Annotated in this window: 48 protein-coding genes, 1 pseudogene and 1 riboswitch (2 of these 50 only partly in view); of the genes and pseudogenes, 30 read left to right on the top strand and 19 right to left on the bottom strand. The window is 72.7% G+C overall.

The window, feature by feature from the left end; genetic code table 11:
• Positions 1-117 carry the 5' portion of a hypothetical protein gene (locus ACIQVT_RS22100; protein ID WP_403756344.1) on the bottom strand. 228 nt of this gene lie to the left of the window's left edge, so the window shows 117 of its 345 coding nt (coding positions 1-117); it begins with the start codon at positions 115-117; its stop codon lies off the left edge, out of view.
• Positions 93-329, bottom strand: a complete 237-nt coding sequence (locus ACIQVT_RS22095; protein ID WP_403756340.1) for an NUDIX domain-containing protein — start codon at positions 327-329, stop codon at positions 93-95. Before ACIQVT_RS22095 ends, ACIQVT_RS22100 begins: the two co-directional genes overlap by 25 nt.
• A 428-nt stretch (positions 330-757) precedes the next feature.
• On the opposite strand from ACIQVT_RS22095, the gene ACIQVT_RS22090 reads away from it, so the two are divergent.
• The 6 genes from ACIQVT_RS22090 (at position 758) to ACIQVT_RS22065 (ending at position 6,202) form a co-directional block, all read left to right on the top strand.
• Positions 758-1,507: a DUF2589 domain-containing protein gene (locus ACIQVT_RS22090; RefSeq protein ID WP_403756337.1), complete on the top strand. Its 750-nt coding sequence runs from the start codon at positions 758-760 to the stop codon at positions 1,505-1,507.
• Positions 1,508-1,774: 267 nt separating this feature from the next.
• Positions 1,775-2,158 (top strand): hypothetical protein, encoded by a 384-nt coding sequence (locus tag ACIQVT_RS22085; protein WP_403756332.1) that lies wholly within the window; start codon positions 1,775-1,777, stop codon positions 2,156-2,158.
• Positions 2,155-3,714, top strand: coding sequence for a DUF2589 domain-containing protein (locus tag ACIQVT_RS22080; protein ID WP_403756329.1), 1,560 nt, complete (start codon positions 2,155-2,157; stop codon positions 3,712-3,714). The genes ACIQVT_RS22085 and ACIQVT_RS22080 overlap by 4 nt, the downstream gene beginning before the upstream one ends.
• A 5-nt stretch (positions 3,715-3,719) precedes the next feature.
• Entirely contained in the window at positions 3,720-4,517 is a 798-nt protein-coding gene (locus ACIQVT_RS22075) for a hypothetical protein (protein ID WP_403756326.1), read from the top strand.
• Positions 4,518-4,680: 163 nt separating this feature from the next.
• Positions 4,681-5,322, top strand: coding sequence for a hypothetical protein (locus ACIQVT_RS22070; protein ID WP_403756323.1), 642 nt, complete (start codon positions 4,681-4,683; stop codon positions 5,320-5,322).
• Positions 5,323-5,524: 202 nt separating this feature from the next.
• On the top strand, positions 5,525-6,202 hold the full coding sequence (locus tag ACIQVT_RS22065; protein ID WP_403756320.1) for an alpha/beta fold hydrolase: 678 nt from the start codon (positions 5,525-5,527) through the stop codon (positions 6,200-6,202).
• A 135-nt stretch (positions 6,203-6,337) separates the two neighbouring features.
• On the opposite strand, the gene ACIQVT_RS22060 is transcribed toward ACIQVT_RS22065, so the two are convergent.
• Entirely contained in the window at positions 6,338-8,353 is a 2,016-nt protein-coding gene (locus ACIQVT_RS22060) for an ABC transporter ATP-binding protein (protein WP_403756315.1), read from the bottom strand.
• Positions 8,354-9,042: 689 nt separating this feature from the next.
• On the opposite strand from ACIQVT_RS22060, the gene ACIQVT_RS22055 reads away from it, so the two are divergent.
• Entirely contained in the window at positions 9,043-10,626 is a 1,584-nt protein-coding gene (locus ACIQVT_RS22055) for an FMN-binding glutamate synthase family protein (RefSeq protein ID WP_403756312.1), read from the top strand.
• 14 nt (positions 10,627-10,640) lie between these two features.
• On the top strand, positions 10,641-12,404 hold the full coding sequence (locus ACIQVT_RS22050) for a thiamine pyrophosphate-dependent enzyme (protein WP_403756309.1): 1,764 nt from the start codon (positions 10,641-10,643) through the stop codon (positions 12,402-12,404).
• An 8-nt stretch (positions 12,405-12,412) separates the two neighbouring features.
• Here the strand turns inward: ACIQVT_RS22050 and ACIQVT_RS22045 are convergent, their stop codons facing one another.
• From ACIQVT_RS22045 to ACIQVT_RS22025, 5 genes are read right to left on the bottom strand one after another with little or no spacing between them, the layout of a single operon-like run.
• Positions 12,413-12,628: a DUF397 domain-containing protein gene (locus ACIQVT_RS22045; RefSeq protein WP_403756305.1), complete on the bottom strand. Its 216-nt coding sequence runs from the start codon at positions 12,626-12,628 to the stop codon at positions 12,413-12,415.
• Positions 12,610-13,452, bottom strand: a complete 843-nt coding sequence (locus ACIQVT_RS22040; protein ID WP_403756302.1) for a helix-turn-helix domain-containing protein — start codon at positions 13,450-13,452, stop codon at positions 12,610-12,612. The genes ACIQVT_RS22045 and ACIQVT_RS22040 overlap by 19 nt, the downstream gene beginning before the upstream one ends.
• Before the next feature lie 59 nt (positions 13,453-13,511).
• Positions 13,512-14,990, bottom strand: coding sequence for an MFS transporter (locus ACIQVT_RS22035; RefSeq protein ID WP_403756299.1), 1,479 nt, complete (start codon positions 14,988-14,990; stop codon positions 13,512-13,514).
• A gap of 23 nt (positions 14,991-15,013) precedes the next feature.
• Positions 15,014-15,682, bottom strand: coding sequence for an HAD family hydrolase (locus ACIQVT_RS22030; RefSeq protein ID WP_403756294.1), 669 nt, complete (start codon positions 15,680-15,682; stop codon positions 15,014-15,016).
• A gap of 58 nt (positions 15,683-15,740) precedes the next feature.
• On the bottom strand, positions 15,741-17,216 hold the full coding sequence (locus tag ACIQVT_RS22025) for an amidase (protein WP_403756291.1): 1,476 nt from the start codon (positions 17,214-17,216) through the stop codon (positions 15,741-15,743).
• A 341-nt stretch (positions 17,217-17,557) separates the two neighbouring features.
• Here ACIQVT_RS22025 and ACIQVT_RS22020 point away from each other — a divergent pair, with 341 nt between their 5' ends.
• Positions 17,558-19,153 (top strand): hypothetical protein, encoded by a 1,596-nt coding sequence (locus tag ACIQVT_RS22020; RefSeq protein WP_403756288.1) that lies wholly within the window; start codon positions 17,558-17,560, stop codon positions 19,151-19,153.
• A gap of 71 nt (positions 19,154-19,224) precedes the next feature.
• A riboswitch (cobalamin riboswitch) is annotated at positions 19,225-19,348 on the top strand.
• A gap of 99 nt (positions 19,349-19,447) precedes the next feature.
• On the top strand, positions 19,448-19,807 hold the full coding sequence (locus ACIQVT_RS22015) for a (2Fe-2S) ferredoxin domain-containing protein (RefSeq protein WP_403756285.1): 360 nt from the start codon (positions 19,448-19,450) through the stop codon (positions 19,805-19,807).
• Between the two features lie 82 nt (positions 19,808-19,889).
• Here the strand turns inward: ACIQVT_RS22015 and ACIQVT_RS22010 are convergent.
• The 6 genes and pseudogenes from ACIQVT_RS22010 to ACIQVT_RS21985 form a co-directional block, all read right to left on the bottom strand.
• Positions 19,890-20,160, bottom strand: a pseudogene (locus ACIQVT_RS22010) (potassium-transporting ATPase subunit C); the annotation flags it as partial.
• Positions 20,161-20,240: 80 nt separating this feature from the next.
• Entirely contained in the window at positions 20,241-20,372 is a 132-nt protein-coding gene (locus ACIQVT_RS22005) for a hypothetical protein (RefSeq protein WP_403756280.1), read from the bottom strand.
• Positions 20,373-20,544: 172 nt separating this feature from the next.
• A complete protein-coding gene (meaB, locus tag ACIQVT_RS22000; RefSeq protein ID WP_403756276.1) occupies positions 20,545-21,549 on the bottom strand; it encodes a methylmalonyl Co-A mutase-associated GTPase MeaB in 1,005 nt (334 codons plus the stop codon).
• 5 nt (positions 21,550-21,554) lie between these two features.
• Positions 21,555-23,729, bottom strand: coding sequence for a methylmalonyl-CoA mutase (gene scpA / locus ACIQVT_RS21995; RefSeq protein ID WP_403756273.1), 2,175 nt, complete (start codon positions 23,727-23,729; stop codon positions 21,555-21,557).
• Positions 23,729-25,546 (bottom strand): methylmalonyl-CoA mutase family protein, encoded by a 1,818-nt coding sequence (locus ACIQVT_RS21990; RefSeq protein WP_403756270.1) that lies wholly within the window; start codon positions 25,544-25,546, stop codon positions 23,729-23,731. The genes scpA and ACIQVT_RS21990 overlap by 1 nt, the downstream gene beginning before the upstream one ends.
• Before the next feature lie 161 nt (positions 25,547-25,707).
• The gene (locus tag ACIQVT_RS21985; protein WP_403756267.1) at positions 25,708-27,459 is read right to left on the bottom strand and encodes a hypothetical protein; all 1,752 of its coding nucleotides are present in this window, start codon (positions 27,457-27,459) and stop codon (positions 25,708-25,710) included.
• Positions 27,460-27,682: 223 nt separating this feature from the next.
• On the opposite strand from ACIQVT_RS21985, the gene ACIQVT_RS21980 reads away from it, so the two are divergent.
• The 5 genes from ACIQVT_RS21980 to ACIQVT_RS21960 all read left to right on the top strand — a co-directional run bounded on the left by ACIQVT_RS21980 (position 27,683) and on the right by ACIQVT_RS21960 (position 32,058).
• Positions 27,683-28,060, top strand: coding sequence for a cell division protein SepF (locus ACIQVT_RS21980; RefSeq protein WP_356817160.1), 378 nt, complete (start codon positions 27,683-27,685; stop codon positions 28,058-28,060).
• Between the two features lie 728 nt (positions 28,061-28,788).
• Positions 28,789-29,985, top strand: coding sequence for an AAA family ATPase (locus tag ACIQVT_RS21975; RefSeq protein WP_403756261.1), 1,197 nt, complete (start codon positions 28,789-28,791; stop codon positions 29,983-29,985).
• Positions 29,982-30,335, top strand: coding sequence for a nucleotide pyrophosphohydrolase (locus tag ACIQVT_RS21970; RefSeq protein ID WP_403756258.1), 354 nt, complete (start codon positions 29,982-29,984; stop codon positions 30,333-30,335). The genes ACIQVT_RS21975 and ACIQVT_RS21970 overlap by 4 nt, the downstream gene beginning before the upstream one ends.
• Before the next feature lie 168 nt (positions 30,336-30,503).
• Complete coding sequence (locus ACIQVT_RS21965; RefSeq protein WP_403756255.1) at positions 30,504-31,001, top strand: DUF6099 family protein; 498 nt, start codon at positions 30,504-30,506, stop codon at positions 30,999-31,001.
• 133 nt (positions 31,002-31,134) lie between these two features.
• Complete coding sequence (locus ACIQVT_RS21960; protein ID WP_403756250.1) at positions 31,135-32,058, top strand: LLM class F420-dependent oxidoreductase; 924 nt, start codon at positions 31,135-31,137, stop codon at positions 32,056-32,058.
• A gap of 65 nt (positions 32,059-32,123) precedes the next feature.
• Here the strand turns inward: ACIQVT_RS21960 and ACIQVT_RS21955 are convergent, their stop codons facing one another.
• Complete coding sequence (locus ACIQVT_RS21955; RefSeq protein WP_403756247.1) at positions 32,124-33,086, bottom strand: D-alanyl-D-alanine carboxypeptidase family protein; 963 nt, start codon at positions 33,084-33,086, stop codon at positions 32,124-32,126.
• 166 nt (positions 33,087-33,252) lie between these two features.
• Between ACIQVT_RS21955 and ACIQVT_RS21950 the strand changes: the two genes are divergently transcribed.
• The 7 genes from ACIQVT_RS21950 to ACIQVT_RS21920 all read left to right on the top strand — a co-directional run bounded on the left by ACIQVT_RS21950 (position 33,253) and on the right by ACIQVT_RS21920 (position 43,789).
• A complete protein-coding gene (locus ACIQVT_RS21950; protein ID WP_403756244.1) occupies positions 33,253-34,734 on the top strand; it encodes a 3' terminal RNA ribose 2'-O-methyltransferase Hen1 in 1,482 nt (493 codons plus the stop codon).
• Positions 34,731-37,274, top strand: a complete 2,544-nt coding sequence (locus ACIQVT_RS21945) for a polynucleotide kinase-phosphatase (protein ID WP_403756241.1) — start codon at positions 34,731-34,733, stop codon at positions 37,272-37,274. The genes ACIQVT_RS21950 and ACIQVT_RS21945 overlap by 4 nt, the downstream gene beginning before the upstream one ends.
• Before the next feature lie 192 nt (positions 37,275-37,466).
• Positions 37,467-39,314 (top strand): RiPP maturation radical SAM C-methyltransferase, encoded by a 1,848-nt coding sequence (locus ACIQVT_RS21940; RefSeq protein WP_403756237.1) that lies wholly within the window; start codon positions 37,467-37,469, stop codon positions 39,312-39,314.
• Complete coding sequence (locus ACIQVT_RS21935; protein WP_403756234.1) at positions 39,311-39,847, top strand: DUF5825 family protein; 537 nt, start codon at positions 39,311-39,313, stop codon at positions 39,845-39,847. The genes ACIQVT_RS21940 and ACIQVT_RS21935 overlap by 4 nt, the downstream gene beginning before the upstream one ends.
• A gap of 99 nt (positions 39,848-39,946) precedes the next feature.
• Complete coding sequence (locus tag ACIQVT_RS21930; RefSeq protein ID WP_403756231.1) at positions 39,947-41,170, top strand: arginine deiminase; 1,224 nt, start codon at positions 39,947-39,949, stop codon at positions 41,168-41,170.
• Between the two features lie 62 nt (positions 41,171-41,232).
• Positions 41,233-42,240 carry an ornithine carbamoyltransferase gene (gene argF, locus ACIQVT_RS21925; protein WP_403756227.1) on the top strand — a complete coding sequence of 336 codons (1,008 nt, stop codon included), beginning with the start codon at positions 41,233-41,235 and terminating at the stop codon, positions 42,238-42,240.
• A gap of 100 nt (positions 42,241-42,340) precedes the next feature.
• Positions 42,341-43,789, top strand: a complete 1,449-nt coding sequence (locus tag ACIQVT_RS21920) for an amino acid permease (RefSeq protein WP_403756221.1) — start codon at positions 42,341-42,343, stop codon at positions 43,787-43,789.
• On the opposite strand, the gene ACIQVT_RS21915 is transcribed toward ACIQVT_RS21920, so the two are convergent.
• Positions 43,749-44,186, bottom strand: a complete 438-nt coding sequence (locus ACIQVT_RS21915; RefSeq protein ID WP_403756217.1) for an ATP-binding protein — start codon at positions 44,184-44,186, stop codon at positions 43,749-43,751. The two genes, ACIQVT_RS21920 and ACIQVT_RS21915, sit on opposite strands and share 41 nt — an antisense overlap.
• A gap of 202 nt (positions 44,187-44,388) precedes the next feature.
• Between ACIQVT_RS21915 and ACIQVT_RS21910 the strand changes: the two genes are divergently transcribed.
• Together ACIQVT_RS21910 and ACIQVT_RS21905 are read left to right on the top strand one after the other, a co-directional pair.
• Positions 44,389-45,216, top strand: a complete 828-nt coding sequence (locus ACIQVT_RS21910; RefSeq protein WP_403756214.1) for an enoyl-CoA hydratase family protein — start codon at positions 44,389-44,391, stop codon at positions 45,214-45,216.
• A gap of 5 nt (positions 45,217-45,221) precedes the next feature.
• Positions 45,222-47,540 carry a bifunctional salicylyl-CoA 5-hydroxylase/oxidoreductase gene (locus ACIQVT_RS21905; RefSeq protein ID WP_403756211.1) on the top strand — a complete coding sequence of 773 codons (2,319 nt, stop codon included), beginning with the start codon at positions 45,222-45,224 and terminating at the stop codon, positions 47,538-47,540.
• A gap of 42 nt (positions 47,541-47,582) precedes the next feature.
• Here ACIQVT_RS21905 and ACIQVT_RS21900 read toward each other — a convergent pair whose 3' ends face one another.
• Both ACIQVT_RS21900 and ACIQVT_RS21895 read right to left on the bottom strand, forming a co-directional pair.
• Positions 47,583-48,395, bottom strand: a complete 813-nt coding sequence (locus ACIQVT_RS21900) for a PaaX family transcriptional regulator C-terminal domain-containing protein (protein WP_403756208.1) — start codon at positions 48,393-48,395, stop codon at positions 47,583-47,585.
• Positions 48,392-50,002, bottom strand: coding sequence for an AMP-binding protein (locus ACIQVT_RS21895; protein WP_403756205.1), 1,611 nt, complete (start codon positions 50,000-50,002; stop codon positions 48,392-48,394). The genes ACIQVT_RS21900 and ACIQVT_RS21895 overlap by 4 nt, the downstream gene beginning before the upstream one ends.
• A gap of 192 nt (positions 50,003-50,194) precedes the next feature.
• On the opposite strand from ACIQVT_RS21895, the gene ACIQVT_RS21890 reads away from it, so the two are divergent.
• The 3 genes from ACIQVT_RS21890 to ACIQVT_RS21880 all read left to right on the top strand — a co-directional run bounded on the left by ACIQVT_RS21890 (position 50,195) and on the right by ACIQVT_RS21880 (position 53,069).
• Positions 50,195-51,325: an acyl-CoA dehydrogenase family protein gene (locus ACIQVT_RS21890; RefSeq protein ID WP_403756200.1), complete on the top strand. Its 1,131-nt coding sequence runs from the start codon at positions 50,195-50,197 to the stop codon at positions 51,323-51,325.
• Positions 51,322-51,720 (top strand): RidA family protein, encoded by a 399-nt coding sequence (locus ACIQVT_RS21885; protein WP_403756197.1) that lies wholly within the window; start codon positions 51,322-51,324, stop codon positions 51,718-51,720. Before ACIQVT_RS21890 ends, ACIQVT_RS21885 begins: the two co-directional genes overlap by 4 nt.
• Positions 51,721-52,634: 914 nt before the next feature.
• A complete protein-coding gene (locus ACIQVT_RS21880) occupies positions 52,635-53,069 on the top strand; it encodes a DUF6299 family protein (RefSeq protein WP_403756194.1) in 435 nt (144 codons plus the stop codon).
• Between the two features lie 62 nt (positions 53,070-53,131).
• Here the strand turns inward: ACIQVT_RS21880 and ACIQVT_RS21875 are convergent, their stop codons facing one another.
• On the bottom strand, positions 53,132-53,953 hold the full coding sequence (locus ACIQVT_RS21875; protein WP_403756191.1) for a GntR family transcriptional regulator: 822 nt from the start codon (positions 53,951-53,953) through the stop codon (positions 53,132-53,134).
• A gap of 303 nt (positions 53,954-54,256) precedes the next feature.
• Here ACIQVT_RS21875 and ACIQVT_RS21870 point away from each other — a divergent pair, with 303 nt between their 5' ends.
• The 3 genes from ACIQVT_RS21870 to ACIQVT_RS21860 all read left to right on the top strand — a co-directional run.
• Positions 54,257-55,537 carry an extracellular solute-binding protein gene (locus ACIQVT_RS21870; RefSeq protein WP_403756188.1) on the top strand — a complete coding sequence of 427 codons (1,281 nt, stop codon included), beginning with the start codon at positions 54,257-54,259 and terminating at the stop codon, positions 55,535-55,537.
• Positions 55,538-55,641: 104 nt separating this feature from the next.
• Entirely contained in the window at positions 55,642-56,640 is a 999-nt protein-coding gene (locus ACIQVT_RS21865; RefSeq protein ID WP_403756185.1) for a carbohydrate ABC transporter permease, read from the top strand.
• On the top strand, positions 56,637-57,379 hold the 5' portion of the coding sequence (locus ACIQVT_RS21860) for a carbohydrate ABC transporter permease (protein ID WP_403756182.1). The gene runs 88 nt beyond the window's last position; the window shows 743 of its 831 coding nt (coding positions 1-743); its start codon is at positions 56,637-56,639; its stop codon lies off the right edge, out of view. Before ACIQVT_RS21865 ends, ACIQVT_RS21860 begins: the two co-directional genes overlap by 4 nt.

The raw sequence follows: 57,379 nt of genomic DNA, 5'->3' as shown, positions 1-57,379 counted from the left end.
CGGGGCGACGAAGGAGATGCCGGTGATCTCGCTCGGAGGCAGCCGGACCCCGGCGATCCGGCCGTCGTCCCAGGTGCCGCCGTCGAACACGGTCAGCAGTTCGCCGGGGAACCGCATGGCTGCGGGGGTGGGGGCCGCGTCGGGGGCGACCCGGTCGACGGCCAGGGCCTGGTCGACGGCCGCTTCGACGCCGAGTTCCCCATGAGCTCGCGGGAGGCTGCCGCTGCCGGCGACTCGCCCGGGTCGACCCCGCCGCCGGGGGAAGCGAGCGGGCTCGTCGGAAACTGGAGCGTGAATACGCGGAACCCGCGCGGGAGTGGCCGCACCATCGAGAAGATTATGGCGGGTTTGCCGCATCACCAGTGGATCAACGCTCAGCCTCGGACACCGCTTTGATCAAGCATTCGCCATCTGCTCCGGACGAGGAACGCTTCTGCTGGCGAGGCATCCCGCACTTGAAGGGAGGGGAACGGCGCGATGCTCGACGCCGGTGATGTGCTGTGCTGCCTTCTACATGTCGCGCGGAGGGCCCGAATGCTGGTCGCGGGGGCGCCTGCGGGCGGTCCGCCGAGGCGGCCGTTACTCAGCCCGCGCATGCTGTCGCCCGCGCGCCTGCCCCCGCTGTGATCTCGCGTCCGGTGACGTCGTTGATGCGCGCCTGTACGACTTTCTTGAGCTCTGCGTGTCGGGAGGGTGGGCGGAAAGGCAGCGGTGAAGGATCTCTGCAAGATCCACTACCTGGTTGAGGGAGCACCCGATGGCCGAGACGAAGCAGAAGACGACGACGGCGACGGCGAGGAAGAGGACGACGGCGGCGAAGGCGACAGCCAGCAAGCCGGCCCCGGGCGGGGCTGCCGACGCGGACTCCGGACCGCGCATGCAGAATGTCCCGCTCGTGTCAGGCGTCCCGCTCCCGTCTGAAGAGCCCGGTGGGGATATGAAGTCGCCGGTCGACCTGGGGGCGGAACTGTCGATGCCGTTCGACCATATCATCGGCGGGCCGTTGCAGGGAGTCATCCGGGCCAGCGCAATGGCCGCGAACGAGACCGCCAAGTTCATCAGGGACGTCGGCTTCAACAAAGAGGGAAACGTCGAAACGGTGAAGTTCAAGTACACCTCGACGGAACCCACGACCAAGGAGGGCGTCGCTGATACGAAGAAGACGGTGAAGGAGGTCGAGGTGCCCCTTCTCTCGGTGGTACCGATCCCCTACCTGCAACTCTCCAAAGTGACCCTCGACTTCAGTGTGAAGATCGACTCGGTCTCGACTCAGAAGCACGATACGCAAATCGGAGGCTCGGCCGAGGCGAGCGGCGGCTTCTGGGGCATCACGGCCTCGGTCAAGGCCAGCTACGACAACAGCAGCTCGAGTTCCGACACGGTCACCCGGAATGCGGCAATGTCGGTCCACGTGGAAGCCGAGCAAGGACCGATGCCGGCCGGCATGGAGAAAATCCTGTCGATGCTGACCGACAACGCCGTCACCGTCGAGCAGACCGCGACCTGACGGACCCCGGCGCCCAATCTACCGGCGCCGAATCCTCATGCGCTCACCCCCGAAGACCTGGGTGCGGCACTGCGTCATCCCGCCCGCAGTGCCGTACCCGGCCCCCACCAGTACCCGGCAACCGGCCCGCTGAGGGCTTGTGCGCCGTGCCCGGCCGACCCTCCCATTCCGCCGTTCGGGTTGCTCTCCGTTATCGGGGGAAGCGATGGTCACTGCCACCGCCACAATGAGAGACCGGACCAGGAATTATTCAACTGAGGAACACCTATGAGTGAGTTGACGATGCGTTCGCTGCTGGAAAATCTGCAGCAAGCGGTGGCCGAAGCCGACCAGACGGTGCGCGAGTACCAGATGCCGGGCAGCGACTGTGTGGGCATTCAGCCGCAGATGGCCATTGACAAGGCTTCCTTCACCGTCTCCTTCGTAGCCGATCAGGTTGCCCCCTCCGCCCCCGCTGCGCCATCCGACCCTTCTGCTCCTGCTGCTCCGCCCGCGGCAGACGTCCGTATCGCCGTCGACCAGCAGGCCCTCGCCGACGCCAAGTACGTGAACCAAGTCTCGTTCACGGTTCGTAACCAACCCGTGGAGCGGCTCGAAATCAACGGCCGCCATCACATCGTCCCGGCGGGACCTGCGGGGGGCGAGCGATGAGCGAGGACAACGTCCCGGTCAGCGCACTGCTCGGCGCGGCATACGAGGCGGTGGTCCACGGACAGGGTCTTGCCGCACGCGAAGCGGTCGATCTGGTCCGCGAACTCGGCTTCGAGAAGGACGGGACCGCGAAGCCGTTCCGCTTCGCCTACCAGCGCACCGAGGTAACGGACGCCGGCCCGCAGGTGCGCACCGTGCACGCGACCGTGCCGCTGCTGTCGCTGATCAACCCGCCCGTCATCAGCATCGACCAGGCCGAGATCAGCATGAGCCTGCACCTGACCAGCCAGGCCATCGAGACCACGCCCGCCGATACCGCCACCGCGAACCGGGGATCGCCGGCGGTGGAGCAGACAACGCCGAGGCTGAAGGGGCGCATTGTCCACAAGAATGACAACAATGCTGTCCTGACCATCGCATCCACCCTCAAGCAGCGCGACCTGCTGGGCAGCAGCCGGCTCACACAGCTGCTCGACGCAGCGGTCAGCGACCGTGACAGTGTCTGGTACCAAGTGCTGGAGCGGGCTGAGCCGTTTCGCGAAGCCGCCACCGCGTTCATCGACGCCGTCGATGACGACGGCTCCACCGGGAACGGCACAGGGGTGCACAAGTGGCTGCAGGAGCTGTGGCAGCTGAAGGAGACCGTCACAGAAGCGGTCAGCGCCTTCCGCGACGGGCAGCCGGAGAAGATTCCCCCGCTGCATGAAAGATGGAACACCCGGTGCAACAACCTGACCTGGGTCGACCGGCATACCGAGCAAGAGGACATGGCGCAGCTGCGGCGCACCTTTCTCGCCACCGCCACGGACGTGTGGAATGCCTTCTTGCCGGGCGCGCAGGTCACGGAATTCGGTCCACCTACCGTGGACCAGCTGCAAGTCCGGTTCAAGACCGCCCGTGCTGCACTCGCTGCTGCTGCGCCGAACCTGAACGGTCTGCCTGGAAAGCTGAACCAGCTCGAAGGGGACGTCGCGCAGGGCTGCACCGCTCACAGGTACGGACAGCAGGAGGCCGTCGCCGCAACTCTGGTCCGCTACAACACGACCGCTGCCGAGATCCGGGGCATGTGGATCCTGTCCGGGCAAAGCCCTGCCTTCCGGTCCGCGCAGGACAAGTTGGCCGAAGCTGCCGAGGCGGTGTGGGACGCGCTGGCCCGCGAGGTACCGGACGACTTCCGGTGGAGCATCGAAAAACTGGACGCGGAGTGCAAGCAGTTGCAGAGCAAACTCCAAGCCCCGGGAAAGCAACTCGACACGCAATTGCACACCACGTCCCTGTGGTTTGCCCGCGAGGATGCCTGTTCTGCGCAGAAAGCCGCCCTGGAGAACTGGAAGCTCCACAAGCGGGGCCCGGACAAGCAGGTCATCGCTCACCTCGAAACGTTCAACCAGCGCATCGGCATCGCCAACGAGAGGATCGAAAGGATGAGGCCGAAGTCCCTGTCGGCCTGGACGACCGCCGCTCAGGCATGGAACGAGACGGCACGTCAGTTCTGGGGCATTCTCACCGACACGGAGACCCACCCGGTGTCCGATGTCGTCGAGCTGAGCCCGTGACCTCCGTGGACGAAGCCTGCAGTGGCCGGGCGCCTGCGCTGCGCGAGCAAGGTGCACACGGCGCGGGGCAGGCCGCACCCCTGGCCGCGTTGCTCGCCCAGGTCTGCCGCACGGTGCTGGACGGACAAGTCGACGCGATGGCCGCCGGGCTGGCGTACGCGGCCCGGAACCTGCTCACGTCCGGTGACGAGGGCCGTCCGCAGCCCGTCGCCCAGATCGCGGCTGTCGCCGGACCGGTCCGCAACAGGCACATCGCCCTCGCGGACCTCTGCGGATGGCCCCTCTACAGCGTCGAATCCGCTCTCATCACGGTGCACCTGACCACCCCCACAGCCGGCGTGGACGGCGTCCTGCACTCCCCCTTCGCGGCGACGGCCGCCGCCGCTACCATGACCGTCACCTTTCGGCTGGCCACCCGGCCCGGTCCCCGGCCCCTCACCGACGACCTCGTCGCCGCCGCACTCACTCCCACCCCACCCACCACCGACAGCGACCGGTTCCCCGCGCCGGCCCGGCGGGCCATCGGGGCCTGGAGACACCTGCCGCACCTGTACCGCCTGGCCGAGCAACTGGCCGCCCAGGCACCCGACCACCCGGCCACCCCCCGCGCAGTCCGGGCCGTGGAAGACCTCGCCGCAGCCGTGTGCAGATGGTGCGCTGGCGGGCCACCCGTCGGCACCCGCCTCATCGAACAGGCTCCCCAGCCTGGAAGCCTCGACCCGGACGCACCACCCGCCCTGTCCGCGCTCGCCGACCAGGTGTCAAAGCTCCGCGGTGCGCTCAGCGCACCGGAACGTGTCTGACCCACTCGGCGGGCGCCCCGCAGGAGCAGTCGACGACGTATCCGCGTGGGCCGACGTGCTCCACCCGGCCCAACCAGCCGTGCGCGCTCCACGGTGTCGTGCGGTGATGGCGGAGCGGCACCTTGTCGCGCTGTCCCACGATGCTTCGAGGAAGGAGCCGGACATGTTCACGAAGGAGCAGTTCGCCGCCGCCGCCAAGGCGGCGGCGAACACTTACAAAGCCGCTGGGATCGGCCACACCTGCCGGGGGGACGACGCCTTCTCCGACACGCACATCGCGCTGGCCTGGAATGTCTACCACGGTGGAATCGAAGCGTTTCAGCAGCTCGGCGACAAGTTCGAGGGATTGCTCATCGGCGGTCTGCGCGACGATGAAGATCTCGTGAGCCAGGGGGCGGGGATCACCAAGGAGCTGAAGGGCGCCTTCCTGGTAATGAACGAGGCGACGCACAAATACGGCGGTGCGATCCTGGACACCGGCAACTGGTCGGTCCTGGTGAACGACTCGTGGCTGCTGGCGGGGATGCACCAGGAGCGGGCGTTCTACCTCGCCTCGGACCGGCGCCGTGCCAACCTGTGGGACGACCGGAACAACCGGATCCGGGTGTTCACCCGCGAGTTGATCGGTCTCAATGCGTTCGGCTATCAATTCGTCCAGCACAACTACCCCGCGTTGGGGGAGGTCATGACCTGCCGCCGGCAGGGAGAGACCGACGTCGACTTCCTCGCATACCAGCACGAGGTCGCGGAATCCGAGACGGCCCACGCCTGGGAGCGCCTGGTTAGGGAGCCCACGAACGCGTGACCACCCAGTGGATGCGCCGGCTGTTCTTGTGGCTTGGCGAGCCCACGGAGCGCACCCGTTCCAGAAGCTGCAGCCCTTCGCGGGAAACGACAAGGAGGGTGCCGGTGGCGGGCGGTGTCCTCGACGTGCGGGTGGGGGCCGTACCGGACCGGTGCTGGTGTTCGTCCACCACTGGGGTGGCTCGGCCGGTACCTGGGACGGCGTGGCCGATCGTCTGCCGCCCGGGCAGGCGACGGTCCGCTTCGACCAGCGCGGCTGGGGCACCTCGCGCGCACTGCCCGGCCCCTGCCACCTCGACCGACTCACCGACGATCTCGCTCGCGTCGTCGGGGCGTGCGCTCCCGGGCCGTTCGTCCTCGTCGGCCACTCGATGGGCGGCAAGGGGAGCCAGCTCCTCGCGGCCCGCGCGGCGGCGCGGAGGCCGGCCGGTGTGGTGCTCGTCGCGCCCGCCCCACCCGAGCCGCCGGCCACGGTGACCGAGGAGTACCGGCAGGGACTGTCCCACGCCTACGATTCGCCCGAGACGGTGCGGTACGCCCTCGACCACGTCCTGACGGCCGCACCGCTGCCGGAACCGGTGCGGGCCACGGCGGTGTGCGACAGTCTCGCCGCCGGGCCCGGGGCGCGGGAGGAGTGGCCGCTCCGCGGCATCGCCCAGGACATCACCCGTGCCGTGCGCCGCGTCGACGTCCCGGTGACCGTGCTGGCCGGGGAGCACGACCGGGTGGAACCGCCGCACGTCCTGCGCGAGCACCTCCTGCCGCACATCCCGCACGCGACGCCGGCCACCGTCCCGGGTGCCGGGCACCTGCTCCCCGTGGAGCGCCCCGACGCCGTCGCGACCGCCATCGGCGACTTCCTCGCGCGTCTACGGCGCTGACCGCGCGAGCCGTCGCCCCGGTCGGCGGCGAGCGCGGGCACGGCGCCGCCCGGTTGGAGTCGGTGACCGACGAGGGACGGGCCGGGGTCCTGGCCGGGGCCGGGGTGCGCTGACCGGGGTGTGGCGCGGGGCCCGTCATTCCTCGGCCTTTCCCGCGGTGGGTCGCGCGGAGTCCGTGTCGGCGGGGGAGCCGGGGCGGGGGACGGTGGCCGCGGGGGCGTACTGGGCGGCCTGCGCGTCGAACATCGAGGCGTAGCGCCCGCGCGCGGCCATGAGGTCGTCGTGGGCGCCGTGCTCGACGAGCCGTCCGTGGTGCAGGACGTAGATCCGGTCGGCGTGGCGGACGCCGGACATGCGGTGGGTGACCAGGACGACGGCCCGGTTCGGCGCGGCGAGCCTGCGGATGCGGTGGAACGCCGCGATCTCGGCCTCCGGGTCGAGGGCGGAGGTGGGCTCGTCCACGATGAGCACGCTGTCGTGTTCCGAGGTGGAGGCACGCCAGTGGGTCCGGGCGAGCCCGATCTTCTGCCATTCGCCGCCGGACAGTTCGCTCGCGCCCCGGAACATGCGGGCGAGCAGGCTGTGGAGGCCGTCGGGGAGTTTCGCGACGACCGGTCCGGCGCCCGCGTAGTCGACGGACGGCCGGAGGTCGTCGGGGCCGGCCTCCCGGGCGGGCCGTCCGATCCGGATGTTCAACGCGGCCGTCACCGGCCAGCGTTGGAAGTCCTGGGTGAGCAGCGCGACGCGGTCGAACACCTGGGAGCGGTCCAGGGAGGCGAGGTCGGCACCGCCCCACCGCACGGTGCCGTCCTGTGGTAGCAACAGCCCCGACAACACCTTCATGAGGGTGCTCTTGCCGGAACCGTTCTCGCCGACCACAGCGGTGACCGACCCCATGGGCAGGGTGAGGGACACCCCGTCCAGGGCGGGGGTCTCGCGGTCCGGGTACCGGTAGCCGACCCGGTCGAGGACTACCTGCCCGACCCGCGCCGGAACGTGCTCGCCCCCGTCGGGGATGGTGCGCCGGGCCGCCTCCTCCAGGAACCGGGCGTGGTCGCGGACGTACAGGGACTCCTCGTGCAGCTGGTTGATGTTCATCACCAGCGCGCCCAGGCTCGCCGAGCCGGACCGGACGGCGATGACCGCGGTGCCGGCCACCGCCAGGCTCATGTGACCCTCCAGGATCAGCAGGAACATGGCCGCGTAAGTCGCCGCCATCGCGAGGCCGGACAGCGCGGCGGCCGCCCACTCGGTGACGGCCTTGCTGGCCGCCAGTCGTTCCTGCTCGGCCTCGGCGCTCTCCGCCATCCGCTCGTAGCGGCTGAGCAGGAACGGTCCGACGGCGTGGATGCGCACCTCCAGTGCGGCGGTGCGCTCGGTCAGCAGGTTGCCGATGAGGCGGCTGGCCCGTACGTGCTCGATCCAGCTCATCACCGACACGTACCGTTCCTGTGCCACCCGCATCGCGCCCCATCCACGCGGCGCCGCGATCATGATCAGCATCGGCAGGAGGACGGGGTGGAGGATGGTGAGGACACCGGCCGTGGAGACCAGGGAGACCGTCCCGTTCAGCGCGGCCACGCTGGCGCTGATCATGCGGCGGGCGGACGCGGCGCCGTACTGGGCGACGTCGATCAGCCGCCGGAACTCCGGGTCCTCGATGGCCTCCAGCTCCACGGACGCGGCGGCGGCCAGGTACTGGGTGGTGGCGATCCGCTCGACCAGTGGCTCCAGCCGCCCGGCCCGTGAGGTGGACCAGCCGGCCAGGCCCGAGTTGGCGACAGCCGCTGCGGCGGCGGCGAGCAGGCCCGGCAGCACCGCGTGCAGCCGTTGCCCGGGAGTGCCGGAGCCGAACAGCGCCTGCATGACGGCGTTGACCGCGAGCAGTCCGACCGCCGCGGCGACGCCCTGTCCGACCTCGCTGACGGCCACCGTGAGCAGAGCGCGACGGTCGGCGTGCCACACCATGCGCAGGGTGGCTCCGACCAGTCCGGGCATCGAGCGCAGGGCGGACATCATCGTCAGGTCGAGCGGGGCGCCCTCGTGTTCCGCCCAGCCCGAGTCGTAGCGCAGGGGGCCACCGAACAGCTCCCGCTCGGCGTCGGAGACCTTCGACTCGGTCATCCGCACGCGTCCGAAGAACCTCTTCACCGGGCGCCTCCCACCCTGGACCGGGGCGGTGTCGGCCGGGTCGGCGCGGGTAGGCGCCGCGCCCTCGTGCCCGTACCCGTCCGTACCGGGGTGCCGGGGTCCGCCCCGGCGCGGTGCGGGCGCTTCTCGTGCTGCGCGGGGTCGTCAGGGATCGGTGATGTCTGTGTGTCGGCCGAGGTCAACGGGGTCCCCCTTGCGGCAGTGCGACTGGTTCACGCGGTTCAACGAACCGGTGGGGATTTCGAACACATGTGTTTCGGTCGGGTCCGCAACCCCGTGATCGTGCGTGCGTCGGAACCTGCCGTGTGCACCGACCCGTGCGGCGCAAGGGCGGTGGACGGGAGCGCCGATGGCCGAAACGCCGAGCATGCCGCGACCGGCGACAGGCCCGTCCCGCGAACTCCGTCCCCCCGTACGCCCGTCCTCCCTGCGGGCAGCTCCCTGGCCGGAACCGGGCGGAGGACATCCTCCAGGAGGTCGCCGTGCGCGCCCGGCGGCACGGCGACCTGGTCGGCCGGCAGGGGGAGGGCCTGCGCTCCTGCCTGATCACGGTGGTACGCAACCTGGCAGCGCATGCCGTCTGGCCCGCGCGCACGGGGGACGGCTCGACACACGGCCGCCTTCCGACCTTGCAGCTTTCTTGACGAAACCGCAGGACTGGAAGGGCGACCCAGGGCAAGGAGCGAGACGTGACTCGTATGGCAATCGTGGCCCTGACCCTGGCCGCCGGCATCGCCGCGGCCGTCGCGGCGGTCGTCGCGTCGCCCTGGTGGTGCGCGGCCGCCGTCCCGCTCGTCCTACTCGGTCTGCTGGGGGTGGCGGACCTGGCGCAGCGCAGGCACTCGGTGCTGCGCAACTATCCGGTGCTCGGACATGCCCGCTTCCTCCTGGAGGCGATCCGCCCGGAACTCCAGCAGTACTTCGTCGAGCGCAACTTCGACGGGCGCCCCTTCGACCGCGACGTCCGCACCATCGTCTACGAGCGGGCGAAGGGCACGGACGCCGAGCAGCCGTACGGCACGGAGCGCGACGTCTACGAGCCCGGATACGAGTTCCTGGTGCCGTCGATGGCCCCCTGCCCGGTGCCCGAGACGCCGCCGCGGGTGCGGATCGGCGGCCCCGACTGCCGCCGCCCCTACGACATGGCGCTGCTGAACGTCTCCGCGATGAGCTTCGGCTCGCTGTCGGCCAACGCGATCCTCGCCCTCAACGGCGGAGCCGCGGCCGGCGGGTTCGCCCACGACACCGGTGAGGGCGGCCTGTCCGAGTACCACCTGCGGCCCGGCGGGGACCTGGTCTGGGAGATAGGCACCGGATACTTCGGCTGCCGTACCGAGGACGGCGACTTCGACCCCGCCCTGTTCGCCGACAAGGCCGCGCACGACCACGTCAGGTGCGTCTCCCTGAAGCTCTCCCAGGGCGCCAAACCGGGCATCGGCGGCGTCCTGCCGGGCGCCAAGGTCAACGCCGAGATAGCGAAGGTCAGGGGCGTGCCCGAGGGACGGACGGTGATCTCGCCGCCGTACCACCGGGTGTTCTCCACCCCGCGCGAACTCGTCCGGTTCGTCGCCCGGATGCGGGAGCTGTCCGGAGGCAAACCCGCCGGGTTCAAACTCTGCGTCGGCTCGCGCCGGCAGTTCCTGGCCGTGTGCAAGGCCATGCTGGAGGAGGGCGTCACCCCCGACTTCATCGTCGTGGACGGGGGCGAGGGCGGTACCGGCGCCGCACCGCTGGAGTTCGCCGACCACATGGGAACCCCGCTGACCGAGGGCCTGCTCACCGTGCACAACGCCCTCGTCGGCGCAGGCCTGCGCGACCACATCAGGATCGGGGCCAGCGGCAAGATCGCCACCGGTACCGACCTGGTCAAACGCCTGGTGCAGGGGGCCGACTACGGCAACGCGGCGCGAGCGATGATGTTCGCCGTCGGCTGCATCCAGGCCCAGCGGTGCCACACCAACACCTGCCCCACCGGTGTCACGACCCAGGACCCCCGCCGGGCCCGCGCCCTGGACGTGCGGGACAAGACGCCTCGCGTCCAGCGCTTCCAGGAGGCGACCGTGGCCGGCGCCCTCCAGCTGATGGCCTCCATGGGCGTCACCGACCCCGCCGACCTGCGCCCGCACATGCTCCGCCGGCGCATCGACCCGTACACCGAGCGCTCGTACGAGGAACTGTACGAGTGGCTGGAGCCAGGGCAGTTGCTCGCCGAGCCGCCTGCCGCCTGGGCGGCCGACTGGCAGGCCGCCGACCCCGACCGATTCACCGTCTGACCTGGAGGACTCAAGTGGCCCGTACCGTCGCCCGCGTGATCGTGGACGCACTGAGCGAACTCGGTGTGCGCCAGGTGTTCGGCGTGGTGGGAGACGCGCTCAACCCCCTGACGGACGCCATCCGCACCACCGAGGACGTGGAGTGGGTGGGCTGCCGGCACGAGGAGGCGGCGGCCTTCGCCGCCAGCGCCCAGTCGCAGCTGTCGGGCACCCTCGGCGTCTGCATGGGCACCGTCGGCCCCGGCTCCGTCCACCTGCTGAACGGGCTGTACGACGCGGCCAAGAGCCACACCCCCGTCCTGGCCATCGCCGGCCAGGTACCGCTCTCCGAACTCGGCACCGACTACTTCCAGGAAGTCGACAACGACGCCCTCTTCAGCGACGTGGCCGTCTTCCGCGCGACCATCACCTCACCCGACCAGCTGCCGCAGATGCTGGAGACGGCCGTCCGCCACGCCCTGGGCCGCAAGGGCGTCGCCGTCCTGACCGTCCCCGGCGACCTCGGCGAACGCGAACTGCCGGCCGACCGCTCCGCCAGGTTCTCCCTCAACGCCCCGCTCAGCCGGCCGGACGAACCCGCCGTGCGGCGGGCCGCCGAACTCCTGGACCGCTCCGAACGGGTCACGCTGCTCGTCGGCCGGGGCGCGCGTGCCGCCCGCGAGGACGTGCTGACCCTCGCCGACCGGCTGGCCGCGCCGATGGTGCTCACCCTCAAGGCCAAGGAGGGTTTCGAGGGCGACACCAACCCGTTCCAGGTCGGCCAGACCGGGCTGATCGGCAACCCGGCCGCCGCGTCGGCCCTCGACGACGCGGACACGCTGCTGCTCCTGGGCACCGACTTCCCCTACCGGGACTGGTATCCGGAGGGGAAGAACGTCATCCAGGTGGACACCGAGGCCGCCCACATCGGGCGCCGCGTACCCGTCGACATCGGGCTCGTCGGTGACACCGGGGTGACCGTCCGGGACCTCCTCACCCACCTCACGGCCGCCCCCGTGGGCACGGACGGCGCGCGGGACCGCTCGCACCTCGACAAGGCGCGGGAACGCTTCGAGCAGTGGCGCGGGAACCAGGCGCGGCTCGCCGACCCGGCCCACGACAAGGGCCTGATCGGCCGCGTCCGCTCCGCGCTCGACAACCGCACCCACGACATCCGGCCGGAGGCGCTCGCCTCCGTGGTCGACCGGCTGGCCGACGACGACGCCGTCTTCACCTCCGACACCGGCATGGCGACGGTGTGGCTCTCCCGGTTCGTCGAGATGCGGGGCGAGCGGCAGCTCATCGGCTCCTACAACCTCGGCTCCATGGCCAACGCGATGCCGCAGGCGCTCGGCGCCCAGGCCCTGGACCGGGGACGGCAGGTGGTGGCGTTCTGCGGTGACGGCGGCCTGAGCATGCTCCTCGGCGACCTCATGACACTGAAGACGCACCGCCTCCCGGTGAAGCTCGTCGTCTTCGACAACCGCCGCCTGGGCATGGTGAAGCTGGAGCAGGAACAGGCCGGGCTCCCCGAGTTCGGCACCGTGCTGGACAACCCCGACTTCGCCGCCGTCGCCACGGCCATGGGCATCCCCGGCATCCGCGTGACCGACCCGGCCGAACTGGAGAAGGCCGTACGCCAGGCCTTCGACACCCCCGGCCCCTTCCTGCTCGACGTGCTCACCAACCCGGACGAGGTCGCCGTCCCGGCCAAGCCCACCGTCGAACAGGGCTGGGGGTTCGCCATGGCCAAGGTCAAGGAGATCGTCCGCAGCCACGGCGACGACAGCACGCTCTGAACAGGCGTTCAGCTTCCGTCGTTCAGCCGGTCCTGGCTGACGGCGGTCACAAAGGTGGCCCAGCCGTCGGCGGGGAACACGAGCACCGGCCCGTGCGGGACCTTGCTGTCCCGCACGGGCACGACGGCGGCGAGGTCGTCGCAGACTTCGAGGCAGGCGCCGCCGTCCGAGTTGCTGTAGGAGCTTTTGCGCCAGGCCAGAGCACTCACGTCGATGGTTCGCACGGTACTTCCTCCAACATGCGCAGGATGAACTTCCGTGACTCGGCTGGGGACAGAGCCAGGTCACGCACTGCATCGTAAGCGCCTTGCAGTTTCTCAACTGCCGTGCTGTCCTCGATCAGTTCACCGCGGTGTGCGTTCTCCGTGTATGCCACCGTACGTCCATCAGGTAGCCGCAGGAACCACACGTCAGTGCTATCAAGACCGTACGGGCCCGCGTTGAACGGCAGCACCTGGACCACGAAGTTCGGCCGTTCCACCATCTCGATCAAGAGCTGAAGTTGTGCGCGCCAGGCGTCCGCGTCCAGCAGCGCCATACGTAGCACCGCCTCGGAGAGGATCGTACGGAACCTCGGAGCGCTCTCCCCCTCCAACAGCTCCCGCCGACTCATCCGGGCTTCGATCTGCTGCTCCAGTTCCCGTCCCTTCAACCCGCCCGCCGCCAGCACTTCCCGCGCGTACCCCGGTGTCTGTAGCAACCCAGGTAGGACGCTCACCGCGAAGTGCCACAGGCTCACCGCCTTGGCCTCCAGCGCCATGTACCGTCGGTACCGCTCACGGAACTGCGTGTGGTCCCCGGCGGCCAACTCCCACAGGGCGAGCAGCAGTCCCGGTGTGCCGTAGTGCGTGTCGAGGGCCTGGACGACCTCCGGGCTGCCCAGCGTCTCGCCGTTCTCCATCTTGCCGAACAGGGACCAGTCCCAGCCCAGCCGCTCCCCGAGCTGCCGCAGGCTGGTCCCGCTGCCGGTCCGCAGCGTCCGCAGTTCCTCGGCGAAACGCTGACGTGGTTCCTGGCTGCGGCCGGTGACGACGCGGCGCTGCGACATACGGCTGGCTCCCCTCGGGTCCGGGGAGGCATCGTAACGCCTCGGCTACGCAGCGTAGTTCAGTCGGTGCGCGGACGGCTGCCGCAGTGGGCCGCCGCCGCGGACAGGACCGCCAGGACGGCCGACGCGGTGAGCATCCACTGGAGGGCGTGGGCCGCCGACCCGGCCGTGCCGGACAGGTAGAGGTAGACACCGCCCAAGGTGGCGACACCCAGCGCCCCGCACAGTTGCGCGTTGGTGCTGATGACGCCGGACAGGTCGGCGGCGTAGTCGTCCGGCAGGGTGAACGTCATCTGCCCGATCAGGGAGTTGGAGCTGATGCCCAGGCCGAGTCCGCCGATGCCCAGCAGCAGGAAGAGGGCGGGGCCGGACCGGTGCCCGGTGGCCAGGTAGCACCACACGGCGGTGTAGCCGGCGGCGAGGACCAGGCAGCCCAGGGCGGGCATGGCCGGCCGGTGGCGTTCGGGGACGGCGGCCAGCAGCGGTCCGGCCAGGCCGAAGGCGGCCACCCAGGAGACCATCGCCAGCCCGGCGTAGGCGGGTCCGTGTCCGAGGCCGTCCTGGAGGTAGACCGCGAGGACGAACAGCAGGGCGAAGTAGGTCATGGTGGTCATCCCGTGCGCGGCCAGCAGCCAGCGGACGGCGGGCTCGCGGACGACCTCCTCGGCGATCAGGGGCCGTCCGCCCCGCGCGGCGAGACGGCGTTGGCCGCGCCGGAAGGCCACCGCCACCGGCACGCTCGCGGCCAGGCAGACCCACGTCCAGGCCGGCCAGCCCTGGTCGGTGCCGAGCAGCAGCGGGACGATGAGCAGCAGGACCGCGGCGGACAGCAGGAGCATGCCGCGGATGTCGACGTCGTCCCAGCCGCCCCGCCGCTCCTCGGCCGGCATGCAGCGCAGTGCCGCCCAGCCGAGCAGGATGCCGACCGGCACGTTGATCAGGAAGATGGGGCGCCAACCCGTACCGAACAGGTCGGCGGCGATGAGCACACCGCCCAGCGCCTGGCCGGCGACCGCGCCCCCGGAGAGCGCGATCGCGTAGTAGCCCAGTGCCTTGATCCGCTGCCGGCCGGAGAAGTACGTCTGGATGCCGCTGAGCACCTGCGGCACCATCAGCGCCGCGCCGGCCCCTTGCGCGACCCGTGCGGCGATCAGCACGAGGGCGCCCGGGGCCAGCGCGCACGCCAGCGAGGCGACGGTGAACAGGGCCATGCCGGCCAGGAAGACACGGCGCTGGCCGTGGCTGGCGCCGAGCCGCGCGCCGGTGACCAGCAGGACGGCGTAGGCCACCACGTAGCCAGAGATCACCAGGCCGGTCTCCCCGCCGGAGGCGTGGAGGTCGCCGCGGATCGCCGGTGCGGCGATGTTCGCGATCGCGGTGTCGATGTTGGCCATGAACTGCGCCGCGAGCAGCACCGCGAGGAGCCGCCAGCGGTGGGCGGCCGGCAGGGCCGGCGCACCGCTGTCCCCGGAGGGGGCCGGGCCGTCCGTCCGCGGCGGGGCGGGCCGGCGGTCCCGGTCGGCGTCCTTGCTTCGCATGAGGGTTCCGTCCGTGCGGTGGATCAGGTGGTGAACAGCCGCGGCCAGTCGATGTCGGAGAGGTCCGCGGCGACGAGGTCCGCGGCGGCGACCGCCTCGGCGGCGTGGGTGGTGGTCAGCGCGACGCACCTGAGCCCGGCCGCCTTGGCCGCGGCGATCCCCGCGGGCGCGTCCTCGAACGCCACGGCCTCGGCCGGCGCGACGCCCAGCGCGGCGCACCCGGCCAGGAAACCCTCGGGGTCGGGCTTGCCCCGGCGCACGTCCTCCGCGGTGACCAGCGCGCTGAACAGGGCCGCCCCGCCCACGTGGTCGAGGAGCGCGCGGGCGTGGTCGCGCAGCCCGCTGGTGACCACGGCCATCGGGACTCCCTCGGCGTGCAGCCGCTTCACCAGCACCTCGGCGCCCGGTACCGGATAGGGCGGCGGGATGTCGGGACCGTTGAGGTAGCCGACGGCCTCCTCGAACAGGTCGGGGACGGAACCGCCCGGGAAGCGGTGGACGTGGTCGGCCAGCGCCTCCTGGCCGCGGCGGCCGACGAAGGTGGCCAGCAGGGCGTCGTCGACCTCCAGGCCGTGGGCACGGAACAGCCTGGTCCACGCGGCGCGGCTGCGGTGCTCGGTGGCCACGAGCGTGCCGTCGAGGTCGAAGAGCGCGGCGCGGACCGGTCCGGTGCCGGAGGGGTGTGCGGTCATCGGTGTCAACCATCCTTGTCCCTGGGGGGCGGGTGCGGGGCCCGGCGGCCGCCGGACGTCACCGGGTGGTGAGCCCCGGGTCGAACTGCTGGTACAGGTGCTGCCAGTCGAGGTGTTCCTGGCAGGCGGCGGCGCCGCGGACGACGGCCGCGTCGTTGTGCCGGCGGGCGGCGAGCTGCATGCCGACGGGGACGCCGTTGGCCGCCCGGCCCACCGGGACCGTGGCCGCGGGGCTGCCGATCAGGTTGTAGGGGCTCGTCATGGACCAGCCGACGAACGGGTCGGTCTCCTGGCCGTCGACCTGGCGGGGGCCGACGGTGGTGCGCGTGGTGTCGTTGGGGATGCCCGCCACGCAGTTCACCGGGCTGACGATCAGGTCGTAGCCGTCGAAGAGGTCCTCGAACGCGTCGAGCACCTGGGTGCGGACGAGGTCGCCGAGGCGGAACTCGACCGCGCCGAGCGCGGCGCCGGTCCGGACGCTCTCCAGGTAGCCGGGGTCCACGACGCGGCCCTGCTCGCCGAGCAGGTCGATGCCCTGCCGCAGGCTGATCTCGGCGGATTCCGCGTGGGCCATCGACAGGTAGCGGCGCCACATGCGGGTCAGCTCGGCGGCGGGGAGCGGCAGCCGGAAGTCGACCTCCACGATCTCGGCTCCGGCCTCCTCCAGGGCGGGCAGCGCGGCCCGCACCAGCGCCTCGACCTCCGCCTCGACCGGGTAGCCGCCGAGGTCGGGCGTGTAGGCGACGCGCATTCCGGCCAGCGACGGGGAGAGGGCCGCCGCGAGCGGCTCGCCCACCGGGAAGGAGTACGGGTCCCGGGGGTGCGGGCCCGACATCAGGTCGAGTCCCAGGACGGCGTCCTCCACGGTCCTGGCGAGCGGGGCGTAACAGACCATCGGGTTGAGACGGCGGAAGGCGTTGGGCCGGGCCGGCACCGCCACCCGTCCGAAGGTCGTCATCATGGTGAACACACCGCAGAAGGCGCCGGGCACGCGCAGCGAACCGCCCGCGTCCGAGCCCTGGGCCAGCGGCACCATGCCCGTCGCGACGGCCGCCGCGCTGCCGCCGGAGGAGCCGCCCGCGTTCATGGCCAGGTTGAACGGCGTGGACGCGGGCCCCAGCAGGGCGCTGTCGGTCGTCGCCTTGAACCCGAACTCCGGGGTGTTGGTCTTGCCGACGACGATGGCGCCGGCGTCGGTCAGCCGCTCGACGCACAGGATGGTGTCCTGCGCGACCTCCTTCTCGAAGATCTTCGATCCGCGCGTGACGCGCACGCCCGCCACGGGGTCCAGGTCCTTCACGCCGATGGGCACACCGTGCAGCGGGCCGAGTTCGGCTCCGGACAGCACGGCCCGCTCGGCCTCCTTGGCGGCGGCGAGCGCCTCGTCGGCGCAGACCGTGACGAACGCGTTGACCGCGGGGTTGAGCCGCTCGATGCGGTCCAGGGTGTCCCGTACCACCTCCACCGGTGACACGGCACGGGAACGAACAAGTTCAGCGAGCTGGAGCGCTGTCAGCGCCTCTGAATCGCCCATCACTCTTTCCTTCCTCGTCAACACTGTTGTCCGTGGACCGGCGCACCAGGAGCCGGCCCAGCCGCAGGGGACTTGGTACGGACTAAAACACCGCACCGCCGCAGAGGGTTGCATGATCGGTGGCACCGCGTGCCCGCCGGGCGGCCCCGACGATCGTTTTCCGCCGGTCGCCCGCCGGTCCGCCGGGCGTCCGGGCACCGATCGTGAGGGACGGTGCGCGCTGCGAAGTCATGGCCGGTCGGGTGCGTCGGTACTACGGTGACCCCTCAAGCGACGCCCTGACCGCGTTCGAGGGGGACCGGTCCGCCCGTGGGGGGCGTCCGGGGCTGAGGGGAGCCACCGTGCAGGTGCTGTATGCCGTCGCCTTCGACGTCCAGGACGCCCGGTCCGCGCGGCGGCCCGGACATGTGTACGAGCGTCTCCGAGACCACCTCGCCGCCTGGCTCGGCGACCGCGGCCGGTTCCCCGCGCCGTCCCCCGCGGATCTCGACCGTGCCGGCCGGGCCGTGCTCCCCGGCAACGCCCCCGGGCAGGGCGAGCGCCGGGTGGGCTGGGTCGTTGCGGGCGACGAGCGCGCCCGCGCGCTGCGGACGACCATCCACCAGCCCCTGTCCGACGGCCCGGCCCAGTTCGTCACCCGCGTCACTCTCTCCCGGACGGACGACGGCGGCGGGGCGCTGCGGCTCGTCATGGGCCGGGAGATCCCCGACGGCTGGATCGCGCCGGTGCAGAGCCCGCTGCTCAGACGCCCGCGCCTGCTGCGCGCGGTGCTCGCCGACGCCTGCCTCGACGTCCGGGTGCTCGGCCAGCGCGCCACCGGGCGGTACGAGCGGATCCGGGAGCACGGCCACGCGGCGGTCCTGCTGGAGTCGCTCGCGCTGAGCACCCGCCTCCCCATCCTCCTGATGCACCCCCGGGACCAGCTGGGCTGGACGGTGGCGGCCGACGCCTCCGGGCAACTCGCCGGCCTGGCCCAGGTCGTGACGCTGAACTACGTCACCGCGCAGGCCGTCCGCCGGGTCCACCAACAGGTGGCCGTGCCCAGCGGCGGGGCACGGCTGGTCTGGCCCAACCTCGGCCTGGAACACCCCGCGTACTCCCGGGAGCAGGTGGCCCAGCAGTCCTTCGTGTGCGGACGGCTGATGCCGTCGCTCGCCCACCTCTCCGTCATCGCCCGGGGCAGTGACACGGCCTGGGAACGCGCGCGGCAGGCCTCGTACCGGGCCGGGGCCCGCAGGGCGGCGGAGCGGCTGTCGCGCGCCCAGGCGGCCGGCGACACCACCGCCGAACTCCAGGCCCTGAAGGAGCGCGCGCGGCAACTGGAGGAGGACGCCAGGTCGTGGGAGGACATGGCGCAGAGCTGCATGGAGGAACGCGACAAGGCGCAGTCCGAGGCCGCCGCGGCCGAGGCGCTGCGGCAGGACCGGGACTACTGGAAGAAGCTGTACCTGGACCTGTCGAGCGGCGCGAGCGGGCAGCCGGCCGAGCAGGACGTCTGGAACGCGATCCCCGTCCTGGGTGCGGACGCCGTACCCACGTTCGAGGCGCTCGCCCGCACGTCCGAGGAGCGCATCGTGTTCACGGTGCGGGCGGCGCGCGCGTGGAAGGCGTCCCAGTACCCGTACCCGGAGGAGATGACCGACCAGCTGATCGCCCTCGCGCAGGCCGCGATGGACCTCTACACCAAGCCCGGCAAACGGCCCCGGCTCGACCAGTGGTTCTACGACCACCACGGGCTGAGGTTCGCCAACAGCGACGAGAAGCTGAGCAAGAACAAGGACAAGCGCTACTTCACGTTCGAGCACAAGCGCCGGGACGGACTTCCTCACATCAAGGTCCGGGACGCCGTCTCGCCCAACGAGGCCGGACGCATCTACTTCGCCCTGGACCCCGAGGGCAAACGGCTGATCGTCAATCACGTGGGGCTGCACCTGTGACCGTACGCGCACAGGTTCGACGGGGGCCGCCGGCGGTGCCATGATGACCGGTGACAGGGCGACGGCGGTCCGAGGAAGCCGGTGTGAATCCGGCGCGGTCCCGCCACTGTGACCGGCGAGCGACTCCCGACAGGCCACTGCCCGCGGACGGGCGGGAAGGCCGGGACGAGCGGCGACCCGGGAGCCAGGAGACTCACGCGGTCGCCTCCTCGACGGACACCGGGGCGGATCTCCCCGGGAGAGGGGTGTACCGACGTGCCCGGAAAGCCGGTCGGAGAAGAAGGCGGCGACGGCGTGGCCGCGCGGAGGACCGACCCGGCGCCCTGCCGGGTCGTGGTGTGCCGGGACTGCTGCTGCGGCACCGCCAAGGTGCCCGGCGTCGACCACGCGGCGCAGACCGCGCGGCTGCGCGCGCAGGTGCCGGTGCGGGTCTCGGCCTGTCTCGACGTGTGCGACCAGGCCAATGTCATCGTCGTCCAGCCCTCCGCCGCCGGCCGCGCCGCCGGCGCCCGGCCGGTCTGGCTCGGCCTCGTCAACGACCCGGACGCGGCGGAGGACATCGCCGGCTGGGTGCGCGCGGGCGGTCCCGGTGTCGCGCCCCGCCCGGACATCCTCGACCTGTACGCCTTCACCCCGCCGCGGCAGCGGCCCTGACGGGGCGTACACCGGGACGCCGGCCACCGCGCCGCCGACTTCCCGCCGTTCGCGCGCCCTTGGCCGTGCGGGTGGCAGGCGGCCGGCGGAACTGGAGCTCGGCGTAGGCCGGGGAGATGTCCGGGTCCAGGGCCGGAGGCGGAGGAGGTGACGGCGTCGGCGGGGACCCGGACCGGGTCGACCGGGTGGCCCGGGACCGAGTTGTCCGCCACGACCCGGGCCTTCGCCCGCTCGACGGACCGTAGGAGCCGGGCGCTGTCGGCGGACAGGTTGGTGGCGCCGGAGAGCAGCAGCAGGTGGCGGCCGTCGGGCGAGCCGGTGCCCAGCCCGGCGGCGGGCCGCGGTTGGAAGTACCACGGGTGTGAGAGGTAGCCCAACAGGGCGACGGCCACGATCAGGCCGACCACCGTCTCGACGGGGAACGCGTCGGCGGTCACAGCTTCGTCACCCCCCGGGCGACGAGTGCCACCAGCGCGAAGGCCGCGAGCACGGTGACGACGAAGGCCGCATCGGCCGTCGTGGACTCCTGAAGGGTGAGGGGCGAAAAGGCGAACGCTGCAAGCACATTACCCCCGTGGCCGGATACCGCCGCCCCCTGACGGCGTCCATACGCCGGCCCGCCCGCCCTTGACGCACCCCATACGCCGCCGCCCGCCCGGCCGTCCGGCACGGGCGGTCGAGTCCGCCCGGCACGGGTCCGGCCCACCCCTCGGGGCGGTGCCGGACCCGGGGCGGATTCAGCCGGCCGTCGATCCGGCGGCGCGGTCCCCGAAGGCCGCGAGGATGCGTTCCGCCGCCATGGTGGCCGTCAACCGGCCGTCCCTGACCTGCTGTTCCAGGCCGGGGGCGGTCGCGCGCACCGCCGGGTCGGCGTGCAGCCGGCCGAGCAGTTCGTCGCGGACCATCGCCCACGTCCACTCCACCTGCTGGTCCCGCCGTTTCGCGGCCAGCCGCCCGGTGGAGTCCAGCAGCGCGCGATGCCGCTCCAGCCGCTCCCACACGGTGTCCAGGCCGGCGGACTCCCGGGCGCTACAGTGCAGCACCGGCGGCGTCCAGAACGCGTCCTTGCCGTGCATCAGCCGCAGCGCGCCCGCCAGTTCCCGGGCGGCGGCCCGGGCGTCACGCTCGTGCGGGCCGTCCGCCTTGTTGACGGCGATGACGTCCGCCAGCTCCAGGACGCCCTTCTTGATGCCCTGGAGCTGGTCGCCGGTGCGGGCCAGCGTCAGCAGCAGGAAGGAGTCGACCATGCCCGCGACGGCCGTCTCCGACTGGCCCACGCCGACGGTCTCCACGAGGATCACGTCGTAGCCGGCCGCCTCCATCACCACCATCGACTCCCGGGTGGCCTTGGCGACACCGCCCAGCGTGCCCGCGCTGGGCGAGGGCCGGACGAAGGCGTCCGGGTCCACCGCGAGCCGTTCCATCCGGGTCTTGTCGCCCAGGATGGAACCGCCGGTGCGGGTGGAGGACGGGTCGACGGCGAGGACGGCGACCCGGTGCCCCTGCGAGGTCAGCAGCGTGCCGAACGCGTCGATGAACGTCGACTTGCCGACACCGGGCACGCCGCTCACGCCGATCCGCCGGGCCCGGCCGCTGTGCGGCAGCAGCTCGGTGAGCAACTGCTGCGCCAGCGCCCGGTGCTGCGGGCGGGTGGACTCGACGAGCGTGATGGCCCGGGCCACCAGCGCCCGCTTCCCGTCGAGGACACCCTTCACATACGTGTCGAGACCGATCGCTGCCATCGGCCCTACAGGGTGTGGCCGAGGTCGGCCGACAGCTGCTTCACCAGGTCGTGGGCCGCGTCCGGGATCACCGTCCCGGGCGGGAACACGGCGGTGGCGCCCATCTCCAGCAGGGTCGGCACGTCCTGCGGCGGGATCACCCCGCCGACCACGATCATGATGTCCTCGCGGCCCTCCTCGGCCAGCTGCTCGCGCAGCGCGGGGACGAGGGTGAGGTGACCGGCGGCCAGCGAGGACACGCCGACCACGTGCACGTCCGCCTCCACCGCCTGCCGGGCGACCTCCTCCGGCGTCTGGAACAGCGGGCCGACGTCGACGTCGAAACCGAGGTCGGCGAAGGCCGTCGCGATCACCTTCTGGCCGCGGTCGTGCCCGTCCTGGCCCATCTTGGCGACCAGGATGCGCGGCCGGCGCCCCTCGGCCTCCTCGAAGGCGTCCACCAGGGCACGGGTGCGGTCCACGGACGGGGACTGGCCTGCTTCGTTGCGGTACACCCCGGAGATCGTACGGATCTGCCCGGCGTGCCGCCCGTACACCTTCTCCAGGGCGTCGGAGATCTCGCCCACGGTCGCCTTGGCGCGGGCCGCGCGCACGGCCAGCTCCAGCAGGTTCTCGCTGCCGTCGGCGGCCCGGGTGAGCGCGTCCAGGGCGTCCTGGCAGGCCCGCTCGTCCCGCTCCGCGCGCAGCCGCCGCAGCTTCTCGATCTGCTGGGCGCGCACGGAGGAGTTGTCGACCTTGAGGACGTCGATCTGCTCGTCGCTGTCCACCCGGTACTTGTTGACGCCGATCACCGGCTGCCGCCCGGAGTCGATGCGCGCCTGGGTGCGGGCCGCCGCCTCCTCCACGCGCAGCTTCGGGATGCCCGCGTCGATGGCCTGCGCCATGCCGCCGGCCTGCTCGACCTCCTGGATGTGCGCCCAGGCCTTGCGCGCGAGGTCGTACGTCAGCCGCTCCACGTAGGCGCTGCCGCCCCACGGGTCGATGACCCGGGTGGTGCCCGACTCCTGCTGGATGAGCAGCTGGGTGTTGCGGGCGATCCGCGCCGAGAAGTCCGTGGGCAGCGCGAGGGCCTCGTCGAGGGCGTTGGTGTGCAGCGACTGGGTGTGGCCCTGGGTCGCGGCCATCGCCTCCACACAGGTGCGCGTGACGTTGTTGAAGACGTCCTGCGCGGTCAGGGACCAGCCCGAGGTCTGCGAATGGGTGCGCAGAGACAGCGACTTGTCGTTCTTCGGGTCGAACTGCTTGACCAGCCTGGCCCACAGCAGCCGGGCCGCGCGCAGCTTGGCGACCTCCATGAAGAAGTTCATGCCGATCGCCCAGAAGAACGACAGCCGGGGGGCGAACGCGTCCACGTCCAGGCCCGCCTCCCGCCCGGCACGCAGGTACTCCACGCCGTCGGCGAGGGTGTACGCCAGCTCCAGGTCGGCCGTCGCGCCGGCCTCCTGGATGTGGTAGCCGGAGATGGAGATGGAGTTGTAGCGGGGCATCCGCCGCGAGGTGTACGCGAAGATGTCGGAGATGATCCGCATCGACGGCTTCGGCGGATAGATGTAGGTGTTGCGGACCATGAACTCCTTGAGGATGTCGTTCTGGATGGTCCCGGCCAGCTTCTCCGGCGGTACGCCCTGTTCCTCCGCCGCCACGATGTACAGGGCCAGCACCGGCAGCACGGCGCCGTTCATCGTCATCGACACGGTCATCCGGTCCAGCGGGATGCCGTCGAACAGCTGGCGCATGTCGAGGATCGAGTCGATGGCCACGCCCGCCATGCCGACGTCGCCGGTCACCCGCGGGTGGTCGCTGTCGTAACCCCGGTGCGTGGGCAGGTCGAAGGCGACCGACAGGCCCTTCTGGCCCGCCGCCAGGTTGCGCCGGTAGAACGCGTTGGACTCCTCGGCCGTGGAGAAGCCCGCGTACTGGCGGATCGTCCAGGGCTGGTTGACGTACATCGTCGGGTACGGGCCGCGCAGGTACGGCGCGACACCGGGATAGGTCTCCAGGAAGTCCAGGCCCTCCAGGTCACGGCCGGTGTACAGCGGCTTGACCCCGATGCCCTCCGGGGTCTCCCACACCGGCGGCGCACCGCCGGTGGCGTTCTCGACGGCCGCCCGCCACGCGTCCTCGCTCCCGCCGGTGACCGGGGTCCCCAGCTCGATGCCGGAGAAGTCGGGGATTCCCATCAGGACACTCCCATGCGGTCGAGGGTCGCGGACAGCACGGTCACGGCGTCGCAGCCCGCGTGGACGTACGAGTCGATGCCGGCGTGGTCGGCCGGCCGGCCGGCCAGGGTGACGTGCCGGGCACCGGCCGCGCGCAGCGACCGGGCCGTCTCGGCGGCCCGCTCGGCGTAGACGGCGTCGCTGGAGCACAGCACGGCCTCGTCGGCGCCGCTGTCCTCGAAACGGCCCTCGGTGACCGTCTCGATGCCGCCCGCCTGGAACAGGTTGGCGGCGAACGACGCGCGCGCGGTGTACTCGGCGGGGGAGCCGAGGGTGGCCAGGAAGATCCGGGGCCGGGCGCCGGTCGTCGCGAGGTGGGCGTCGGAGCGGGCCCGCAGCTCCTCGTACGCCTCGTCGCGGCGCACCCGCGGCAGCCCGCCGGACGGCGGCTCGGGCGCGGGGGCGCGCTCCACCGGCTTCTCCGACAGCAGCGGGAACTCGCTGACACCGGTGATGGGTTCACGCCGCTTGGCGAGCCTCTTGGAGCGCTCCGCCCACGTCGTCGCCAGGTCGGTGCGCAGCCGGCCGGAGCGCAGCACGGCCGCCTGACCGCCGTCCCGCTCGACGGACCGGAAGAACTGCCAGGCGGACTCGGCGAGTTCGTCCGTCAGCCGCTCCACGTACCAGGAGCCGCCCGCCGGGTCGATCACCCGGGCCAGGTGCGACTCCTCGATCAGGATGGAGGAGGTGTTGCGGGCGATGCGCCGCGCGAACGCGTCCGGCAGCCCCAGCGCGTGGTCGAACGGCAGCACGGTCACGGAGTCGGCGCCGCCCACCCCGGCGGCGAGCGTCGCGACGGTCGTGCGGAGCATGTTCACCCACGGGTCCCGGCGGGACATCATCACCGGCGACGTCACCACGTGCTGCACCTGCCCGCCCGCCTCCGGCGCCCCGCACACCTCGGCGACCCGCGCCCACAGCCGGCGCGCGGCGCGCAGCTTGGCGATGGTCAGGAACTGGTCGGCGGTGGCCGCGTACCGGAACTCCAGCTGGTCGACGGCCTGCTCGACGCCCAGTCCGGCCTCCGTCAGCTCCCGCAGGTAGGCCACGCCGGTGGCGAGCGAGGCCCCCAGCTCCTGCGCGGCCGATCCGCCGGCCTCGTGGTACGGCAGCGCGTCCACCGTCAGCGCGCGCAGCCCCGGGTACGACCCGGCGCAGCGCGCGGCCAGCGCGGCGAACGGCGCGAAGTCGAGCGCGGCGCCGGTACGGGCCTCGTGGCCCAGCGGGTCGCCGCCCAGGTTGCCGCGCACGGCCTCCGGGTCGACACCCTTGCGCTCGTAGAGCCGCAGCAGCGCCTCGGCCGCCGCCTCGGTGTCGCGGCCCGCGTCCAGGGCCACCGGCGCCAGGTCGAGGTAGACGCCGTCCAGGGCGCGGTCCAGCTCGGAGACGGGGATGCCGCCCTCGCCGAGCACCAGCCAGAGCGAGGTGCCGCCGTTCTCCAGGTCGGCGAGCACGGCGTGCGCGGCGCCGTCGCCGAGTGCCGCGTGCCGCTGCCGTACGTCCCAGCCGTTCGCGAGGGAGCCCTCGGGGCGGCCACCCCGTACGAACGGGGAGAAGCCCGGCAGGCCGGGGTCGGGCGCGCTGTCGCGCGCGGTGTACAGGGGCCGGGTGCGCAGCCCGTCCTCCAACGTCGTGGACAAGGCGTCCTCAGCTGCCGCGCCGGCGACTTCCCTGCCCGACTTGCGCAGTACGCCCTCGACCAGGCGTTGCCACTGCTCATGTGTCGCGTCAGGGAACTCGGCGGCCAGTGAGAGCCCGTCGTCAGGCAGGACCGTCATGGCTGGATGCTAGGGCAGGGCATGGAAGCGGGGGCGGCGCACGGGCTGTGAGGTTTCTCCCCTTGCGGTGGTGACCGGCACCGCACCCGCCCGGCACGGGGCGTCCCACGGGCGCGGCGCGCCCGCCGGCCGGACGCCCTCCGGCCGGCGGCGGCCGCCCTTCAGGAGCGGCCGGGTGGCCGCCCGAGGCCCAGCTCCCCGCGCCGTACGTCCCTGGTCGACAGCGTCTGCGGGTCCGCCGTGAAGGCACGCAGCCGCAGGCCGGCCCCCTTCTTCGGCGACAGGGTGAACCTGCCGCCCGGGGCGCGTAGTTCGACGGTCGCCGTGCGGTGCGCGGCGATGGTGGCCGGGCCACGCGCCAGCGACCAGTAGCGGCTCATGCCCTGGCCGCTGGTCAGCATGTAGTGCGGGGTCAGCGCGACACCGCCGGTGTTGGCGACCCGCAGGGTCAGCCGGGACACGGTGTACGCCGAGGTGCGCCGGGCCCCCGTGACGTCCATCCGCAGCGGCGGTCCCCCCGTCACCGCCAGCGCCGCGCTCACCAGCGCGGGCATGAGCAGCAGGGCGGCGACCGCGGCCAGGGCGGCCCGGCGGCGCGGCCCGGCCGGCGTGCGGGGCCGCGGCTGCCAGGCGCGGGCGAACTCCGGCGGGGGCGCGGTGACCGCCGCCGCCAGCCACAGCGGGGTCATCATCAGGTAGTAGCCGTCCTGCGACCGGGTCGCGAGGTAGAACGCGCACCACGGCAGCACCGTCACGGCCGGCCCGAGCCGCCGCACGAACAGCACGGACAGCGCCAGCAGGGCTCCCGCGAGCAGTATGCCCGCGTGGCCGTACCAGTCGAGCCGGTCGCTGCCGTGGGTGAAGTACAGCGAGATGCCCACCAGGCCCTGGCCGTGCAGCACCGCGCCCTGCGTCAGCGGCAGCGCGACGCCCCGCAGCCACGGCCCCGGCTCGCTCACGATGAAGTACGTGCTGATCAGCAGCCAGGTCAGCGCCGCGGTACCGGCGATCCGCAGCACGACCCGCGCCGCCTGCCGTCCGCCCAGCTCACCGCGGCGCACGGCGTAGACCCCGGCCAGCAGGAACGGCGTGACGAACCACGGCAACTGCTGCGCCGCGCACGCCGCGCCCAGGCACACCGCCCGTGCCACCCCGGCCGCGCCCAGCCGGCCGCGCGCGCCGAGCCGGGGCCAGCGCACCACCACCGGGATCAACAGGACCATGCCGATGATCGCCGGGTAGCCCTGACGGGCGTACGACGGCAGGAATCCGAAGCCCAGGCACACCATCGTCGCCGCCGAACGCCACGGCACCGGCAGCAGCCGCCACAGCGTCACCGCGCCCGCCACCAGTGCCGCCGTGGCCGCCGCCGTCGCCGGGGCGCCGCCGTGGCCCAGCCACAGCAGCGGCACGGTGAGCAGCGGGGCCAGCGGGGGATAGCCGTACGTGAAGTCGTACCCGCCGTCGGCCGTCGGGGTGAGCGCGACGTTCGGGCCGTGGAACAGCCAGGGCCAGGGCTGCCCGTACACGGTGTGGCCCGCGGTCAGTTCCCGCGCCGCCTGCGTGGTGAGGACCGCCTCGTCGCCGCCGGCGTGGTTCAGAGCCCAGGCGCACAGCGCGAGGGTCACCGCGGTCACCAGCACCACCAGGTCCAGCCGGGCCAGCGAACGCGCCCGGCGGACCGTGAGGGCGAGGACGCCGGTCACCAGGATCGCGGCGTAGCAGACCGAGATGACCCCCGCGAGGACCACTCGGTGCGTGGCCGCCTGGGTCCACACCGACCGCGTGCCGATGAACAGGCTCACGTCGGCGAGCAGCGTCAGCACACGGTGCCACTGCGCGGGAACGTCCGGGGCTTCCGTGCGCACGGCCCGCGGAGCGGGTGCCACCTGTTGTTTTTCTGCCAAGTGCACGGCACCGCACGCTAGCGGTCACCGGTGAACGAGGCACGGAGGCCGGTGAAGAGTCGGGTATGAGCCCGGTAAGAACCGGGCGTATGCCCACAACTGACGCGAGACGGAACCCGAATCGGCCGCCCGGGCGGTCGCGGACCGTGTCGCTGTTGGGCCGAACAGGTGACTTGGCGTAAGAATGGCTGGTGCACGGATCGCAAGCGAGTCAGGTCAGGGGGATCCGGTGAGCCGTTACGACGTCACCGACGAACAGTGGGAGGGGCTCGCCCAGGTAGTGCCACTGCGGGGCCGGGACGCCTGGCCCTCCGCGGTGAGCCACCGCTCGCTGCCCGACGCCGAGACGGAGACCCGGCGCCGCTTCGTGGTCCTGCGGGTCAACGTCTTCGCGGACGCCCGCGAGGTCGCGGAGACACTGATGGCGGGGTCCCCGGTGCTGCTCGACCTGTCCGGCGCGGAGGGGGACGTCGCCAAGCGCGTCCTCGACTTCAGCACGGGCGTCGTCTTCGGCCTGGGCAGCGGCATGCACCGCGTCGACCGCAACGTCTTCCTCCTCACCCCGCCCGGCACGGAGGTCAGCGGCCTGATGGAAGGCGCGGTCTGACCCACCCCCCGGCCCGCCGACGGCCGGCCCGGTGAGCCCACCGGGCCGGCCGGGGCGCCGGGCTCGCCGACCCCACCACACCGTCGACGCGTCCCGTACGAATCCTGTTCCCGACGGTTCCCGGGCGGCCATGCCCCGCCCAGGGTTCCGGCGCGGCGGACCGCCGCTCGCGGCCCGGCCGGACCCGGTCCCGACGGTCCCTCGACCCGAGAGCCGATTGTCGCCGGAGGGTCGGCTCGGCGGCCCCTCGCCCGGAGTCGGGTGCTCGGACGACCATGTCCCGGCGGCGGCTCCCGACCGGGACTCGGGGACGCCCGAGGGGTAGCCGGGCAGGTTCCGGGAGGGCAACCGCGTGCCGGCCCGGTGGGGCGTTGGACACGGGCCGGCCGGGTCCGGTCCCGGCGCCCTCCTGGCCGAGAGCCAGGTGTCCCCGGAGGACTCCGGTCCGGCGGGTCCCGCCTGGAGTCGGGTGCCCGGCGGGTGCGTTTCCCCGCGACGCCCCCTGCCCGGAGGTCGGGCACATCCGCCTGCCCACGGCTCCGGTCCGGGCGCGCTCGCCTGCGGCTTCGGCACGGTTCGGTGGGCCTCCGGTGTGCGCCGCGGGTGTCGCCCGCACGGTCGGGGTCGTCCTGGCCGGTGGGGCGCGGCCGGGGTGATGGTCGCTCGTTCGTGGGAACGGGGCGACGGTGAAACGGTTCGCCGGTCAGGCGGAGTTCTACGGTCCGCATATGGCCGTGCCTCCCGTGTCCGCTGCCCCCCTGACGGTCGCCGAGCCCACCGGTGCCGTTCCCGCCGGGTCCGGCCCGCCCCCCGACGTCCGCGCCCGGATCACCGAGCTGCGGCTGTCGGCCTTCGCCGGGCACCGCGGGGCCGGGTTCCCGCTGGGGCCGGTCACCCTCTTCGCGGGGCCCAGCGGATCCGGCAAGACGACGGCGCTGGCCGCCTACGAGGCCCTCGCGCGGCTCGGCGGGGGTGCCACGCTCGCCGAGGCGTTCCCCGACCCCGCCGCCCGCGTACCGGAGCGGGCGCGCCCGGACGCCGGGGGGCGGCGGGGCTTCCGGATCGGGTGCACGGCCGACGGCGCGCACGGCCCGGTCCGGCTGGACATCGCCGTACAGGCGGAGCCCGAACTGCGGATCGTGGGGGAGCGGCTGACCGCGCGCGGCGTCGTCCTGCTGGAGACCGCGCTGCGCGACCCGGGCCGGCGGACCGTGCAGGCCGCCTGGCACACCGCGGGCTCCGCCCCCGTGACCCGTGCCCCGCTCCCCGACGACCGGCTGGGCACGGCCCTGCTGCCGCTGCGCGTGGCCGGCAAGACGGACGGGCAGCGCCATGTGCTGGCCGCGGCCGAGCAGATGGTCGTCGCCCTGCGCTCGGTGTTCTCGTGCGACCCCCTGCCCGCGGCCATGCGCGCCCTCGTCCCGCTGGGCTCGGGCCGGCTGCTCCCCGACTGCGGCAACCTCGCCGACGTGCTGTGGCGCACCCGCGCGGAGTGCGGCCGCCGGCACGCCCAGCTGGTGGCGGCGGTGCGCGCGGGCTGCGCCGGACCGGTGACCGACCTGCTCGCCGAGCCGCTGCCGGACGGCACGGTCCGGGCGGTGCTCGACCGCGGGGACGGCTCCCGTACCGGACTCGCCCGGCTCGGTGACGGCGAACTGCGCCACCTCGCGCTGGCGCTGGTGCTGCTGACCGGTCCCGGCGTCCTGGAGGTGGACGCCCCGGGCGAGGTGCCCGACGCGCTGCGCACCCTCACCGTGCTGGCCGACGGCTTCGACCGCGGTCTGGACCCGGCGCAGCGCCGGGAACTGCTGGGGCTGGCCGCGCGGATGGGCGTGCGCGGGCACATCCGCTGCGTGGCCGCGGTGAGCGACGCCTCGTGGGCCGCGGGAGCCCCGGACGTCACGGTGGTACACATGAACCCGTGACAGAACAACCTGACCTCGCCGGACTCCAGCGCCGGCTGGCCGAGTTCGCCGCCGTGCGGAACTGGCAGCCCTACCACACCCCCAAGAACCTCGTCGCCGCCCTCTCGGTGGAGGCCTCCGAACTGGTCGAGATCTTCCAGTGGCTGACCCCGGAGGAGTCCGCCGGTGTGATGGCGGACCCGGACACCGCGCACGCGGTCACCGACGAGGTCGCCGACGTGCTCGCCTATCTCCTCCAGCTGTGCGAGGTCCTGCGCATCGACCCGCTGGCCGCCCTGGCGGCGAAGATCGACCGCAACGAACACCGCTTCCCGGTTCCGGACCCGGAGGACCAACAGCCGGAGTCTTAGATTCCGTTATCACTCTACGAAGTCAAATCGCCTGTCGAATCCGAATTGTTGTCCACAATTTCCGTCTTCCTCTAGCTTTTCGATCCGGATCCCCTCACGCTGGGTAGTGGGTAACTGAGAGTCCCAGCAGAGGTGCGGCAGCGCACGGAGGACGGACGGGGGCAACGGATGGACGCGGTACGGCTCATCCTCACGAGCAGGCGTGCGCTGGCGGCCGGCGCCGACGCGGCGGAGATGATGGCGGAGGTCTGGCAGGCGCAGGCCCTGGCCCAGGCGATCGGGAGCCGCCTCGCGGTCTCCGGCCCGCCGGAGCTGCGCGGCGAGGCACTGGGCCTGACCGAGCTGGCGGGCCGGGGCTGCGGGGTCCTGGACCCGCCCGAGCTCGACCCGGGCGACCTGCGCGCCGCCCAGCTCACCGAGCTGGACGACGCCCGCGAGACCCTGCTCTGCCTCGGCGGCCTGCTCGGCGAGGTGGGCATAGCCCTGGTCGGCATGGCCAGTGCGGCGGCCGACGAGACGACGTACTGGCAGTGCATGGAGGCCATCGACGCGGCCGACGAGTCCCGCGACCGCGTCCGGGAGATGCTGCGCAAGCTCGCCGCCCGGGAGGAGGTCTTACGCGAGAGGGCGGCCGACGAGAGCAGCAGCCCCTCCGGCGCCCTCTGACCCCCGGCGGGACAAGGGCGAGCGCGCGGGACGGACGGAAGGCGGGTCCGGACGGAGGATCACCCGGCCGGCGACGGCCCCGCCGGGCGGTACCGGCGCGGTCGGCACGGGCCGCGGCGGGCAGGATGGGTGTATGGACCTTCGAATCTTCACCGAGCCCCAGCAGGGCGCCACCTACGACACCCTGCTCACCGTCGCCAAGGCCACCGAGGATCTCGGTTTCGACGCATTCTTCCGCTCCGACCACTACCTCCGCATGGGCAGTGTGCCCGGCCTGCCCGGCCCCACGGACGCCTGGATCACGCTGGCCGGCCTGGCCCGTGAGACCAAGCGCATCCGCCTGGGCACCCTGATGACGGCCGGCACCTTCCGGCTGCCCGGCGTGCTCGCCATCCAGGTGGCGCAGGTCGACCAGATGTCCGGCGGCCGGGTCGAGCTCGGCCTGGGAGCGGGCTGGTTCGAGGAGGAGCACAAGGCCTACGGCATCCCCTTCCCGAAGGAGAAGTTCGCCCGGCTGGAGGAGCAGCTGGCGATCGTCACCGGGCTCTGGGCGACCGAGACCGGCAAGACCTTCGACTTTCACGGCACCTACTACGACCTCACCGACTCGCCCGCGCTGCCCAAGCCCGCGCAGCGCAAGGTGCCGGTCCTCATCGGCGGTCACGGCGCGACCCGTACGCCCCGGCTCGCCGCCCGCTACGCCGACGAGTTCAACATCCCGTTCGCCTCGATCGAGGACAGCGAGCGGCAGTTCGGCCGGGTGCGGGCCGCCGCGGTGGAGGCCGGCCGTGACGCGGACGACCTGACGTACTCCAACGCGCTCGTGGTCTGCGTCGGCAGGGACGACCAGGAGGTGGCCCGGCGGGCCACCGTCATCGGCCGCGAGGTGGACGAGCTGAAGGCCAACGGACTGGCCGGCTCCCCGGCCGAGGTCGTCGACAAGATCGGCCGGTACGCGGCGATCGGCTCGCGGCGGATCTACCTCCAGGTGCTGGACCTCGACGACCTGGACCACCTGGAGCTGATCTCCTCGCAGGTCCAGTCGCAGCTGTCGTAACGCTCCCGGCGCACCGGGGCGGACGGCGGACGGTGCCGGGGGACCGGACGGCCCCCCGGCACGGCTCAGCCGCGCCGGGCGAAGCCGTAGTCGAGGATCTTCGTCGCGTCCGCGACCCGCTGGTCCACCGAGGTGTCCGCGAGCACGGCGCCCACCACGGTCCTGGAGCCGCGGGTCGCGGCGAACACCAGGCAGAACTTCGCCTCCGGCCCCGAGCCGGTCTTCACGCCGATCGCGCCCCGGTAGGAGCCGAGCAGCGTGTTCGTGTTCTTCCAGGGGGCCATCGCGTGCGTCCCGCCGCCGGGCCGGTAGGACTTCATGTCGCCGTAGACCTTCGTGCCGACGACCGCCTTGAACGTCCTGTTCTTCAGCGCCGTCCCGGCCAGCTCGACCAGATCCCGCGGCGAGGCGTGGTTCTTGCCGTTGGACACCCCGTCGAAGCCGTCGAAGTGAGTGTTCTTCAGGCCGAGTTCACGTGCCTTGGCGTTCATCTCGGCGATGAAGGACTTGGTGCGCTGGGCCGTCGTGGTGCCCGTCCCGTAGGTGTCGGCGAGCGCGTACGCCGCGTCGCAGCCCGAGGGGAGCAGCAGCCCGTACAGCAGGTCGCGCACCGTCATCGAGTCGCCGAGGATCAGGTTGGCGCTGGAGTACCGCTGGACGTGGGTCACCGGATCGATGACGTAGTCCGTGTACTCCTTCTTGATCCGCACCTTGCGGTTCAGATCCACGCCCCGCTGGGACAGGACCACCAGCGCGGTCATGATCTTCGTGGTGGAGCCGGTCCGCAGCTGCCCGTCCGCCGCCTTGCCGAAGAGCTGCTTGCCGGTGGCCGCGTCCATCGCGTACGCGCCCTGGGCCTGCACCTGGGGCGCCGCCGCGGCGGCGCGCACCACCCCCGCCGTGGGCATGGGCGTGGGCGTGGCCGCCCGGGCCGGAGCGGTGGCGAGGACCCCCGCACCCAGGACGGCGCCCGCCGCCACGACGGCGGCGGCTCTCCCGCGCACCCGGACTCCCTGGCCGATGGTCATGGTTCCCCCTTCTGTCACTGGTCAGTTGACGGGTCCCACCTCACCAGCTCCGGGGTCCGGGACGCCATAACGGAGATCACGGGGAACGCCGGTGCGCGGGGCGCGGTCCTGCCTGGGCGTGGAAAACCTCTGGTCAGAGGGGCCCGGGGCGGGGAGACTCGGCAGCATGTTCGTGACGATCTCCACCACCGGCGCGCCCGGCCGCCCGGCCACCGACCTGGGGTACCTGCTGCACAAGCACCCCGCCAGGACGCAGGCGTTCTCCACCGCGTACGGCACGGCGCACGTGTTCTACCCGGAGGCGGACGCCGGGCGCTGCACGGCCGCGCTCCTGCTGGAGATCGACACCGTGGCGCTGGTCAGGCGGGGGAAGGGCAAGGGCCGCGGCGGCGCCCCCGACGCGGCCCTCGCCCAGTACGTCAACGACCGCCCCTACGCGGCCTCCTCCCTGCTCGCGGTCGCGCTGAGCAACGTCTTCTCCAGCGCCCTGCGCGGGGTGTGCGCCGCCCGCCCGGAGCGGGCCGCCGAGCCGCTGCCCCTGCGCGTCGCGATACCGGCCCTGCCGGCCCGCGGCGGCGCCGGCCTCGTCCGGCGCCTCTTCGAGCCCCTCGGCTGGAGCGTGACCGCCGACCCCGTGCCCCTGGACACCGCGTTCCCGGAGTGGGGCGACTCGCGCTACGTCCGCCTCGTCCTGGAGGCGCGGACGCTCACCCTCGCCGAGGCGCTGCGCCACCTGTACGTGCTGCTGCCGGTCCTCGACGACGCCAAGCACTACTGGGTCTCCGCCGACGAGGTCGACAAACTGCTGCGGGCCGGCGAGGGCTGGCTGGCCGGCCACCCGGAACAGCAGCTGATCACCAGCCGCTACCTCGCCCGCCGCTGGTCGCTGACCCGGCAGGCCCGGGAGCGGCTGGAGCTGGTGCGCCTGGCCGAGGCCGACGACAGCGAGGTCGAGGACCTCGACAACGCCGTCGCCGAGGACACCGGCGCGGAGGGCGAGGAGAAGCCGGCCCCGCTCGCCGTCCAGCGCCGGGAGGCGGCCCTCGCCGTGCTGCGCGACCGGGGCGCCGCCCGCGTGCTCGACCTCGGCTGCGGACAGGGCCAGCTGGTGCAGGAGCTGCTGAAGGACCCGCGGTTCACGGAGGTGGTCGGCGTCGACGTGTCCGTGCGGGCCCTGGCCATCGCCTCCCGCCGGCTGCGGCTCGACCGCATGGGGGAGCGGCAGGCGTCCCGCGTCCGGCTCCTCCAGGGCTCCCTCGCCTACACCGACAACCGGTTGAAGGGGTACGACGCCGCCGTGCTCAGCGAGGTGATCGAGCACCTCGACCTGCCCCGGCTGCCCGCCCTGGAGTACGCCGTGTTCGGGCACGCCCGCCCCGGCACGGTCGTCGTGACCACGCCCAACGTCGAGTACAACGTCCGCTGGGAGACCCTGCCCGCCGGACACGCCCGGCACGGCGACCACCGCTTCGAGTGGACCCGCCGGGAGTTTTGCGCCTGGGCGGCGGCCGTGGCCGCACGGCACGGCTACGACGTCGCGTTCACCCCGGTCGGACCGGACGACCCCGAGGTCGGGCCGCCCACCCAGCTGGCCGTGTTCACCCTCCGGGGCACCACGGACGAGAAGAAGGAGGCGAAGGCCGCATGACCGAGACCCGCACGGGACGGGTGCTGCCCGTCACCGACCTCTCCCTGGTGGTGCTCATCGGCGCCTCCGGCTCCGGCAAGTCCACCTTCGCCCGCCGGCACTTCAAGCCGACCGAGGTGATCTCCTCCGACTTCTGCCGCGGCCTGGTCAGCGACGACGAGAACGACCAGAGCGCCTCCCGGGACGCCTTCGACCTCCTGCACTACATCGCCGGCAAGCGGCTGGCCGCCGGCCGCCGCACCGTCGTGGACGCCACCAGCGTGCAGCAGGACAGCCGGCGGCAGCTGGTCGAACTGGCCAAGAAGTACGACGTGCTGCCCATCGCCATCGTGCTGGACATGCCGGAGGAGGTGTGCGCCGAGCGCAACGCCACCCGCACCGACCGCGCCGACATGCCCCGCCGGGTCGTCCAGCGGCACATCCGCGAACTGCGCCGCTCACTGCGCCGGCTGGAGCGCGAGGGCTTCCGCAAGGTGCACGTGCTGCGCGGCGTGGAGGAGGCCGAGCAGGCCACCGTCGTCACCGAGAGGCGTTTCAACGACCTCACGCACCTCACCGGTCCGTTCGACATCATCGGTGACGTCCACGGCTGCTCCGCCGAACTGGAGGAGCTGCTCGCCCGGCTGGGCTACGCCGACGGCAGGCATCCCGAGGGCCGTACCGCCGTCTTCGTCGGCGACCTGGTCGACCGCGGCCCGGACAGCCCCGGCGTGCTGCGCCGCGTGATGGCGATGGTGAAGTCGGGCGACGCCCTCTGCGTCCCCGGCAACCACGAGAACAAGTACGGCCGCCACCTCAAGGGCCGCACCGTCCGGCACACGCACGGGCTCGCCGAGACCGTCGCGCAGATGCGGGGCGAGAGCGAGGAGTTCCGGGCGGAGGTGGCGGAGTTCATCGACGGGCTGGTCAGCCACTACGTCCTGGACGGCGGCCGGCTCGTGGTCTGCCACGCGGGGCTGCCGGAGAAGTACCACGGCCGCACCTCGGGCCGGGTCCGTTCGCACGCCCTGTACGGCGACACCACCGGGGAGACCGACGAGTTCGGACTGCCGGTGCGCTACCCCTGGGCGGAGGAGTACCGGGGCCGGGCCGCCGTGGTCTACGGGCACACGCCCGTCCCGGAGGCCACCTGGCTCAACAACACCATCTGCCTGGACACCGGCGCCGTCTTCGGCGGGAAGCTGACCGCGCTGCGCTGGCCGGAACGCGAGCTGGTCGACGTACCGGCGCAGCGCGTCTGGTACGAGCCGGCGAAGCCGCTGCGCTCCGAGGCGCCCGGCGGGCACGACGGCCGGCCCCTGGACCTGGCGGACGTGCAGGGCCGGCGGGCCGTGGAGACCCGGCACGCCGGCCGGGTCGCTGTCCGCGAGGAGAACGCGGCGGCGGCCCTGGAGGTCATGAGCCGCTTCGCGGTCGACCCACGCCTGCTGCCCTACCTGCCGCCGACCATGGCGCCGACCGCCACCTCCGTGGTGGACGGCTACCTGGAGCACCCGCGCGAGGCGTTCGCGCAGTACGCGCGGGACGGGGTCGCGCGGGTGGTGTGCGAGGAGAAGCACATGGGGTCGCGGGCGGTGGCCCTGGTGTGCCGGGACGCCGAGGTCGCGCGGACCCGCTTCGGTACCGGGGCGGGCCCGACGGGCTCGCTGTACACCCGTACCGGGCGGCCGTTCTTCGACGACGCGGCGGTGACCGAGCAGATCCTCGGCCGGCTGCGCTCGGCGGTCACGGACGCCGGACTGTGGGACGAACTCGCCACCGACTGGCTGCTGCTGGACGCCGAGCTGATGCCCTGGTCGCTGAAGGCCGCCGGGCTGCTGCGCAGCCAGTACGCGGCGGTGGGCGCGGCCTCCGGCGCGGTGTTCCCGGACGTGCTCGCCGCGCTGGAGGCGGCGGCCGCGCGCGGCGCCGACGTCGGCGGCCTGCTCACCCGGCAGCGGGAACGCGCCGCGGACGCCGCCGCGTTCACCGCCGCCTACCGCCGCTACTGCTGGACCACCGACGGTCTGGAAGGGGTCCGGCTTGCCCCGTTCCAGCTCCTGGCCGTCCAGGGCCGCAGCCTCGCCGCGCTGCCGCACGACGCGCAACTCGGCCTGATCGACCGGATGGTGGAGAACGACGGCAGCGCCCTGCTGCGGACCACCCGGCGGCTGTACGTCGACACCGGTGACGCGGAGTCGGTCCGCGCGGGCGTCGACTGGTGGCTGGAGATGACCGGCCGGGGCGGCGAGGGCATGGTCGTCAAGCCGGTGGAGGCGCTGGTGCGGGGCGGTGACGGACGGCTGGTGCAGCCCGGCGTCAAGGTCCGGGGCCGGGAGTACCTGCGGATCGTCTACGGCCCCGAGTACGCCCGGCCGGACAACCTGGCCCGGCTGCGGCAGCGGTTCCTGAACCACAAGCGGTCGCTGGCCCTACGGGAGTACGCGCTCGGCCTGGAGGCCCTGGACCGGCTCGCGGACGGGGAGCCGCTGTGGCGCGTCCACGAGGCGGTGTTCGGGGTGCTGGCGCTGGAGTCGGAGCCGGTGGACCCGCGCCTGTAGGCGGACCGGCACAGAAAGCCCTTGTGCCGCACACCGAGCCGTCCATATGGTGGACAGCCGTGCGGCACAAGGGTGTTGCCGGGACGTGAGGGGAGCGGTGGTCGTGGAGATCAAGAAGGTGGTGGTCCGCGAGGACCCCAAGAGCACCACGCGCCGGCCGGCGATCCTGGAGAAGCGGCCGACCCGCTGAGCATGCGCGTCCACCTGGTCACGATGCCGTGGCACCCGATCGACCTGCCCTCGCTCCAGCTCGGCCTGCTCAACCGGATCGTCCGGCGGGCCCGGCCCGGCGACGAGGTGACCGAGTTCCACGGCGCGCTGCGCTGGGCGGAGTTCCTGCTGGAGCGGTCCGGCGGCCGGCTGCGGCCCGGCGACTGCGTGGAGGTCGGCAGCGACGGGATCTTCCACGGCCTCGGCGACTGGGTCTTCTCCGGCGTCCTCCACGACGACCCCCACTGGGGTCGCGCCCGGCTGCGCGAGTACGCGGCGGCCCGGGACGTCCCGATCGACACGGCCGTCGCCATGCGCCCCCACGCGGCCCCCTTCGTCGACGCCTGCGCCACCGAGGTCCTCGCCGCCGAACCGGACGTGGTCGGGTTCACCAGCACGTTCATGCAGAACGTGCCCTCCCTCGCGCTGGCCCGCGAACTCAAGCGGAGGAGACCGGAGCTGACGGTCGTCCTCGGCGGCAGCAACTGCGACGGACCCATGGGCCACGCCCTGCACCGCAACCACCCTTTCGTCGACCACGTGGTCCGCGGCGAGGCCGAGCACGCCTTCCCGGCGCTGCTGCGGCACCTGGCCGAGGGCACCGCCCCGGCGGACGTGCCCGGCCTGTGCTGGTGGGACGGCCCCACGTCGCGGGCGAACACCGGGCCCCGGCGGACCGTGGCCCCCGCCGACATCCCCGCGCCGGACTACGACCAGTGGCAGGCCGCGCTGGACGCCTCCCCGGTCCGGGAGCACATCCATCCCAAACTGGTCGTGGAGGGCGCCCGGGGCTGCTGGTGGGGCGAGAAGCACCACTGCACCTTCTGCGGGCTGAACGGCACCGCCATGGCCTTCCGGGCCAAGCCGGGGGAGCGGCTGTGGGCCGAGATCGACCGGCTGGTGCGACGCCACCGCCTCCTCGACGTGGTCACCGTGGACAACATCATCGACATGGCCTACTTCCGCGACTTCCTGCCCCGCGTCACCGGCAGCGGCTGGGACCTGCGGCTGCACTACGAGGTCAAGTCCAACCTCACCCCGGACCAGCTCAGGCTCCTCGGCGCGTCCGGCACCGTGCACATCCAGCCCGGCATCGAGAGCCTGGGCAGCCGGGTCCTGGACCTCATGGACAAGGGCGTCACCGGCGCCCGCAACGTCCGCACCCTGCGCGAGTGCGAGAACCACGCGCTGACCTGCTCCTGGAACCTGCTGTACGGCTTCCCGGGCGAGAGCGCCGACGACTACACGCCCGTCATCGAGCAGCTCCCCGCCCTGGTCCACCTCCAGCCGCCCAGCGGCGCCCACCGCATCCAGCTGGAGCGGTTCAGCCCCCACTTCACCGACCCGCGGCTCGGCTTCGGCAAACGCCGCCCGGCCCTGATGTACCAGCACGTATACGACCTGCCCGATGACGAACTCGCCGACCTGGTCTACCTGTTCGACACCGAGGAGGCGGGCATCACGGGGTCGGTCGAGCGGCGGCTGCGGGCGGCCGTGGCCGCCTGGCGGGCCGGCCACGCCCACTCCCGGCTGCTGTTCGAGCAGGACGGCCCGGACCTGCTGGTGCACGACCGGCGGCACGGCCGGCCGGCCGCCACCCACCGCTTCACGGGCTGGCGCGCCGCCGCCCTGCGCCGTCTGGAGGACGGCCGGACCGTCCCCGCGCTGCACCGGCTGCTGGCCGCCGACGGCCACGAGGTGCCCCCCGACGCGCTGGCGGACTGGACCGGCGAGGCCCTGCGGCTCGGCCTGCTCTTCCGCGACGGCCCGACCTATGTGTCCCTGCCGACCTGGGGCGAGCCGGTACGGCTGCCGGAGGGCGCCGGATGAGCGGGCTGCCGGACACCGTGCCGCACCGGCTCACCGGGCGCCGGGTGGAACCGGCCGGCCCCCTCGACCTCAGCGGCAGCGGGCGCGGGACGGCGGAGGCGGTGCGGTTCCTGCGCGAGTGCCAGGGCCTCGGCCTGCGCGTGGACTGGCGGGCGGCGGGCACCCCGTCGTACGACCCGGCCCTGCTGCACCACCTGCCGCCGCCCACCCGGCCCTCACCCGACCACGAGCCGGCCCGCTGGCGGGCGGCCTACGGCCACGGCGTCCTCTACCACCGGCGCGGCCCGGACTTCGTCGCCGTCCTGGACCGCCGGGAGCGGGGCACGGCCGTCCGGCTCACCCTGGACCACCCGGTGCTCGTCGCCACGTTCCTGCGCCTCCTGGACCCGACGCCCGTCGACGCCCTGGACCCCGCCGGGCGGGAGGCGCTCGGCCTGCTCACCGCCGAGCGGCTGGTGCTGGCCGCCGGCGGGTGGGCCCTCGCCCTGCCCCCGCGGATCCGGCGCTGGCCGGTCCCGTGCACCGCGATCTGACCCCGCCCGCGCACCGCCCGTGGCCGACGTGACGAACAACGGGGTGCGGATCGGGCCGGGCAGGGGGTGAACCCCGGCCCTCGTGGTCAGGATGGAGGCATGGCATTCCACGTCGACTCCGAGGCCGGGCGGCTGCGCCGCGTCATCCTGCACCGGCCGGATCTCGAGCTCAAGAGGCTCACCCCCAGCAACAAGGACGCCCTGCTCTTCGACGACGTGCTGTGGGTGCGCCGGGCGCGCGCCGAGCACGACGGGTTCGCCGACGTGCTGCGCGACCGCGGGGTCGAGGTCCACCTGTTCGGGGACCTGCTCGCCGAGACCCTGGCGCTCCCCGAGGCCCGCGCGCTCGTCCTGGACCGCGTCTTCGACGAGAAGGAGTACGGTCCGCTCGCCACCGACCACCTGCGGGCCGCCTTCGACGGGATGGCCCCGCCGGAGCTGGCCGAGGCGCTGGTCGGCGGCATGACCAAACGGGAGTTCCTTGACGCGCACGCCGAACCTGCGTCGGTCCGCTTCCACGTCATGGACCTGGACGACTTCCTGCTGCGCCCGCTGCCGAACCACCTGTTCACCCGCGACACCTCCGCCTGGATCTACGACGGCGTCTCCATCAACGCCATGCGCTGGCCGGCCCGGCAGCGCGAGACCGTGCACTTCGAGGCGATCTACCGGCACCACCCGCTGTTCCGGGCCGAGACCTTCCACGTCTGGTCCCGGGGGCAGGCGGACTACCCCTCCACCATCGAGGGCGGCGACGTCCTGGTGCTCGGCGGCGGTGTCGTCCTGATCGGCATGAGCGAGCGCACCACCCCGCAGGCCGTGGAGATGCTCGCGCACAAGCTGTTCGCGGCCGGCTCGGCGCGCACGATCGTCGCCCTCGACATGCCCAAGCGGCGCGCCTTCATGCACCTCGACACCGTGATGACCATGGTCGACGGTGACACCTTCACCCAGTACGCGGGCCTCGGCATGCTCCGCTCGTACACCATCGAGCCGGGCGTCGGCGAACGGGAGCTGAAGGTCACCGACCACCCGCCGGAGCACATGCACCGGGCGATCGCCGCCGCGCTCGGCCTCGGCGAGATCCGGGTGCTGACCGCCACCCAGGACGTGCACGCGGCCGAACGGGAGCAGTGGGACGACGGCTGCAACGTCCTCGCCGTGGAACCGGGCGTCGTCGTCGCCTACGAGCGCAACGTCACCACCAACACGCACCTGCGCAAGTGCGGCATCGAGGTGATAGAGATCCCGGGCAGCGAGCTGGGCCGGGGCCGGGGCGGGCCGCGGTGCATGAGCTGTCCGGTGGAGCGAGACCCCGTATAGAAATGTGAAGGGTCGTATATGCTTTCAGGGTCATCCGTAGTCGTACGTCTGGAGCGCCCGCCATGGCGACAGTGCCGACGGCCCTCGCCGGCCGCCACTTCCTCAAGGAGCTGGACTTCACCGAGGAGGAGTTCCGCGGCCTGGTCGAGCTGGCCGCCGAGCTGAAGGCCGCCAAGAAGGCCGGGACCGAGACCCAGTACCTGCGGGGCAGGAACATCGCCCTGATCTTCGAGAAGACCTCGACGCGCACCCGCTGCGCGTTCGAGGTCGCCGCCGCCGACCAGGGTGCCCACACCACCTACCTGGAGCCGTCCGGGTCCCAGATCGGGCACAAGGAGTCCGTGCGGGACACCGCCCGGGTCCTCGGCCGGATGTACGACGGGATCGAGTACCGGGGCGACAGCCAGGCCAAGGTCGAGGAGCTGGCGGCGCACGCCGGCGTGCCCGTCTACAACGGTCTCACCGACGACTGGCACCCCACCCAGATGCTCGCCGACGTGCTCACCATGACCGAGCACAGCGCCAAGCCGCTGCGGAAGATCGCCTTCGCCTACCTCGGCGACGCCCGCTTCAACATGGGCAACTCCTACCTGGTCACCGGCGCCCTGCTCGGCATGGACGTCCGGATCGTCGCCCCGAAGTCCTACTGGCCCGCCCAGGAGGTCGTCGACCGCGCCCAGGACCTGGCCGCGTCCAGCGGCGCCCGCATCACCCTGACCGAGGAGATCGCCGAGGGCGTCGCGGGCGCCGACTTCGTCGCCACCGACGTCTGGGTCTCCATGGGCGAGCCCAAGGAGGTGTGGAGCGAGCGGATCACGGCCCTCGCCCCCTACGCCGTCACCATGGACGTGCTGCGCGCCACCGGCAACCCCGACGTCAGGTTCCTGCACTGCCTGCCGGCCTTCCACGACCTCGGCACCGAGGTCGGCCGGGAGATCCACGACAGCCACGGCCTGACCGCCCTGGAGGTGACCGACGAGGTGTTCGAGTCCGCGCACTCCGTCGTCTTCGACGAGGCCGAGAACCGCCTGCACACGATCAAGGCGGTGCTGGTAGCCACGCTCGCCTGACCCGCCTTATCCTGACCGGCGGCCCGGAGCCACCCATTCCGGGGCCGTCGCCGCGCCCGTACGACGGGCGCCCGCACCACCAGAAACGAGCACCACCCGCATGCCCGCTCCCCGCATCAAGTCCCCGCACGTGCTCGTCGCCGAATCCGGCGCCGACCGCGAGGGACACGGCCTGAAGCGCACCATGGGCCTCTTCCAGCTCATCTGCTTCGGCGTCGGCGCCATCGTCGGCACCGGCATCTTCGTCGGCCTCTCCGACTCCGTCGCCCAGGCCGGTCCCGCCGTCGTCGTCTCCTTCGTCCTCGCCGCGATCACCTGCGTCTTCACCGCCTTCTCCTTCGCGGAGCTGGGCGGCGCCATCCCGGTCTCCGGCTCCTCGTACTCCTTCGCCTACGCCGGCCTCGGCGAGACCACCGCCTTCCTGGTCGGCTGGTGCCTGCTGCTGGAGTACGGCATCTCCATCTCGGCCGTCGCGGTCGGCTGGAGCCAGTACGTCAACGAACTGCTGCACAGTCTCACCGGCGGGCAGCTCCCGGCCGTCCTGTCGGCGGGGCCGGGCGACGGCGGGATCGTGAACCTGCCCGCGGTGATCGTCATCGGGATGGCCTCCGTGCTGCTCGTGCGCGGGGTGCGCGAGAGCGCCCGGGCCACCGCCGCCATGGCCGCGGTCAAGCTCGCCATCCTGCTCGCCTTCTGCGCCATCGGCTACAGCGCCTTCAAGGACGGCAACCTCACCCCGTTCTCCCCGGCCGGTCTCGGCGGCATCGGCGCGGGCACCACCGCCGCGTTCTTCTCCTACATCGGCTTCGACGCGATCACCACCGCCGGCGAGGAGGCCAAGAACCCGCGCCGGGACGTGCCCGTCGCGATCCTCGTCTGCATGGGCCTGGTCACCCTGCTGTACTGCGCCGTCGCGGTCGCCGCGATCGGCGCCATCGGCGGCGACCAGGTCGCCGGCCGGCCCGCGGCCCTGTCCTACGTCGTCAACGAGGTCACCGGCTCCGCCGTCGGCGGCGGCGTCATCGCCTTCGGCGCGGTCGTCGCCATCGCCTCCGTGGTCCTCGCCGTGATGTACGGCCAGACCCGCATCCTGATGTCGATGTCCCGGGACGGCCTCGTCCCGGCCGTCTTCGAGAAGGTCTCCCCGAGGACGTCGACGCCCGTCGCCGGCACGCTGATCGTGGCCGCCGTCTTCGCGGTCCCGGCGGCCTTCGCCTCCCTCGACGCCGTCATGAACCTGTGCACCATCGGCACGCTCGCGATCATGGCCGTCGTCAACATCTGCGTGATCGCCCTGCGCCGCCGCGAACCGGGTCTCACCCGCAGCTTCCGCGTGCCGCTCTACCCCGTGGCCCCCGTGCTCGGCGTCGCCTTCTGCCTGTACCTGATGTACGAGACCGGCTGGCGGACCTGGATCCAGTTCGCCGGGTTCCTCGCGGCCGGACTGCTGGTCTACGGCGCCTACGGCCGCCGGCACTCCACGCTGGCCACCGCCGCGCCGGACGCGCTCACGCCGGACGCCGCTGAGCGGGAACCACAGGCAGTCTGAACCACACCGCCTTGCCCGACGGGGTGGGGCGGTGCCCGCACGAGGAACTCAGGGCGCGGATCAGCAGCAGCCCGCGCCCGCCCTCGTCCCACACGTCGGGCTCCTCGATCACCGGCCGGGTCAGATGGCCGGGCGGCGCCGGGTCCGGGTCGTGCACCTCGACCTGGCAGCCGGTCGACGCCAGCTCCACCACCAGCTCTATCGGGCCGCGCCCGGCGGTGTGCTCCACCGCGTTGGCCACCAGCTCGGCCGTGAGCAGCTCCGCCGTGTCGCAGTCGGCCACGTGGTCCACCTCGGTCAGCGCCGTGCGCACCAGGGCACGGGCCACCGGCACCGCGGCCGTGGTGTGCGGCAGCGCGATGCGCCAGGAGGCCGGTCGGGCGGAGCGTTCGTGCAAGGCGGGTCCGTTCGTGGAGCAGGCTGTCCTGCTTTCGACTCAGGAAATGGTACGGGCCCCGCCCGGCGGACCGTCGCCGGGCGTCCTCGACGCCCCCCGGAACCGATCTTGTCGCGCACTCGTGACGACAGTCACGAACCGGTGATAACTTCGTCGAGGAGAGCAACGTACGGCACCGCCCCCCTCCAGGAGGCCGCACGTCATGAGTCCCTTCACCGGCTCCGCCGCCCGCACCGCCGACTGGGCGCACCTGCGCGTCCGGTGCGACGACGGGGTCGCCACGGTCACCCTCGCCCGCCCCGAGAAGCTCAACGCGCTCACCTTCGGCGGCTACGCCGACCTGCGCGACCTGCTCAGCGAGCTGTCCCGGGAGCGCTCGGTGCGCGCCCTCGTCCTGGCCGGCGAGGGCCGCGGCTTCTGCTCCGGCGGTGACGTGGACGAGATCATCGGTGCCACGCTGTCCCTGGACACCGCCCAGCTGCTCGACTTCAACCGGATGACCGGCCAGGTGGTGCGGGCGATCCGCGAATGCCCGTTCCCGGTGGTCGCGGCGGTCCACGGCGTCGCCGCCGGCGCCGGCGCCGTCCTCGCCCTCGCCGCCGACTTCCGCGTCGCCGACCCCTCGGCCCGCTTCGCCTTCCTCTTCACCCGGGTCGGCCTGTCCGGCGGCGACATGGGCGCGGCCTACCTGCTGCCCCGGGTCGTCGGCCTCGGCCACGCCACCCGCCTGCTCATGCTCGGTGATCCGGTACGGGCGCCCGAGGCCGAGCGCATCGGCCTGATCAGCGAACTGACGGAGGAGGGCCGCGCGGACGAGGCCGCCCAGGCCCTCGCCCGCCGCCTGGCCGACGGCCCCGCCCTGGCCCACGCCCAGACCAAGGCCCTGCTGACGGCGGAGCTGGACATGCCGCTGGCCGCGGCCGTCGAACTGGACGCCTCCACCCAGGCCCTGCTCATGAACGGCGCGGATTACGCCGAGTTCCACGCCGCGTTCACCCAGAAGCGCCCGCCGAAGTGGCGGGGGAGGTGAGCCGAGTGACACCGACCGGGGACACGCCGGCCCGAACGGCACCGGGCGCGCGCGCCGCGCGCGTCGCGGTCGTCGGCGGCGGCCCCGGCGGCCTGTACGCGGCGGCCCTGCTCAAGCGCCGCGATCCCGCACGGCAGGTCACCGTCTGGGAACGCAACGCCCCCGACGACACCTTCGGCTTCGGTGTCGTCCTGTCGGACGAGACCCTCGGCGGCATGGCCCACGCGGACCCCGTCGTCCACGAGGCCCTCAGCCGGGACTTCGCCCGCTGGGACGACATCGACGTCGTGCACCGTGGCGTACGGCACCGCTCGGGCGGACACGGGTTCGCGGCGCTGGGGCGGCGCCGCCTCCTGGAGATCCTGCACGCCCGCTGCCACTCCCTCGGCGTGCGGATCCGCTTTTGCACCGAGGCCCCGCACCCGGACGTCCTGTCCGCCGGACACGACCTGGTCATCGCCGCCGACGGTGTGCACAGCACCGTTCGCGAGGCCTACGCGCATGTGTTCCGGCCCCATGTGGCCGAACACCACTGCCGCTACCTGTGGCTCGCCGCGGACACCGCCTTCGACGCCTTCCGTTTCGAGATAGCCGAGACCGAGCACGGCGTGATGCAACTGCACGGCTACCCGTACGCGGCGGACGCCTCCACCGTCATCGTCGAGATGCGCGAGGAGGTCTGGCGGGCCGCCGGCTTCGACGACGTCACCCCGCGCGAGTCCGTCGAACGCTGCGCCAAGATCTTCGCCGACGCGCTCGGCGGCCGGCCCCTGCGCTCCCACCGACCGGCCTGGACCACCTTCCGCACGGTGGTCAACGAGCGCTGGTCGCACGGCAACGTCGTCCTCCTCGGCGACGCCGCCCACACCGCCCACTTCTCCATCGGCTCCGGCACCAAACTCGCCGTCGAGGACGCCGTCGCCCTCGTGGCCCACCTGGAGGAGCGGCCGGACATCCCCGGGGCGCTGGCGGCCTACGAGGAGGAGCGCGGGCCCGTCGTCGCCTCCACCCAGCGGGCCGCCCGCGCCAGCCTGGAGTGGTTCGAGAACCTGCGGCTGTACCTGGGCCAGCCGCCCCGCCAGTTCGCCTTCAACCTGCTCACCCGCAGCCGCCGCGTCACCCACGGCAACCTCCGGCTGCGCGACGCCCGCTTCACCGGGGCCGTCGAGCGCGAGTTCGGCTGCCCGCCCGGCACACCCCCGATGTTCACGCCGTTCCGGCTGCGCGGCCTGACTCTGCGTAACCGCGTCGTCGTGTCACCGATGGACATGTACTCCGCCACCGACGGCCTGCCCGGCGACCTCCACCTCGTCCACCTCGGCGCCCGCGCCCTCGGCGGCGCCGGACTGGTGATGACCGAGATGGCGTGCGTCAGCGAGGAGGGCCGCATCACCCCCGGCTGCGCCGGCCTCTACACCGGGCGGCAGGCCGAGGCGTGGCGGCGCGTCACCGACTTCGTGCACACCCGGGCCCCGGGCACCGCGATCGGCGTGCAGCTCGGGCACTCCGGCGGCAAGGGGTCCACCAAGCGGATGTGGGAGGGCATGGACGAGCCGCTGGACGACGGCAACTGGCCGCTGCTGGCCGCCTCCCCGCTGCCGTACCGGCCGGACGGGCAGGTCCCGCGCCAGCTGTCGCGCGCCCAGCTGACCGACGTGCGCGAGCAGTTCGCCGCCGCCGCGTGGCGGGCCGCACGGGCCGGCTTCGACCTGCTGGAACTGCACTGCGCCCACGGCTACCTGCTCTCCGGCTTCCTCTCCCCGCTCACCAACCGGCGCACCGACGCCTACGGCGGCTCGCTGGAGCGGCGGCTGCGGTTCCCGCTGGAGGTGTTCGACGCGGTACGCGCGGTGTGGCCGGCGGAACGGCCCATGACCGTGCGGATATCGGCCACCGACTGGGCGGAGGGCGGCACGACCGCCGAAGACGCCGTCGAGATCGCCCGGGCCTTCGCCGCGCACGGCGCCGACGCCCTCGACGTCTCCACCGGACAGGTGGTGGCCCGGGAACGGCCGGAGTTCGGGCGGTCGTACCAGACGCCGTTCGCCGACCGCGTCCGGCACGAGGCGCGCGTCCCGGTGATCGCGGTGGGCGCGATCTCCTCCTGGGACGACGTCAACTCCCTGATCCTCGCCGGGCGGGCCGATCTGTGCGCGCTGGGCCGCCCGCACCTGTACGACCCGCACTGGACCCTGCACGCGGCGGCCGAGCAGGGGTACGAGGGCCCCGGCGCCGGCTGGCCCGCGCCCTACCGCGCGGGCAACCGCCCCCCGCGCACCGGCCGCACCGACATCCCCGGGCCCCGGCTGTCCCCGGAGCGCTGAGCCCCGCCGCCCGCCGCGCGGGGACGCCCGGGGCGCCGGGGGTCACAGCCCCGCGAACTGCGCGCCCGCCTCCCGCAGCCGTTCGTGCAGGCCCCGGAAGACCTCCGCCGAACGGGCCCCCGGCCAGTCGGCGGGCAGCAGCCGGGCGGGCAGGCCCGGATCGGTGTAGGGCAGGTGGCGCCAGGAGTCCAGGACGAGGAGGTAGTCCCGGTAGGCCTCCTCGGGCGGGGTGTCGGTGCGTCGCCGCCAGGCGTGCAGCACCGGCGCGTGCGTGTCCAGGAACCGCTCGTGCTCCTTGGCGATCGCGGCCAGGTCCCACCAGCGGGCCACCGCCTCACCGGTCGGCGCGAACCCCAGGTGCTCGCCGCGGAAGAAGTCCACGTACGGGTCCAGGCGCAGCCGGCGCAGGGTGTGCTCCGCCTCCTCGTGCAGCCGGGCCGGGGCGATCCACACCCCCGGGGCCGCCGTGCCGAACCCCAGCCGGGCCAGCCGGGAACGCAGCACGTGCCGCTTCTGCCGCTCCGACTCCGGCACCGAGAACACCGCGAGCACCCAGCCCTCGTCCCCGAACGGCGCGGTGGCGTACACCCGCCGGTCACCGTCGTCCAGCAACTGGCGTGCCTCGGCGGAGAGTTCGTATCCGGCGGCGCCGGTCCCGGTGCGGGCCGGCAGCAGCAGGCCGCGGCGTTTGAGCCGGGACACCGAGGAGCGCACGGACGGCGCGTCCACCCCTACCGCGGCCAGCAGCCGGATCAGCTCGGCGACGGGCACCGGGCCGGGAACGAAGCGGCCGTACGCGCCGTAGAGCGTGACGATGAGGGACCGGGGGGCGTGTTGCTCGGACACGTTGATCATTTTAGGTCGTCGGCATCGTCGCTGGTCACATGGGTGCGCAGCCGGAACCGCTGCACCTTGCCGGTGGCGGTGCGGGGCAGCGCGTCGACGAAGACGAACTCGCGCGGGCACTTGTAGGGCGCGAGTTCCCGCCGGAGGAAGGCGCACAGCGCCTCCGGGTCGCGCCGGGCCCCCTCGCGCAGCACGGTGTATGCCACCGCGATCTGGCCCCGGGCCTCGTCGGGGCGGCCGACGACCGCCGTCTCGGTCACGTCCGGATGGCGCAGCAGCGCGTCCTCCACCTCCGGGCCCGCGATGTTGTACCCGGCGGAGATGATCATGTCGTCGGCGCGCGCCACATGGCGGATGTACCCGTCGGCCTCACGGACACACGTGTCCCCGGTGATGTTCCAGCCGTCCCGGACGTACTCCCGCTGCCGCGGGTCGGCCAGGTAGCGGCAGCCCACCGGGCCGCGTACCGCCAGCAGACCGGGCACGCCGTCGGGCACCGGCCTGCCGTCGCCGTCCTGGACGCGCGCCTGCCAGCCCGGGACCGGGACGCCCAGGGTGCCGGGCCTGATCCGGTCGTCCGCGGCGGAGACGAAGATGTGCAGCAGTTCGGTGGCGCCGATGCCGTTGATGAGGCGCAGGCCCGTGCGCGCGTGCCAGGCCCGCCAGGTGGCCGCGGGCAGGTTCTCGCCGGCCGACACGCAGCGCCGCAGCGAGGACAGGTCGTACCGGTGCACGTCCTCCAGCATGGCGCGGTAGGCGGTCGGCGCGGTGAACAGGACCGAGACCCGGTGCTCGGCGACCGCCGGCAGCAAGTCCCGGGGGCCGGCCCGCTCCAGCAGGAGCGCGCTGGCACCGGCGCGCAGGGGGAAGACGACCAGCCCGCCGAGGCCGAAGGTGAAGCCGAGCGGGGGGCTGCCGGCGAAGACGTCGTCCCCATGGGGGCGCAACACATGCTTCGAGAAGGTGTCGGCTGTCGCCAGCACATCCCGGTGGAAGTGCATGCACCCTTTCGGGCGGCCCGTCGTGCCGGAGGTGAACGCGATCAGTGCCACGTCGTCGGCGGCGGTGTCCACCGCCGGGTACGGCGTCGCGGGCGCCGGGCGGTTCAGGAGGTCGTCGGGGGCGCCGCCGCCGTACGTCGTGATCCGCAGCCCGGGTATCCGCGCCCCTACCAGGTCGTCCACCGACCGTATGTCGCACAGCGCGTGCCCGACCCGGGCGATCCGGCACAGGGTCGTCAGCTCGTACGGGCGCTGCCGGTCCAGCACGGTGACCGCGACCGCGCCCGCCTTCAGCACGGCCAGCCAGCACGCGGCGAGCCACGGGGTGGTGGGGCCGCGCAGCAGGACCCGGTTGCCCGGGACCACACCCAGGCCGGTGGTGAGCACGTGGGCCACGCGGTCGACGTGCGCGCGCAGCTCGCCGTAGGTCCACGCGGCGCCGGCCGGGGTGCGGAACGCCGGGCGGTCCGGGTCGGCGTGGTCCAGCAGCTCCGCGGCGCAGTTCAGCCGGCCGGGATACCGCAGCTCCGGCAGGTCCAGGAGCAGGTCGGGCCAGGTGTGCGGCGGCGGGAGGTGGTCGCGCGTGAACGTGTCGACGTGGGCCGAGCGATGCATGGCGGTCCGCCCCCTTGCCGTGACAGACGTCCGGACGGGCTTCCTCGTGGGCTCGCGTCGGAGCGTATCGCGTTGATGACGGGAGTCAACGGTGCGCGATAACGTCGGGGAGGGGCGCAACCCGATGCCCCGCCTCGCGGGACGACGGGACGCCGGTGGCGGCCCGTCCACGGATGACGGGGAGGACCGGCGGTGTCCGCATTCTCGCTCGGGCCGGAACAGGACGCCTGGTGCGCGGAGTTGCGCGCGCTGGCCGCCGGACGGCTGCGCCCGCTCGCCGACCGGGGCGAACCCGGCCGCGTCAACCGGCCGCTCCTCGCCGAACTCGGCCGGCTCGGACTGCTCACCCGGCTGTTCGACTCCGGCGCGCTCGACCTGTGCCTGATGCGCGAGTCCCTCGCCCAGGCCTGCACGGAGGCGGAGACCGCCCTCGCCCTCCAGGGCCTGGGCGCCCACCCGGTGCACGCGCACGGCACCCCGGCCCAGCGGGGACGCTGGCTGCCCCGGGTCGCCGACGGCAGCGCCGTCGCCGCGTTCGCGCTGAGCGAGCCCGGGGCCGGTTCGGACGCGGCGGCACTGGCCCTCGCGGCCGAACCCGACAGCACCGGCTGGCGGCTCACCGGCGCCAAGTGCTGGATATCCAACGCCCCCGAGGCCGACTTCTACACCGTCTTCGCCCGCACCACACCCGGCGCCCGCGCCCGGGGCGTCACCGCCTTCCTGGTCCCCGCGGACCGGCCGGGGCTCACCGGCAGCCCCCTGGAGATGATCTCCCCGCACCCCGTCGGCGCCCTCCGCTTCGACGCCGTGCCCGTCACCGCTGACGACGTGGTCGGCGAGCCCGGCCGCGGCTTCGCCGTTGCCATGGACACCCTCAACCTCTTCCGCCCCAGCGTCGGCGCCTTCGCGGTCGGCATGGCGCAGGCCGCGCTGGACGCCACCGTCGCCCACACCGGCCGCCGCGAGGCGTTCGGGGGCCGGCTGATGGACCTCCAGGCCGTCTCCCACCAGGTCGCCGAGATGGCCCTGCGCACGGAGGCGGCCCGACTGATGGTGTACGCGGCGGCCTCGGCGTACGACGCGGGGGCCGGCGGTGTGCCCCGGCGCGCCGCGATGGCCAAACTGCTCGCCACCGAGACCGCGCAGTACGTCGTCGACATGGCGGTCCAGCTGCACGGCGCCCGCGCCCTGCGCCGCGGCCACCTGCTCGAACACCTCTACCGCGAGGTACGCGCGCCCCGTATCTACGAGGGTGCCAGCGAGGTGCAGCGGGGCATCATCGCCAAGGAGCTGTACGCCACGGCAGCCGAGGAGGCCCGGTGACGACCGAGCGCGTCGACCCGCCCGAACTGTCCCCGCCCACGGGGTTCTCGCACGCCGTCGTCGCGACCGGTTCCCGCGTGGTGTTCCTCGCGGGCCAGACCGCGCTCGACGCCGCCGGCGAGGTCATCGGCGACACCCTCCCCGAACAGTTCGGGACGGCGCTCGGCAACCTCCTCACCGCCCTGCGCGCGGCCGGCGGCACCCCCGCCGACCTGGCCCGGGTCACCGTCTACGCCACGGACGTCGCCGCGTACCGCGCCCACGCCCGGCAACTGGGCGCCATCTGGCGCCAGCTGGCGGGCCGTGACTACCCGGCGATGGCCGTCGTGGAGGTCGTACGGCTGTGGGACGAGCGGGCGTTGGTGGAACTGGACGGGTTCGCCGTACTGCCGTAGGGGACCCTGGCCTTCCGCGTCCCTCTGGGCACCCGGCCCTCCAGGCTTCCCGACCCTACGCGTTCCTGGGGCCCCCGGCCCGCTCGGTCCCCCGACCTCCCGGTCCCTTGGCCCCTGCCCTCCGGGTCCCCGCCTTCCGGGCCCCTGGGCCTTCCGTTCCCTGCACCTTCCGGCCCCCGGACTTCCCGGGTCACCAAACTTCCCGGGCCCCCGGCCCCCGGTCCTCCCGCTCCCCGGGCCCCCAGCCCTCCCGGACCCCGGGCCCCCAGCCCTCTAGTCCCCGGCCGTCCTGGTCCCAAGGGCCCCGGCTCTCCTGGTCCCCAGGGCCCCCTGGCCCTCCTGATCTCCGGGTCCGCCCAGCCCCCGGGCCCGCTCGGCCTTCCAATTTCCCGGGCTCGCGGCTCCCTGGGTCTCCGGGCCCCCCCGGGCCTTGGGGGTCCGCCCGGCCTTCCAATTTTCCGGGCCCCCGGCCTCCTTGGTCGCCGGGCCCCGCCCCCCGGTGCCCTTGACTCCCGGCCCCCCTAGTCCTCAGGGTCCCCGGGCACCGGCCCTCCTGGTCTCCCGGGCCCCCGGCCGCCAGGCCTTCCGGGCCGCCGGGCCCCCAGCCCTCCCGGCCCCCGCCCTCCCGGCCCCCGCCCTCCCGGCCTCCCGGCCCCCGCCCTCCTGGCCCCCGGGGCCCCCAGCCTCCTGGCCCCCGCTCTCCTGGCCCCCGGGCGCCCGCCCTCCTGGCCCCCGACCTCCTGGTTCCCGGTCCCCTGAACCCGGCCCTCTGGGTCCTTGGCCCCCGGGCCCCCGTCCGGCCGGTCCGGTCGGTGCTGGGACGCGCCACCGATGGGGTGATGGTCACGCTCGTCGGCCCGGCCGCCGGGTACCAGTGGATTCCTCGAATTCGCCCGAACCGGGAGGTATCCCTCATGCCCCTGCGTCCCGCCCTCGTCACGGCCCTAGGGGTCGCCGCCCTGCTGTGCGTCGCCGCCGTCCCCGCCTCCGGGGTCACCGCCGACCCCGCCGAGACGGTCACCGTCGACACCGTCGGCCGGCTCGGGTCCGGCAACCTGGTGACGCTCTCGGGCACCTACCGCTGCGCCGAAGGCACCGGCCCGGTCTTCGTCAGCTCCTCGGTCAGCCAGGCCGACCCCCGGCTCCGGTACGGCATCGGCGGCGGCCTGGCCCGGTGCGACGGCGCCGAGCACCGCTGGGAGAACTCCGGTCAGGTCTCGGCGGAGGCGCTGAGGGCCGGGGCGGCGCACGTCGAGGCCACCCTCACCGAGCTGCGCCCCTCGGGCTTCCTGCTGCTGCCGGCCTTCCACGCGGTGACCGGCCAGGACGTCACGCTCGTCCAGGAGTGACACCGGGCGTCACCCGACACCCAATACGCGCCGTCCGCCGGTCCGCGCGGCCACGGCACCGATCAGGCCCAGCCGAACCCGTCCCGCTCCACGGGGACCGTCCTGCGCCGGACCACGGGGGCGCCGCCCGGCCGGTGCAGGGCGGCGACGAACTTGTAGCGCGAGCCCCGGTACACCGAGCGCACCCACTCCACGGGCGAGCCCTCCGCGTCCCGTGAGTGCCGGGACAGCAGGAGCATCGGCAGTCCCACGTCGGTGCCGAGCAACTGCGCCTCGCGCGGGGTCGACAGCGAGGTCTCGATGGTCTCGTCGGCCTCGGCGAGATGGACGTCGTACACCTCGGCCAGCGCCGTGTACAGCGACGGGCAGCCGGCCAGGCAGCGGCGCAGGCCGGGGAAGCGCCGTACCGACAGGTGGGTCGTCTCGATGGCCATCGGGTCGCCGCTGGCCAGCCGCAGCCGCTCGATGCGCAGCACCCGTTCGCCGATCCCGATGCCGAGCAGGCCGGCCAGTTTCTCGTCCGCGGGCACCTCGCCGACGTCCAGCGTCTGTGAGGCGGGGGTGAGGCCCTGCGCCCGCATGTCCTCGGTGTGCGAGGTGAGTTGGAGCGTGCGGTACAGCTTGGGCTGGGCGACGAAGGTGCCCTTGCCCTGGATCCGGTCGAGCCGGCCCTCGCCCACGAGTTCCTGGAGCGCCTGGCGGACGGTGGTCCGGGAGGTGTCGAACCGGACGGCGAGCAGCCGTTCCGCGGGCATGGCCGAACCGGGCTGGAGCGCCTCCGCCATGCTGAGGAGCTGTTGCTTGATCCGGTAGTACTTCGGCACGCGCGCGGTGCGGCCGGGTACCCCCCTGTGCGGCTGGGCGCTGCTGACGTCGGTGGTCATGCCTGCCTTCCCGGCTGTGTCGATGGGCTCCCGTTATAGCGACCAACTGACCTATGGTCTAGTCCAACTGACCCGTCCGGGCGAACGCGGCCGAATGCGGACGGACGCGCTCCGGTGTCTTTCTCGTAACGGCCGGGAGCGGCTTTCCGAACCACCCTTGACACTCCAAAAGGTCTAGGCCAAGCTCCACCCTACTGGTCTACACCATTAGTGGCCAGGTCCCGAGCCCTACGTGCAACAGCGTCGTACGCAGGTCACCGCCGAGGGCGTGGGGGGATAAGTGGCATCCCTGAGGAGGGTGGCGTGAAGCGCAAGCTTGCGGCCGCGATCGTGATCGCGGGCATGATGGTCTCCGTGTCGGCGTGCGGCGGAGACGACGGCGACGACAACGGCAAGAACGCCGGACCGGACAGCTTCAAGGGGCAGACGCTGACGGTCTGGGCGATGGACGGCTCCACGCCGGACCAGTGGTCCAAGGACGTCACGGCCGCCTTCGAGAAGAAGACCGGCGCCAAGCTGAAGTTCGAGACCCAGAAGTGGGACGGGATCCAGCAGAAGATCACCACCGCCCTCTCCGAGTCCACCCCGCCGGACGTGCTGGAGGTCGGCAACACCCAGACCCCGGCCTACGCGGCCACCGGCGGACTCGCCGACCTGAGCGACCTCAAGCAGTCGATCGGCGCCGACTGGACGCCGTCGGTCTCCCAGTCCTCGGTCTACGAGGGCAAGCAGTACGCCGCTCCCTGGTACTTCGCCAACCGCGTGGTCATCTACAACAAGAAGATCTGGGCGAAGGCCGGTATCAAGGACACCCCCAAGACCCGGGACGAGTTCTTCCGGGACCTGGACGCCATCGGCAAGAAGACCGACGCCGAGCCGCTCTACCTGCCCGGCCAGAACTGGTACTTCTTCGACGGCCTGACCATCGGCCAGGGTGCCGACCTGGTGAAGAAGGACGGCGGCAAGTACGTCTCCAACCTCGGTGACGCCAAGGTCACCAAGGCCATGGAGATCTACAAGAAGTACGCCTCCTACTCCAAGGCCCCCAAGGACAAGGACGAGGCCACCCCGCAGCAGGCCGAGGTCTTCGCCAAGGGCAAGACCGGCGCCTTCATCGGCATGGGCTGGGAGGCCGGCACCGCCGTCACCGCCAACAAGGCCATCGAGAAGGACCTCGGCTACTTCACCATCCCCGGTGAGACCGCCGACAAGCCCGAGGGCGTCTTCCTCGGCGGCTCCAACCTCGCCGTCGCCGCCGGCAGCAAGAAGCAGGCCCTGGCCAAGGAGTTCCTGAAGATCGCCCTGTCGGACCAGTACGAGGGCGAACTGGCCAAGCTCAACGGCGTCATCCCGAACAAGAAGTCCCTGGAGACCAACCTCAAGGGCAACGCCGTCGCCGAGGCCGCCGCCCCCGGCGCCGCCGTCGGCGGCACCACCCCGCTGATCCCCGAGTGGGGCGCGGTGGAGAACGCCCCCAACCCGATCAAGTCCTACATGACGGCCGTGCTGAACGGTAAGTCCCCCGCGGACGCCGCCAAGCAGGCCGAGGGCGAGATCAACAAGCGCCTGGCCCAGCAGAACTGAGGACCCCAGCCGGGGGCGCCACGAGGGGGCGCCCCCGGCCCGCGCATGCGCCGTGCCACGGGCACGGCCTGGTTTTCGTACGGCCACGGAAGAGATGGCAACTGATGTCAGTGCAGACCGAAGGCACGGACACGGCCGGGGAGCCCGCTGTCCGCAAGGCCCGGGTGCCGGCCCCGCCGCGAGGTGACGACCGCACCCCCGGCGCCCCGTCCCGGCGCGGCACCGCCGCCCCCTACCTGCTCCTGCTGCCCGCGCTGCTGGCCACCGTGGTCCTCCTCGGCTGGCCCCTGGTCAAGAACGGCATGCTGTCGTTCCAGAACCTCAACCCGCGGCAGCTCATCCTCCACCTCACCGAGTGGAACGGTGTCGACAACTACCGGGAGGTGCTCACCGGCGGGGAGTTCTGGCACGTCGTCGCGCGTTCCATCGTCTTCACCGCCGTCAACGTCGTGCTGATCATGGGAGTCGGCACCCTGACCGGCCTGCTGCTGGCGCGGCTCGGCGCGAAGATGCGACTGCTGCTCATGATCGGCCTCGTCCTCGCCTGGGCCATGCCGGTCATCGCGGCCACCACCGTCTACCAGTGGCTCTTCGCCCAGCGTTTCGGTGTCGTCAACTGGGTCCTGGACAAGCTCGGCTGGCACTCCATGGCCGACCACAACTGGCTCCAGACCCAGTTCTCCACCTTCGCCGTGATCACCCTGCTCCTCGTCTGGCAGTCCGTGCCCTTCGTGGCGGTCAACCTCTACGCCGCGACCACCACGATCCCGCGCGAGCTGTACGAGGCCGCCTCCCTGGACGGCGCCGGCGCCTGGCAGAGCTTCACCTCGGTGACCCTGCCCTTCCTGCGGCCCTTCCTGTACGCCACGACGTTCCTCGAAGTGATCTGGATCTTCAAGGCGTTCGCGCAGATCTTCGCGATGAACGAGGGCGGTCCCGACCACCTCACCGAGACCCTGCCGATCTACGCCTTCGTCGAGGGCGTCGGCAACCAGCACTTCGGGCTCGGCGCGGCGATCTCCTTCCTCACCATCCTGGTTCTGCTCGCCGTCACCTCGTACTACCTGCGCATGGTGCTCAAGCAAGAGGAGGACGAGCTGTGAAGCGCTCGCTCTTCGGCCGGATCTGGCCCAACGCGACCGCCGTCGTCCTCTTCGTCGGCTTCGTGTTCCCCGTCTACTGGATGTTCGCCACGGCCTTCAAGCCGACCGGCGACATCATCGCCGACGACCCGGTGTGGTTCCCGGCGCACGCCACCCTCGAACACTTCAAGAAGGCGGTCGACGCCGACCACTTCTGGACCCTGGTGCTCAACTCCGTCACCGTCACGGTCCTGTCGGTCGTCTTCTCGCTCGTCATCGCCCTGCTCGCCGCGTTCGCCCTCGCGCGCCTGCGGTTCAAGGGCCGGCGCGGGCTGATCGTGACGTTCATGCTGGCGCAGATGGCTCCCTGGGAAGTCATGATCATCGCCATCTACATGCTCGTCCGCGACAACGACATGCTCAACAGCCTGGTGCCGCTCACCGTCTTCTACACGATGATGGTGCTCCCGCTGACCATCCTGACGCTGCGCGGCTACGTCGCCGCCGTGCCGAAGGAGCTGGAGGAGTCGGCGATGGTCGACGGCTGCACCCGCACGCAGGCCTTCGTCAAGGTCATCTTCCCGCTCCTCGCACCCGGCCTGATGGCGACCTCGCTGTTCGGCTTCGTCACCGCGTGGAACGAGTTCCCGCTCGTCCTGATCCTCAACAAGGACATCGAGAAGCAGACCCTGCCGCTGTGGCTGTCCCAGTTCCAGACCGCCTTCGGCGACGACTGGGGGGCCACGATGGCCGCCTCGTC

The organism is Streptomyces sp. NPDC100445, assembly GCF_044759735.1.
Taxonomy (GTDB): Bacteria; Actinomycetota; Actinomycetes; order Streptomycetales; family Streptomycetaceae; genus Streptomyces.
Note: the sequence above shows the minus strand (reverse complement) of the source record. Positions and strands in the feature narration are given on the sequence as shown.

Excerpts from the sequence above, each read along its gene's own strand:
- ACIQVT_RS22095 (WP_403756340.1), bottom strand. The coding sequence starts at position 329 with ATGGTGCGGCCACTCCCGCGCGGGTTCCGCGTATTCACGCTCCAGTTT.
- ACIQVT_RS21935 (WP_403756234.1), top strand. The coding sequence starts at position 39,311 with ATGAGCGGGCTGCCGGACACCGTGCCGCACCGGCTCACCGGGCGCCGG.
- ACIQVT_RS21880 (WP_403756194.1), top strand. The coding sequence starts at position 52,635 with ATGCCCCTGCGTCCCGCCCTCGTCACGGCCCTAGGGGTCGCCGCCCTG.
- ACIQVT_RS22085 (WP_403756332.1), top strand. The coding sequence starts at position 1,775 with ATGAGTGAGTTGACGATGCGTTCGCTGCTGGAAAATCTGCAGCAAGCG.
- ACIQVT_RS21975 (WP_403756261.1), top strand. The coding sequence starts at position 28,789 with ATGGCCGTGCCTCCCGTGTCCGCTGCCCCCCTGACGGTCGCCGAGCCC.
- scpA (WP_403756273.1), bottom strand. The coding sequence starts at position 23,729 with ATGGGAATCCCCGACTTCTCCGGCATCGAGCTGGGGACCCCGGTCACC.
- ACIQVT_RS21875 (WP_403756191.1), bottom strand. The coding sequence starts at position 53,953 with ATGACCACCGACGTCAGCAGCGCCCAGCCGCACAGGGGGGTACCCGGC.
- ACIQVT_RS22040 (WP_403756302.1), bottom strand. The coding sequence starts at position 13,452 with ATGTCGCAGCGCCGCGTCGTCACCGGCCGCAGCCAGGAACCACGTCAG.
- ACIQVT_RS21990 (WP_403756270.1), bottom strand. The coding sequence starts at position 25,546 with ATGACGGTCCTGCCTGACGACGGGCTCTCACTGGCCGCCGAGTTCCCT.
- ACIQVT_RS21920 (WP_403756221.1), top strand. The coding sequence starts at position 42,341 with ATGCCCGCTCCCCGCATCAAGTCCCCGCACGTGCTCGTCGCCGAATCC.
- ACIQVT_RS21910 (WP_403756214.1), top strand. The coding sequence starts at position 44,389 with ATGAGTCCCTTCACCGGCTCCGCCGCCCGCACCGCCGACTGGGCGCAC.
- ACIQVT_RS21865 (WP_403756185.1), top strand. The coding sequence starts at position 55,642 with ATGTCAGTGCAGACCGAAGGCACGGACACGGCCGGGGAGCCCGCTGTC.
- ACIQVT_RS22030 (WP_403756294.1), bottom strand. The coding sequence starts at position 15,682 with ATGACCGCACACCCCTCCGGCACCGGACCGGTCCGCGCCGCGCTCTTC.
- ACIQVT_RS21895 (WP_403756205.1), bottom strand. The coding sequence starts at position 50,002 with ATGCATCGCTCGGCCCACGTCGACACGTTCACGCGCGACCACCTCCCG.
- ACIQVT_RS21955 (WP_403756247.1), bottom strand. The coding sequence starts at position 33,086 with ATGACCATCGGCCAGGGAGTCCGGGTGCGCGGGAGAGCCGCCGCCGTC.
- ACIQVT_RS21965 (WP_403756255.1), top strand. The coding sequence starts at position 30,504 with ATGGACGCGGTACGGCTCATCCTCACGAGCAGGCGTGCGCTGGCGGCC.
- ACIQVT_RS21950 (WP_403756244.1), top strand. The coding sequence starts at position 33,253 with ATGTTCGTGACGATCTCCACCACCGGCGCGCCCGGCCGCCCGGCCACC.
- ACIQVT_RS21960 (WP_403756250.1), top strand. The coding sequence starts at position 31,135 with ATGGACCTTCGAATCTTCACCGAGCCCCAGCAGGGCGCCACCTACGAC.
- ACIQVT_RS21940 (WP_403756237.1), top strand. The coding sequence starts at position 37,467 with ATGCGCGTCCACCTGGTCACGATGCCGTGGCACCCGATCGACCTGCCC.
- ACIQVT_RS22090 (WP_403756337.1), top strand. The coding sequence starts at position 758 with ATGGCCGAGACGAAGCAGAAGACGACGACGGCGACGGCGAGGAAGAGG.
- ACIQVT_RS22025 (WP_403756291.1), bottom strand. The coding sequence starts at position 17,216 with ATGGGCGATTCAGAGGCGCTGACAGCGCTCCAGCTCGCTGAACTTGTT.
- ACIQVT_RS22070 (WP_403756323.1), top strand. The coding sequence starts at position 4,681 with ATGTTCACGAAGGAGCAGTTCGCCGCCGCCGCCAAGGCGGCGGCGAAC.
- ACIQVT_RS21945 (WP_403756241.1), top strand. The coding sequence starts at position 34,731 with ATGACCGAGACCCGCACGGGACGGGTGCTGCCCGTCACCGACCTCTCC.
- ACIQVT_RS21930 (WP_403756231.1), top strand. The coding sequence starts at position 39,947 with ATGGCATTCCACGTCGACTCCGAGGCCGGGCGGCTGCGCCGCGTCATC.
- ACIQVT_RS22080 (WP_403756329.1), top strand. The coding sequence starts at position 2,155 with ATGAGCGAGGACAACGTCCCGGTCAGCGCACTGCTCGGCGCGGCATAC.
- argF (WP_403756227.1), top strand. The coding sequence starts at position 41,233 with ATGGCGACAGTGCCGACGGCCCTCGCCGGCCGCCACTTCCTCAAGGAG.
- ACIQVT_RS21900 (WP_403756208.1), bottom strand. The coding sequence starts at position 48,395 with ATGATCAACGTGTCCGAGCAACACGCCCCCCGGTCCCTCATCGTCACG.
- ACIQVT_RS22035 (WP_403756299.1), bottom strand. The coding sequence starts at position 14,990 with ATGCGAAGCAAGGACGCCGACCGGGACCGCCGGCCCGCCCCGCCGCGG.
- meaB (WP_403756276.1), bottom strand. The coding sequence starts at position 21,549 with ATGGCAGCGATCGGTCTCGACACGTATGTGAAGGGTGTCCTCGACGGG.